Genomic DNA, 40,549 nt, shown 5'->3' on the forward strand with positions numbered 1-40,549 from the left:
GTATTTCTAATGAGGAGCGGGGCAACCCCATTGACCGCCGCGCCGCAAAAGTGCTCAATGAGTTGAACATCAGCACCAGCGCCCACACTGCCCAGCAATTCGCTGTCAGTGACTTCGCGTCCCACGATTTACTATTGGCAATGGATCTCAACCATTACCGGGCGCTCAAGCGTATGGCTCCCTCTGAGCAGGAGTCTGCCAAGATTCGCCTCATGCGCGAATTTGACCCGACTGTCGCCGATCAGGATCTCAACGAGCTGGGCATTTATGACCCCTGGTACGGAGATCTCAAAGACTTTTACATTACCTACGAGATGATCCGCGATGCTGTGCCCGGCGTGATTGAGCACATTCAGCAGGCTCAGGGTTTATGAGTGAACGCGATGACTCGGTGCACCTAAGCACGCTAGGAATGCCTGCACTACCGCCACACGCGTCCGCCACAGCTGGTACTGTCCATGAGTTTTGTGTGGAAGTGGAAAGACTACTCAACCAGCGGTTACCGCATATTCCTGAGGGGCAGCGACTGATAGTTGCCATCGACGGACGTTCCGGGGCGGGCAAGACGACCCTTGCCACCATCGCCTGTGATTACCTGTGGCAGGCGAGATTCAGCGTTGATATTTTTAGGCTCGATGAAACCTACCAGGGATGGGAGGGACTTGAACCTGCCCTGGAGACTTGGCAGGTTACCAGTGCCGAGATAGCCGCCGGGCGCGCGGGCACCTGGTGGGGTTGGGATTGGCAGGAGAACCAGCCAACCGGTCCTCATACCTTTGCAACAGACGCGCGGGTTCTCTTGGTAGAGGGTGTAGGGGTAATGACGGGTACCGCTCACATCACCGGCTGGGTGGAGCGTGATGATTCTGCGCGACGTGAAGAGGCGTTGGAGCGCGATGGCGAAAGTTACCGTCCCTTCTGGCAGGTGTGGGCTAGTCAAGAAGACGCAATGTTGCGTGAATATGCGAGCGCTTATAACCGGTGCGATATCGTGCTTAATCGCGCATAAAATCTTGTGTGCTGGCGCTCCACCACAAATTATTTTCGCTGTAAAATATTTGGTGGAGTGAAGAACCTAAAAACCGCTAGAAAGAGGCGCACTGTGAGCACTGTTCAGCCCAAAATCACCCCCGCTATTATTGTGGTGCTCGCTTCGCTCACTGCGGTCGCACCGCTGGGTATCGATATGTATCTGGCAGCGCTGCCCGGTATTACCCAGGATTTAGGTACTACCGCATCGCGCGCGCAGATGACTCTTTCAGCCTTCATGCTGGGTATGGCGGTGGGGCAGGTTTTCATCGGCCCGCTGTCAGATAAAATTGGGCGTCTGCGTCCGCTATATATGGGCGTCATTATCAACCTGTGCGCTACCGCTTTCATCATTTTCGCACCCACCATTGAGCTAGTCATCGCGGCGCGTTTTCTTGCGGGTATGGGCGGTTCTTTCGGTATGGTAGTTGCCCGCGCCATTGTTGCTGACTCCACTAGGGGTCTGCAAACAGCGCGTTTGATGGGCATCATGATGATGATTAACGGTTTCGCCCCCGTGCTCGCACCGCTGGTCGGTGGTTTGGTGCTGACCTTTGGCACCTGGCGCACTATTTTTGGTGTGTTGAGCATCTTTATCTTTCTCTCGACTATCGCCGTTTTTATGGTTATTAAAGAGACTCTTCCCGCAGAAAAACGACGCACCGGTAACCTTTTCGACACCTACAAGGGTTTGGGGCAGGTACTGGCAATTCCCCGTTATCGCGGTTTCATGCTGACCATGGTATTCGGTTTTGGTACTCTCTTTGCCTACGTCTCTGGCTCAACCTATGTGTTGCAAAACGTGCTGGGGCTGAGCGAAACCCAGTTCACCTGGGTCTTTGGCGCTAACTCACTGGGTATCATGATGATGACTTCTCTGGTGACTTATCTGGTTGGACGCGTGCCACAGCGCACCATGCTCACAGTCGGGGTGGTTTCTCTGCTGGTGGTGAGCATCAGTATTCTGGTGCTGTTCAGCGTGGGTATCTCACTGATTCCCACTCTGATTCTGTTCTTCCTCACCACCTGTTCGGTGGGTCTGCTTTTCGGTAACGCTTCAGCGCTTGCCCTGGTACAGGCGCGTCATATGGCGGGATCAGCATCGGCGACGATGGGCGCTACCCAGTCGATTATGGGAGGCATTGCCTCTCCCCTGGTTGCGCTCGGTGGGGCTAGCGCTTACATGCCGATGGGCTACACCATGGTTGCTTTCGCTATTTTGGCGGCGCTGGCTTTCTTTACAACTCCGGTAGCGCCCGGCGACTGGACAAAGCAGGGGGCAGAGGAGTTCTCTCGCGCCGAAAATCTCTAACCTCACCCGCCGCTCGATAACTCCGCGAAAGACACTGCGCGGGGTTAGGCTTGGGGTATGACTACCACCATTGTTTTACTCTCTGATGCCGACCCCAATGGGGTACTGGCAGATATTAACCAGCCCCTGATTAACATCGAAGACCAGGGTTTGACCCGCGGTGACGGTGTTTTTGAAACGATGCTTGCTGCCAATCGGAGCGTGCGTAAATTCGATGCCCACCTGGAGCGCATGGCAAACTCAGCCGCTCTTTTGGATTTACCTATGCCCTCAGCTGAGCAGTGGAAAGCCGCAGTAGCAACTGCTCTGACCCACGCAGAGCAGGGCGCTACTACCGTGCTGGGCGAAGAGCACACCGTCAAGCTAATAATCTCCCGCGGCACTATCGAGGAGGGACCGCACGCGTGGGTGAGCGCGTCCGCCTCATCGGCAAAAGTGCTGAAACAGCGCGAAGAAGGCGTCAAAGCTATGTTGCTACCGCGAGGTCACGACCCGGCTGAAGATTCCACCTACCCTTGGTTGCTTGCCGGGGCTAAGACCCTCTCCTACGCCGTGAATATGTCGGTGCTGCGCTATGTTGCCTCGCGTGGAGCGGACGACGCCATCTGGGTTACTGAAGACCGCCGTATTCTTGAGGGCGCCACCAGCTCTGTGCTGGTTGCTAAGACTATTGACGGGGTTAGCACTCTTTTCACACCCGAACCTAACCACGGTATTTTGCCGGGCACCACCCAGGGCGCGATTTTTGCTGGGGCGCGTGAAGCCGGTTGGCAGTTGGGCTACGGTCCGCTCTACCCGCAAGATCTCTTTGAAGCTGAGGGGGTCTGGTTGGCGTCCTCGGTGAGGTTGCTGGCACCGGTGACCCATCTCAACGGCACCGTTCTAGCTGTGGACGCGAGTACTACAGAGGAACTGATGGGCTACTTAGCGCGCGGCTGAGGTGAAAAATTCCGAGTGAGCGAGGAAATAGATTTTTCATCTCAGAAAACCCTGTGCTGATTTCCCCTTTATGCGTTGAGAGGATACTTGTGTGTCAAATTCCCGTCATTTTTAACGCACAAGTGTCCTCTCGCGGTGCGTGTAGGTAGTGTTGAAATAACACAGACAAAACAGCATAAGGAGATTCATGTCTTACACCGTTAAAGCCCTGCGTAAAACCGGCCCGGATCAGCCCTTTGAGGTAGCTAATCTTGAGCGCCGCGACCCGCGCGAAGATGACATCGTTATTAAGATCAAGGCTGCCGGTATCTGCCACTCAGATATTCACACCATTCGCAACGAATGGGGTGAAGCGCATTTTCCCCTCACCGTTGGTCACGAAATCGCCGGTATTGTTGAAGCAGTCGGCGCGAACGTCACCAAGTTTAAGGTAGGCGACCGCGTGGGTGTTGGCTGCATGGTCAACTCCTGTGGCGAGTGTGAACAGTGCCAGAACGACCAGGAGCAGGACTGCCTCAACGGTAACGTTGGTACCTACAATGCTAAAGACGTTGACGGCACCATCACCCAGGGTGGTTACTCGCAGAAAGTCACCGTCAACGAGCGTTTCGCGGTAATCATTCCCGACTCCATTGATTTCGATGTGGCTGCTCCCCTGCTCTGCGCAGGCATCACCACCTACTCACCCCTAGCTCGTTGGAACGTCAAAGAAGGCCAGAAAGTAGCTGTTCTGGGTCTTGGTGGTCTCGGTCATATGGGCGTTCAGATCGCAGCAGCAATGGGCGCAGACGTTACCGTCCTGTCTCGCTCATTGAAGAAGGAAGAAGCAGCGAAGAAGCTCGGCGCTACCCGAACCCTGGCAACCACCGAAGACGGCTTCTTTGAAGAGCACAAGGGCGAGTTCGACCTGATTCTCAACACCATTTCAGCTCCCGTTGACCTGGATGCTTACCTCAGCCTGCTCAAGCCCCACGGTATCTTCTCAACCGTTGGTCTGCCTCCCGAAGCTCTCGAACTGCACATGGGTAAGCTCATCATTGGCGGTAAGGTACTCACCGGTAACAACATCGGTGGCATCAAAGAAACCCAGGAAATGCTGGATTTCTGTGCCAAGCACGGTATCGTCTCAGTCATCGAAAAGATTTCCGTTGACCAGGTTGATGAATACTACGACAAGGTAGTTGACGGCGACGTTATCTTCCGCGCCGTGATCGACACCGAAACCTTCGAAAAGTAACAGTCTTTACTCACTGAGAGGTTTTATAAAAATCGCGCCCCACTGCTGGTGGGGTGCGATTTTTATATGGATGAAGTTCTAAAAGCTATATGCTCAGTAACTGCGGGCGTCCTGCTTGGAATCCAGCTGCATCACAGAAGGAACTTGAGGGTTCCTATAGACGCTGACACCGCATAAGCGATGAGGGGAATAGCCACCCAAAGAACCGCGAAGACAGCGTCTTTGCCCGAGTGCTGAGGTACGCGTGCCCAGGTACGTTGCCCCGCCCCGAAACCGCGTGCCTCCATTGTGGTGGCAAGCCGTGTTCCCCTGCGAATAGCCTGCACCAGCAACACGAATACCTGACCTGCCGCGTTACGCACGGCATTCACCGGGCCGCGTCCGCCCGCACCGCGAGCGCGTCGGGCAGCGCTGAGCGTGCGCCATTCTGCGAACATGATACCGACCAAACGCAAAGCAGCCAGCGCCGCCAGCACAAAGCGGGCGGGTAGCTTGTAGGTTTGAGCAAGAGAGTCAGCGAGGTCGGTGGGGTCTGTGGTGGTGATGAACATGAGTGCGGGCGTTGCCATGGCAAGACCGCGCATCATCATGCCCAAACCGGCTTCTGCGGAGTCAGTAGTGACGGTGATATAGGCAAATTCCAGCAGAACATCGCCGGTTTTGTCTGCCATGATCGCTGTTGCCCAGCCCGAAAGCAGGGTAGCAAGCAGAATGGGCCAGAATCTCAAGAGCAGTCGCACGGGTTTGAAACCACCGGCAGCTAGTGCCACCATTTCAAGCGCCAGCGCCACAGTGCCGGTGACCGCATCAACGGTGGCTACCAAGAGCACGGTGACGAGGCTTGCCACCAGCAGTTTGATACCGGCGTTGAGCCTGCCGTAGACGGTGCGAGCTTCTTCTTTTTCGGCAAAGAGGTCAATACTCATTTTTTACCACCTTTAGCACGCGAGAACCCAGTGCCCGCACGAACTCTTCATCGTGGGTTACTGAGACAACGGCAACGCCAGTTGCCAGCAGCTCGCGAATCAGCTCAAGAAGTTGAGCCCAGGTGCGCGCGTCCTGCCCGAAGGTCGGTTCATCGAGAATCAGGACGCGCGGGGCTGCCGCCAGCGCGGTTGCCACCGACAGTCTGCGCTTTTCACCGCCAGAGAGGGTGAAAGGGTTAGCTTCTGCTAGGTGGCTGAGGCGTAGACGCTGTAAGAGGGCGTCAACGGTTGCTGTCAGCTGTTCTTCGTCAAGGGATTTCTTTTGGGCGCGGGCTACCTGCCGGGGGCCATATTCGAGTTCGGCGCGCACGCTAGGGGTAAGAAACTGGTGTTCGGGTTCTTGAAAGACCATGCCGATGCGTTGCACGAGTTCTTGCCCGCTCCACGAGGCAATGTCCCAAGAGGCTCCCGCACGTAGCTCATCGCTGGCAGCGAGTAGACCGGCAACAGGCAGTTGTAGCCCCGCCAGCGTCAGTGCCAGGGTTGATTTTCCCGCCCCGTTTGCTCCCATAATGGCAAGATGCTCACCGGCACGCACAGTGCAGTTAATACCGCTTGATATTGCAGGTAGATCAAGAATAAGTTCTTGCGGGGCGGACGCGCGCACCTGCTGACGGCGGTCTTTACGAGCAGCACGCTTAGGTTCGGCGCGGGTGACGCTCAGGTTGCTAGCCTCAATGAGCACCGGTGCGTTGGCGTCAACCTGTGGTAGGGCAACCGTTACTTCTTGGGCGGGGTCATAACCGGGTACCCACACGCCGGATGCAATCAGCTCATCACGCGCGTCCTGCAGCACCTGTTCAGGAGTGCCGTCGTGGCTAATACCGCCGGCAGCATCTAGCACTACGACGCGGTCCATGTACTGCGCCCACACCTCAACTCGGTGCTCGACCACCACGAGGGTTGCCCCGGTTGCCTCGCGGGCAGCCAGTACAGCGTCACGCACCTCAAGAACACCGTTCGGGTCGAGATTCGCGGTCGGCTCATCAAGTAAGAGGGCGCACGGGTTCATCGCGAGAATACCCGCAAGACCCAACCGTTGTTTCTGCCCACCAGAAAGAGCTGACGTTGAATGGTTAAAATCGAGGTCTTCTAGACCAACAGCAGTCAGGGCTGCGGGAACGCGCTGCCATATCTCGTCGCGGGAAACCTGCATGTTCTCAGCGCCGAAGGCAACATCGTCACCCACTCGCGCCAAGATGACGGCTGATTCCGGGTCTTGTTGCATAAGCCCCACGGTGCCGAGAGCGCTGTGGGGGTGTTTGCCGTTAACCAGCAGCTCCCCTAGGGCGCTCTGCCCATCGTCATCGTGCAGGGTGCCCGCCACGGCGTGTAAGAAGGTTGATTTACCAGAGCCAGAAGGTCCCAACAGCATGACCTTTTCCCCCGCTGCGATGTCAAGGGTCAGCCCCTGTACCGAGGGGTTTTCTCGCCCTGCGTGGTGCCACCCGAAATTACACGCCGTGATGGACGCTCCTACGCGGTTCACTAGCGGCGGCTCTGGCGTCCGGATGCCAGTGATGAGAGCACACCGGTTTTCAACAGGGCGCGGGTCAGCACCCAGGCACCCAAACCTGCGATGATGGTGCCCGAAATGATAGCACAGATGACGTAAATGATTTTGTTGTCAAAGGAGTATTCGGGGTTCCACACGATGACTTCGTAGACGCCCATGAAAAGACCAGCCACCGCGCCGGAGAGTAACGCCGGTGTGAGACCCCAGCGCTTGTAAAGCAGGACGGCGAAGACCAGTTCCGCTCCGAGGCCCTGTACCAGCCCGGAATAAATGACGGTGATGCCGAATCCTGCCGAACCAATAAAAGCAGAGATAATTGCTGCCAGCAGCTCGGTGTAAAGGGCAGCACCGGGCTTGCGAATAACCAACCCGCCCAGCACACCGGCAATCAGCCAGCCGCCACCAATCAGGGGCATAAACTGGGGGGCTGCTGCCGTTGCGGTGTTAGCAGCCGGGTAAATGGCATTGTTCCAGACCCAGAAAATCAGGGCGCAGGCAACACCGAGCACCGAGGCAACCACAATGTCATTGACGCGCCAGCTCATCGGTGAGGTAACAGCACCGCGGTTATGCGAGGTTGAAGTAGACATAAAAAATTCCTCCCTAATCAATAGGAAGGGGAAGGTTCTGGCACCACTGTGTACACAGACCTCGAGAAATAAACTCGACTCCCTAGCGCCGGTACTAACCGGATCAGGTTCGAGGGTCTGCCCTTATTCAGGCACTCTCAGCGCGGACGCGCTCCCCTGTCGATTCGCTGACCACTTGGCAGTGATCAAGCCAATGTCTTTAGTATAGACACACTCACCAGCTGTCACCAACCAAACAGTGAATAAAGACGGACGCGGGGTCGAAGGTAAGAGCGGTTACTTTGCTCAGGGCGTACCCGGCGGTTTATGCGTGCAAAGGAACACGCGTCCAACTATTCTTAGAAGGAACGTTACTTACCATCATCGGAGGAAAACACCATGAGCGTACTCGTCAAGCTCGGTGGCACCGCAGCATCATTAGGCGGCGTGGCACTGTCAAACAAGGTTCTTTCAGCTACCTGGAAGCGCATCACCGGCAATGAGCCCCCCGAATCAAACTCTGATCCCGATGAGCGCTGGCGCGACATCATCCTCTGGTCACTGCTCACCGGTTTGGTCGGCACCATCATCAAGGTTTCCATCTCACGCGCACAGATGAAGATCGAAGCTAAAGAGGGCAACAAGCACGGTAGCCAGTCCGAGGTCTAAGTCTTCTCACCGTCTTGAGAAATTTCTTGAGCAATAGGGGGCGCCCACGCTTATAAGTGTGGGCACCCCCTGTAGGTTCAATGAGCACCAAGACCGCTCTTATCAGCAAGGAAAAAAGGAACCTCATCAACTCAGTGGCATCATCTGTTCTAAAAAGTTAATCTAACGCCCGATTAAACTCTAATTTCAGTGCGTAAGGAATGTTGATGGCATCATAACCGTGCGTCATCAGTTCCCCTGCCATCATGAGCCTAGCGGTTCGCTTATTGCCATCAAAATAAAACTGAGAACGAGTCACAGAACAGAAGTAAACAAGTAAAGCGGGTCACGGGGTGAGGTATCTAAGTGAGCGCAACCATGAGGTTCTCATAATCAACGCGCAACGTAGCTCCTCCTACACCCGAATCGTCCCCTTCGGTTCTGCTACCATCCGTCAAACGTACAGTCCCACCACCGGTCACCACTCCTTCCCCTCTAAAATTGCCAGCTTCAATTGCTTCATGACGAGCCACCAGTGCATACACCGCATCAGAAAAATTTTTACTCAGCGAAAACGAACCATCAGCAACACTCTCAACCACTAAGTTGTAGCCCTCGCTCAGAGCAAGAATCTGTTCTTCATCCTCAAGATGCTTACCGCCCACTGTTACCCCGTCAAGCAGGGGTAACAACCTCTGGCAATGTAAAAGTGTTTCCTTCTAAGGCTGCTGCGTTCCAGATGAACTCATTAAGATTCGCTATGAATTGATGGAATTGTTCCGGGGTTCCATGCAATTCTGCCGGTGTACTGCAAACTTCCTTGAGTAGGTGCCGAGGTTGCCGGTTGCGGTTTAATTCTGCCAGTAGAACCCCAGTCTTTTTGCTGAGTGGCTCGTTCATTCTTACCTTCCAGTTTTCTGTTATTTTTTGCGCGGTTGTAGAAAACCCAAGACTATGCAAATCGATCACTGCTTGGAGATCGGCTACAAAATTGAGATTGTTTTCGTTCTGGTAACCGACAAATTCTCTGTATTGCGCTTCAAGCACCACAATGCTGGTAGGGGTAAACCTGTCTTGGGTAGTGAGCGTTTGGCTTCAAGAAAAGACAGTTTCGGTAGGTTCGCTTGTGTCCACAGGATTACTGGACTTTTAGCATCTTCCGTACCCAACAAACGGTTAGCGGCTGGCTCTCCTGAAAGCGCCCATCCCCCCCCCCACGCTGCATCAGCTGCGGATGCCGCCCTCAACATTGATTCACTTGCGGATACTAGCGGTGGTGGCGCAAAAAATTTTGCTGTTTTACGCTCAGCAATATTCGACAGCCGACCTGCTGTCCTCACGATTTCTTCGGGTTCTGTGAGTCCCCATGGTTTAAATCGTTGTGCCCGCCGAGACACAGGTTCAAATTCATCCCCTGATAATTCGGGAATTGAGGTATCAAGCAGATAGCGTGCGGCAAAAGCTACGTCCGGCTCCGATGCCGGGGCAAGAGATATCTCTGCTGAGTAACCAAAGACGAGCGCGATTTCTTACAGGGGTATTCAAAGAGGGAGCGGTTGCTCCTGTGCTCATTCGCAGGAGCGTTGAGCGTGTGATACCTGCTTTACGTGCGGTTGAGGTGGGAGTCTGATTAGCAAGCTCCAGCAAACCATTAATATCCATACCCACAATTTCATAAAACTGTTGCCTGAATGCAACAGCTGGTGCAAGCATGCAGCAGTGAGGGGAGTGTGGCGCTAGTGAGATTCTACGATTGTGTTCTCTGCCCCGAGCTGTTGTGAAGTATGCAGTTTCGGTGCAGGTTTCAGCGGAATCACCAGGAGCAGACCTACACCGACCACCACCATGATACCCAGAATGCCCCAGGTCTGAGCGCCCATGAGCGTCACGAAGAAACCAAAGAGAGCAGGCGCTAGAAAGCTAGCAGCGCGTCCGGTGGTTGAGTACAGACCGAAAAGTTCGCCCTCTTCGCCCGCCGGTGAGACCCTTGCCAGGTAGGTGCGGGCAGCTGACTGCGCCGGCCCCACGAAAGCGCACAATGCCAGGCCGCACAGCCAGAAAATATTCTTGCCCTCAATAAAAAGCAGCGGAGTTGCCGCCACCAGCACACCCACCAAAGACGCCATAATGACGGTCTTGGGACCGAGACGGTCATCCAGCAAACCACCAATGAGAGCACCAACACCTGCCACAATATTGCCAGCAATAGCAAAGACAATGATCTCTCCGGCGCTAAACCCAAAAGAGCCGGCAGCGAGAATACCGCCAAACGTGAAAACGCCGTTGAGCCCATCCCTGAAAATCGCACTCGTCACCAGAAAGTAGAGGGTGCTGGGGGTCGAACGGTAAATACGGGCGATGGTGGCAAACAGTTGCTTATAAGCGCGCACGATACCTGCAACACCGCCGGACTCTGTAGCTGTTGCCTGCACTGGTTGCTGCTGACCACGCAGACTCAGCAGCAGGGGCAACGACAGCGCCACGCACCACAGAGCAGAAAACACCGCGATCAGTCGGTAGGTCAGGGAGGGGTCGTCTTCGGGTAGCGGCAGCACACCGGGGTTAATAAAAAGCACCATGACGATCACCAGGGCGACGATGCCGCCGAAGTACCCAAACGCCCAGCCTAAACCACTAATTTTGCCAACGGACGCCGGAGTCGAGATACCGGGCAGCAGCGCGTTGTAGTTAACGATGGAGAACTCATTGACGATATTTGCCAGTGCAATGAGCGCTACACCAAACCACAAAAAGCTGGGGTCGGGCAGTACGAAGAAACACAGCGCCATCAGGGCAGCCGTTGCGAAAGTGTTAGCTCCCAACCAGAACCCGCGTTTGCCAGTGGCATCCGCCCGTTGCCCGCTGATGGGTGCCAGCAGAGCAATAAAAAGACCCGCGATGGTCAGACCGGTAGACATCACCGCGGTGGTGTGCGTTTCAGAGCCGAAGGTCGAACTCGTGAGATACAGGGCGGTAAAAATGAAGGTGGTCATAATCGCGTTGAAGCTCGCGTTACCGGCATCCCAGAGGGTCCAGGCGAAGACTTTTTTGCGGTCGGGTGTAGTTGCCATGCTCCCTATGCTAGCGGGCGCAGTCACCGCAGAAGTTATGCGACGGGTCTTTATACTCAAGTAAGTTATTTTTTATGTAACCTACCCGGCATAGGATGGTCTGACCCTGGTGTTGGTTTTAGCGGCGAGTCAGCCTAAGACTGTGCAGGCACCATCAGAAGTGAGTCGATAAGCATCTATTATGCGCTGGCTGTGATGACGAGCATCTATAGTAGATAAAGATTAGATATGCACCGCTATTCGTCCTTTATGCTGCCCACGGCATCTAACCTCTAGGATTCATTTGAGGCTTATTCAGCTCTTTCTAACTCTGTGATGACGCTGCGTGAGACTCAGCGGGAGCCTGCGTTACCTCTTCACCGGAATCTAAAACGCCCCGACCGATAACGCCCAGGTTCATCAGCTCAGTGATGTTGTATTCAAAGGCTTCAGCGGGAATTTCCGTGTCGTAGAGTTCTTCGAGTCGTTGACGCAGTTTCGCTGTTTCAAGGGGTTTTTCCAACTCAAACCAGATATCACCAGCGAAGAAAGACACCTCAGAGAGCTTGTCACCGCGCATCAGAAGCACCCGCTCGTCAACGCGGTAGGCGCTGCTGCCCGGCCCTCGCCAGAGCAGGTGGGCAGCGGCCGGGTCTCTCTGGGCGTAGGCGACTTCTACCTCTACCGGCGGTTGCACCAACTCGGCGGCGCGTCCACCCCGCAGTAACCCCTGCACCAGCGGCAGAGCCTCTTCAATTTCGGAGTATTCCAGACGCAGGGCACCGCCGCAGTCGTTAATAAGCTCAATCAGTTTCTCCACCCCGTGCTCAGTGGCAGCAACACCCGACGTCTGACCGGTGATGGTGAGTAGCGCGTCCACCATATCAACGGGCACCAGACGCGGAACAACGTGGTTCTCACTCTTATCACGCGCCAAAATAACGAGCTGGGTCAGGGTGAAAGACTGTTCTGAAGAAGGAATCTTCAAATCTGCGCGAGCAGGTGAAATCTGCTCCTTTGGACGCGCGGGGTCAACAATTACCGAGAGCGGTTTGAGGTAGGGCACTACCGAGTAGTCGGCGTCCACGATGACGGTTTCATCGGTAAGGTAGGTCAGGTGCTGACCCAAGAACCGTGATGCCGTGGTTTTGCCGGTGCCTGATTCAGCAACGAGTGCCAGCGCCCGCCCCGTTTCGGGGTCGCCCAACGCCGCCGCGTGGAACATCTGGTACTTACCCACCAGCGTCATAATCATGGTGATAGTAATCTGGCTGACCAGGCTCTCCATGACCTGCTCATCAGAGCTGTAGCGAAGAAACAGCAGGCGGCCAGTGTTCTCGGTGCTTTCCGCCAGCACCTGCCGGTAGTATTCGTTGTCCTCTTCAAGAATGATGTAATACGCACTCTCATCTTCCAGCGGAGTAACGTCATGAAGCACCTGCGGGTTCAGCGATTCCCACGCTTCACAGATGGTTTGTGCAAGTTCTTGGGCGTGGTCTACGCGCACTACAACAATAACCGGCACTCCTGCTGGGCTCAAGGCTACAGCTACACTCACTGAATCTCTTTTCATTAATCTCTTGGCATATGCCAAAGGGGTAGGTTACTACTGGGCAGAAATATCGGCGCGGTGAAAGTTCTGGTAGCTACGCGAGGCAGTCGGCCCGCGCTGCCCCTGATATCTGTTGCCGTAGGCACCGCTGCCGTAGGGGTGTTCGGTGGGGCTGGTGAGCTGGAAGAAGCAGAGCTGACCCACTTTAGAACCCGGCCACAACATAATGGGCAGGGTTGCCATGTTTGATAGCTCTAGGGTGACGTGACCCGAAAAACCGGGGTCGATGAAGCCCGCGGTGGAGTGGGTTAGCAACCCCAGGCGTCCTAGCGATGATTTACCTTCAAGGCGTGCTGCCACGTTATCGGGTAGTGTTACCTGCTCATAGGTAGCACCCAGCACGAACTCACCGGGGTGCAAGATGAAGGGCTCGTCCGAGGCAACTTCAACCAGTCGGGTCAGCTCCGGCTGATCTTGCGACGGGTCGATGTGAGCGTACTTGTGATTATCGAACAGCCTAAAGAACCGATCGAGTCGAACATCGACGCTGGCAGGCTGAATCATTGCCTCGTCGAAGGGCTCTAGCTTGATGCGGCCGTTATCTATTTCTTGGCGTATATCGCGATCTGAAAACAACACTCTTTAAAAATAACCTACACACCGCCCCTCATTCTGCCTCAGCGCCACTGTGCCAAGGCATGACTTTCCAAAACCGGCGCGAACCCACTAGAATGAAAGCTGTACCGCTTTTTATTGTGGACGCGCGGCTGTAGCTCAATGGTAGAGCGCACGCTTCCCAAGCCTGATACGCGGGTTCGATTCCCGTCAGCCGCTCCATTTATCTTCAACAATAAGTACTCAGTCGGTTCTGCGCACTCAGGTGTGCAGGGTCGACTTTTTCTTTGCCGTCTTATAGGTACACTAGGGGTTATTCAGTACCTGCACATCCCACCGAAGTTGTCGGAATTTCTGTCATTCTGCGATAAAAAACGCCATAAATTTAGACAATTTCGATACTGCGGACGCTTATTCAGGCTGAGCATTAGCTAAGGAGCACGGCAAGAAGACTACCTAGCTGGGCTGAACACAAGGATTCCTCAGCGAGCGAGAACGTAAAACATTGCGCTCAGGCTCTCTGTATGAATAGTCCCTGTGAGCGCTAACGAAGCAGACCACATTGCTTAGTTCGCGGCTGCGTCCAAAGACCTTTCCAATGACGACGGACGTGACCTCCCACCTTGTGTAGGGGACTAAACTGATAAGTAATTACATCTATATCCTCTTTTAGCGTTAGGTTTCTTCGTGGAGTCCCTACTTCTCTTCTCTCTCATTCTGGTGGTAACGCTGGCGGTGAGCGGCGCTGCCAAGGTGAAGGATTACACCTCAACTGCCACAGCTATCTTCAACCTCAAGATTGATAAGTGGCTGCCGGTGCACGTCAAAACAGCGGCGAAGATTCTCCCCTGGGCAGAAATCGCCCTAGCGGTCGTATTACTTTTTGCCCCCGGAATCCTACAAGTTATTGCGACCTTTTGCGCTCTGTTGCTCTTTGCCTTCTACTGGGTGGTTATTGCGCGCGCCGTCATGAGCGGCAACACCGCAAGCTGCAACTGTTTCGGCACCGCCTCTAGCGCACCTATTTCTCGGTGGACGCTGGCTCGCAACACCGCACTAGTCCTCGCCGCCGTGGTGGTTGTTGCAGGTGCTTTCGCTGATGGACGCGCACCGCTTATGATGCTGCTCGACCTCACCTTGGAACAGTGGTTCTGGCTCGCCGGTGCCGCTCTAGCATCAGCAACCCTGTGGTTCATCTACCGTTCAGAGACTATCGCCCCGGTGGCAGCACCCGCAGAGTCTGTGTCAGTTGCCAGCTCTGCGGCAGCTACCGCTCACCAAGGCAGAGTGCAGGAGGTACCCGCGTCCGCTAATCCCTACACTGACAGCCAATTCGCCGAAGAATCAGTAGAAAAAGATTACGTTCGTCTGCCCATTCCCTTTGGCAACATTGCAGAACGCAACGGGCAGGTTCACACCCTACGTCAGTTAGCTGCAACGCAGGCTCGCGTGCTCATTTGGGTCTCCCCCGGATGCGGTTCCTGCCTCGGTATCATCCCCGAGTTTGAACGCTGGCAAGAAAAGTTGGGGTCACTGGTGGGTGTTCACCCGGTGGTGCGTAATGAGGAGGCCGCACAGCGTCTTGAAGTACCCGAAAGTGTACGCATCCTTATTGATAACGACGGCAACGCCCAAGCTAATTTCGGTGACGGAACCCCCATGGCAATAGCTATGGGCGCCGACGGTCTCATGGCAGGCGGCCCGGTCTGGGGCAAGAAAGCCGTCATCAAGTTCATGGACGACCTACTTGCCGAGTTCGACGCCTAACCCCCTCCTCCGAAGAAAGTAAGTGCATCATGGTTGAAAAATCTCTGTGGCAAGAAAAAATTGAGCAGAGCCCCTCTCATTCGCAGTGGTATATTCAGCGTTTTGAGACAATGCGAGCTCAGGGGCAGGATATTTGGGGTGAGGCCCGCGTGATTGATGCGATGGTTTCTCGCGGTGCGCGTATTCTTGACGCTGGTTCTGGCGCTGGTCGGTTGGCTGATTATTTGCAGCGGGCAGGTCATACGGTGGTCGGTGTTGATGTTGATGCGGCTTTGATCGAGGCTTCTCGGCAGCTCAATGGTGAGGTTGATTTCTATCAGGGCGATTTGGCCCTGTTGCCGGAGGTGCTTGATACTGATGCTTCCTTCGATGCGATTGTGTGCGCCGGTAATGTGGTGACCTTTTTGGCGCCGTCTACCCGGCGGTTGGTGTTGGAGAATTTCGCGGCGGCACTGGCTGAGGGCGGACGCGCCGTTATCGGTTTTGGTGCTGGCCGTGGCTACAGCTTTGACGAGTTTTTCGCCGATGCTGAGGCAGCTGGTTTGACAGTTCAGCAGAAGTTCTCTACCTGGGAGCTGCATCCCTTGAGCGAAAGCAGTACCTTCTTGGTAGCTGTGCTGGGGCGGTAATCCCACCCGTGTGAGACAAAGCAGGACGCCCGAACAAACATGTTCGGGCGTCCTGACTGTATAAAGTTCTATAAAGCCAGATCTCTAGGGGTGAACCTTGGGTTCTTTAGTTACCCGGCAGCAGATTGTACTGACGCAACAAATCATCGGGAGCTAAGAAACCAAAAGCGATCAGCCCCAGCACAAGGGCAGTGGTGATAGCCACCGCGGCACTACGCCAGCCAGGGTGCAACTCGTTGAAAGTCACCAGCCCCGGCCATTGCTGAGAAAAGGCAACCACGTTAATACGCGAGAACACGGTGGTTTGCGGGGCAATCTCAGAAGCAATTTTACGCATCGTTTTGGCGTCCCAGATTCTGCCGTCAACGCGCATCAGACGCTTTTTCTTCTCGTTCACCGCCCACAGAGCGGGGGCGCCCTTGGCAACTATTTTCTTGCCTGCTTCTTCTTGGGCGATGGTTTTCTTAGGTGCCAGGTGCTCCACAAACACTGTGTGCGCGATATCGGCAAGTGGCACAGCCTGCCAGCCGATCATGCGTCCGCACATTACATGAGTTTCGGTACGCACAATAATAGTGGGCTTCAAGAAAGAATAAATGACAAAAAAGGCAACTAGCAGAATAAGCACCAGCACTACCGCAAAGGGTAGTACCGGACGCTTGTAGGCTAGAAAGCCGAGAATGCCTACAGAGAGCAGCAGAGCGGGCAAAGCTGCCATGATTCTGCGAAAGTAAGAGTTAATGCGCGGGTGGTAAATTGCGACCACTTCGCCGTACTTATCGGGTACCTGATGTGCGTGTTCTGCCATAGGTTCATAGTAGCCGTTCAAGCAGGTTCAAACGTATTTATCAGTGCCCGGTGGTGGGAACCTTAGGTGATAGACGGCTCACGTTGAGAACACAATGAATGAACGCTGCCCCTGGCATAGGCTAAGGGGCAGCGTTCATGTATTAGAAGGTTTATGCGTTGACTCCGCGCAAATCCAGAATCAGATCCTGTTCGTCTTCTGGATTGCCGGTGACCACCACGGGGATTCCCCAATCCTGCTGGTAGAGGTGACAGGCGGCGTGATCGGGAATCTCACCACCGGGTTCGCCATCGCAGGCAGCAGCGCGGGCGGTAATATGCAAAACTGCCTCAGTAATTTCGGGGTTAAGCACCAAGGCACGGGTTAGTCCCTGTGACGTTCCAGCGCCCTTAAGAATGAAGTTCTCCGGGGTAGAAGAAATCTTCAACTGGGTAGGGTCGCCCCAGCGGGTATCGAGCTTCTGCCCCTTAGGGGCGGTAAAGCGGGATTCAAAGTTCAAGATGCCGCCGGTCAAGCAGGTGGAGGGGCGGGTCACCTGCGAGGCGCCCTCATCAACCTGCTGCATCTTCTCAGGGATCGCCACACGAGTCAACTCATGAGCGTTAGCCTCAACCACAATCAAGCGGGAGCTACCGTCCTCAAGGGTCTCCACCAGAACGTCGGACGGCTCTGCAAGACCCCGAGCTACAGTTCCCAGTTCGCCAGTTGCCGGGTCAAAACGACGAATAGCGCCGTTGTAGGTATCTGCCACCGCAAGAGACCCGTCAGGCAACTGGGTGACGCCCAGGCAGTGCTGCATACGCGCGTCAGCCCGCTGTCCGTCCACAAAACCAAAGTCAAAGAGACCAATGCCCACAGCTGATTCGACCTGCACCGCCCCGTCCGTAAAACTAATACGACGCAGCGCTGAGGTTTCTGAATCTGCTGCCCACAGCGAACCGTCGGTAGCTTCAGCCAAACCTGAGGTTTGAGCGAACCAAGACTCATCGGCAACACCGTCTTTGAGACCTTCAGCGCCGGTACCGGCAAAGACGCGCACCTGGCCGTTGCGCGGATCAAAACTAAAGAGCTGGTGGGTACCTGCCATTGCCACGATGAAGGCATCTGCTTCGCGTGACCACACCAAATCCCAGGGAGAAGAGAGCGATACGGTCAGCGGGTCAGCACCCTCAACAATAAAATTAGAGTCCCCCAAGCGGGCGCTCTCAGCATCAATTAGGCGCTGCACACCGCTGCCGGCAAGGGTAGTTACCTCACCGGTAGAAAGATTGACCCCGCGCAGACGATGGTTAACAGAGTCAGCAACCACCAGATCGTAGCCCAGCTGCTCGCGCAGGTTTTCGGGCACGAGGGCAACACCCTGGGGTTCGTTGAAGCGGGCGCTCTCAGCATCTCCGTCAGTGTAGCCCTTGGTAGTACCGCCGATGGTACGCAGGGGGCTGGTAAGGTCTTCAGCGACCTGCACCAGACGGTGACGAGCCGTATCAGTGACCACGAAAGTTTTTTGCCCGTCCCCAAACTCAGCAGGCAGTTCTAGTGCTTTACCGGGGAAAGCGAAGGTGCCTTCAGGCTTGGGACGCGGCACGTAGGGACCATCGCCTCGATGTAGGGTGCCCTTGGCATCGTGTTCTTCAACCAGTTCGCGAACCAGCGATATCAGCCCCTGCACATGCCCTTCACCGGAAAGGTGGGCAACAATGTACCCTTCGGGGTCAAGAACCACCAGGGTCGGCCAAGCGCGGGCGGTGTAAGCCTGCCAGGTCTCTAAGTTAGGGTCGTCCAGAACGGGGTGGGTGATGTCGTAGCGGTCAACGGCGGCAGCGAGCGCGTCCGGGTCTGCTTCGTGTTCAAACTTGGGTGAGTGTACGCCAACGGTCACAAGCACATCAGAAAATTCTTCTTCTAGAGGACGCAGCTCATCAAGCACATGCAGGCAGTTCATGCAGCAGAAGGTCCAGAAATCCAGAATAACGATTTTGCCGCGCAGGCTTTCGAGTGAGAGCTGTTTGCCGCCGGTGTTGAGCCAGTTGCGGCCCACTAGTTCTGAGGCGCGAACGCGCGTTGTTTGTCGGATGTTCTCGGCTGAGTGTGTATTCGACACTGTTGTTCCTTAGAAGCTAGGTGGTGTAAAGGTCTCGGCTGGCGTCGCAGCTCGAATGAGCGGGCGCGCAAAAGTATTGCGTTTTAGCCTAACAAGTTAGCGCGGTTGCTGCCTGTTTGTTGCTGTTCGGGTAGCTAATTAGAATCAACGTGACATGTACCCGTAATATTTCGTAGGAATGTCGCGCTGTCTTGGGCGCGAGGGGGTTTTAGTGGGTGAAGGTCGGTGGACACGTTGAGTGGTGAACCTGTCAAAGAGCTGCGCAAGGTCTTAGCGCCGCGCCACCTAGCAATGATTGCAATGGGCGGCGCTATTGGCGCAGGTCTTTTGGTGGGTTCGGGTACAGCTATTGCCGTTGCAGGGCCCGCCGTAATCATCACCTATCTGCTAGCGGGCACGGTGCTCTTTGCCGTCATGCGAATGCTGGGCGAGCTATCATCTCTCTCCCCTGATACCGGTTCTTTTGCGGTCTACGCCCGCACCTACATTGGGCGCTGGGCAGGGTTCTCGGTGGGCTGGCTCTACTGGTGGTTCTGGGCGGTAACAGCCGCCATTGAGGCGACCGCCGCCGCGGTGATTATCAATAGCTGGCTGCCCGCGCTCCCCCAGTGGCTGACAGCCCTCGGGTTCATGGTTGTTTTCACCGGCATCAACCTACTGACGGTGCGCTCCTACGGCGAGGCAGAGTTCTGGTTCTCTTCCATTAAAATTGCCGCCATTGCAGCCGTCATGGTGGTAGGGCTGATTGCCTTAGCCGGTGGCTTTTCCGGCTCGGGCGCGTCCTTAGACAATCTGACCAATGATTTTGCGCCCAACGGTGCCGCAGGTATTTTCACAGCCCTGCTTGCCGTCATCTTCTCGATGTTCGGCGCCGAGATTGCCACTATTGCAGCCGGTGAATCGACAAACCCGCGCGAAGCTGTGGTGAAGGCAGTAAATTCGGTGGTGTTCCGCATCCTACTGTTTTACGTGGGAGCTGTGGCGATTGTAGTCACGGTGATACCTGCGTCCTCGGTGATTGCCGGTGTCTCGCCTTTCGTCACCTTGCTGGAGCGCCTGCATATCCCCTATGCGTCAGTGGTGCTCAACGTGGTGGTACTGACCGCCCTACTCTCTTGTCTAAACGCCTCTATTTACTCTTCTTCGCGCATAGTATTTGCAATGGGGCAGGGGCAGGACGCGCCGCCCACCTTCACCCGTATTTCTAGTACCGGCGCGCCGTGGGTGGCGGTACTGGTCACCGGTGCTGCCGGTTTTGTGGTGAGTCTGCTGAACTACCTGATGCCGCAGCAGGTGTTTTCATTTTTGGTGAATACAACCGGTGCTACGGGTATTTTTGTGTGGCTGATTATCACGGTCACGCACCTGCGTAGCCGCCGGGTGCTCCTGGCGCAGGGGGTTGATGTTACCCAACGCACCGATGTGCTGACGGTAAAGTTTTACCCTTGGATCAACTGGCTACTGGTTGTTGCCTTGGGCGCTCTGCTGGTCTTTATGGGTGCAACGCAGGCGCACCGTCAGGAGGTTCTACTCTCATCGGCAGTAGCACTGATGGTGGTAACGGTGGGCTTGGTGCGTAACAAACCCACCCCGCCGGTGGTAGGGTCTACCGGCGCGCGTCAGCGTCGTTGAGCTCTTCAAACATGGCGTTGTAGGCTTTGAGCTCGGCATCGTTATCACGGTCAGCCTGACGGTCTAGGCGCTTGGTGAGTTTAGTGTCAGATGATGCCCACTGAATCGCCACAATCACCGCTACGAGCATGGTGGGAATTTCACCCATGCCCCACATAATAGCTCCGCCCAGTTGCTGATCTTCAAGGGCCGAGCCACCCCAGGGGCGTCCCAGATTACCAAACCACGAAGCAAGCAGCAGGCTGTTGCCATGCATAATCGCGATGCCTATAAAGGCGTGATAGCCCAGGGTTGCGATCAGAAGTAAGAGGCGGAAAGGGTAGATGGGGCGGTACGGAATGGGATCAATACCGATAAGCACCAGCACGAAAAGGTAGCCGGTGAGCAGAAAGTGAACCAGCATGAACTCGTGCCCCACGTGGTATCGCATCGAGATGCCGAACATGGGGGTGAAGTACATGAGCACCAGCGAACCGGCAAAGTTAAAGCCAGCAAAGAGCGGGTTGGTGATGACTTTTGACCAGGTGGAGTGTACCAGACGTAAAATCCATTCGCGAGGGCCGCGGGTGCCATCCTGACGTGGTTGCAGGGCAGTAAGCAACAGGGTGACGGGGGCGCCCAGCACTAAGAAAGTCGGCACAATCATGGTCAGTGACATGTGCTCAACCATGTGAGCAGAGAAGAGCACCTGCGAGTACACCGCTAAACCGCCGGATGTCGCGTAGAAAAGCAGGGTCAGCCCTACCAACCATGAAGCAAGACGCAGTGGGCTACGTTTGCCGCCGAGGGCTCGCACCCGCGTGTATGCCCACACGTAGACAAAGGCAAGAAAAGCGATGATAGCTACCCAGAACCAGTCCAAACGCCACTGGGTAAACCATTCAATCACGTGGGGTTCCGGCGGCATTTCGTAGTTGGTAATAATACGCACCGGGGTTGCATCCACCGGCAACTCATCGCTCTTGGGAGGCGCAGTACGCGAAAGCGCCACCGCCAGACCGCTCGCTGCACCCATAATAATCAGCTCGGCGATAATCGCCTGCCACAGCCCGCGAATACCGCTAGTCTTGCCGCTTTCCATCGCGGGAATCAGGCGTACCCGGTGTGCCACACCGATAGCCCCCAGCATCACGGTGAGTGCCAGTTTCAGAACTACTTGCATTCCGTAATTGCTGGTGAGATCAGCCCAAGAATTCATGCGTAGGCTGGCGTTGATAACGCCCGAGGCCAGCAAAAGCACAAAGCTAAAGAGCGCAACTGTTGAGTAGCGTTTGAGCACAGCAACAACCATCGAGACCCTGCGCGATGCCAGGGTAGAATCGCGACGACCAGCAACGGTGCCAGTACCTGCGTCCGCCCGCGAAATCGTACGGGAAATATAGGCGAGTGTGATGAGTCCGCCCGTCCACAGACTCATACCCAAAACGTGCAGCCCCAGGGAGTTCACCGCGCCCATGTGGTCGTCACCGCCAGAGGAGTGACCGGTCAGCGCCAAAGTGACGATACCCAGCAAAGAAAGTGCCAGCGTAAGTAGCAGGCTAGTGAGGGAACGCACCGCAAAAGTGAGGCTCGAAACTACCAGGGCAACACCCACCGTAAACGCCTGGGCTTGGCCCGCGGTAATAGTAGTGATGTAGCTGGCAAGTTCTTCGGTATAGGTTTCTGAGGTGTTCACCGCGCGCCCGGAAATTTCGGCGTAGGCGAGCACCAGCTGTGCAATGGAGGTCAACGCCCACACCACTGAGGACGCGGACGCTAGGTTCATGATGGCGCTGAAAGCCGGGTACTGCTCACGCTTAAGGTTGGCTATGCGCTGGTCTTTGGTGTAGGTATGCGCCATGTTGTAGTGAGCTTTGCCCACCGTGTCATCGGTAAAACGCGGCACAATACCTATCGCGAACAAAAGGGATCCAATGAGGGTCGCTAGAGCAGTATTCTGGAACACCTCAACCACAGGCAGCAGCCAGCGTACCGTAGGTCCAGCGTCCGCCAGTTCAGTACCGGCGTTGGCACCGGTGAGTATAAATGAGGCGACCATGAGCATCAGCGCTACAGCGGGGAAAACCCAGATCCAGTGAGGGGCGATTCCGCGCACTGTACCGCTTAGCTGTTTCATGTTTTAACCTTCAAAGAATTGTTGCCCAATATACTGCCCTGGGGCGCATCCCGGTGGAAGAGCAAAAACTGCCGATCCGATGGGTACCGTCCAAGTGTTAAGCATATCTAGTGTGGCAAGTCTGCGCTGAATAGGTACAAACTGAGCCAGCGGATCCACCTGGTAGGAGCAGAAAATCAGACCCGATTGGGAGATTCCGCCTGCGGTATCACCGTGCTGGGAGATTCCCGAGGCAGCTGCCACGGGCAGGTCATAGTTGTAGGGTCTGCGGAGGATGCGTTCGATATCCTTTTCTGGTGCGGCACGCCTGATGTGGGCGTAGGGGGCAATAACCTCAAAGCCTAATTCATTGACCGCCTCGAGGTCTGCCTTATCGTGCTCATGTTCACCGGTCAGGGGCGCACCGTTAGAGAGTTTGCGTCCCACAGCGTCTTCACGAGCTGGCCTATCTGAGAGGTCCCAGGTGTCTAGATTCATATGAATACGGCGGATTACCAGAGAAGTTCCACCGGGTACCCAAGGGGTGAGTCCCTCAACATTTTCTCCCCACACGTACCGGTCAATCGTGCCGTCTTCTTGTCGGGGGTTCACGGTACCATCAACCTGCCCAAAAAGATTGCGCGGGGTCTCACCGGGTTTTTCACTACCGTGGGCGCGCAGAAAACCATCTTGCACCCACCGCACCGTGACAAAAGGACGCGCGCCTTTGAGTAGGGTGCGCTGGGCGTGTGCGAGGGTCATGCGGTCGTTAGCGCACAGTTGTAGAAGTAGATCCCCGTCATTCCAGGCGTCTTCTAGACGGTCGATTTCATCAAAAGCCGGTAGAGGTTTAAGCCACTGCGGTTTAGCTGCTGGGGCAGCTATGTCAAAGATTTTCTCGCCAAAGCCGAAAGTCACGGTAAGGTTGGCGGCAACGGCGGCAAGCTCGGGTTCTTGGTCGACAAGCGAGGGTTCCCCGGCGCACAGCTTAGTGGCGTCAGCGGTGAGAACCCTCATCAGCCGAATCAGCGCCTGGGTATTGGTGCCCTCATATAAATCCAGAGCGATGAAAACAGCATGAGCCTGGGCAGGAGTATCAATTCCCGCTTGGCGTTTACCGTAGAAGGCAACCCGCGCGTCCATCAGCGGGGTCACCTCGCTCTGAGACTGTTTCTCTTCTTGCTGCCCCGCAGAAGTAGAGCAAGCCGCTGTGGCAAGAGCTACGGCACCTAGCCCAACGCCAACAACCGCCCGACGTGTGGTGGAACGTGATGTAATTGAAGAAGTGAGTGAATCGGGGGTTTGCTCAGCCACAGCTTAACTTAACTCTTCTCGTGAATCTTTACTCTGACTGAGGCAACCAGCTACACATCATCTCAGCAAGGTACAGCCGGTGGCGATTTCAGTCTTTTACTGGGCGCAGATGGGCAGCTCTACCGCCGCGTGATCTGCGTGGTCGTGCCCCTCGTGCTCATCGTCTGCGGAATGTGCTCCGTGGGCCGTATGCTCCATGGCAGCAGCAGAGTGTTCATCACCGGGTGCGTACTCCTCTTGGGCACCTTGGTAGTCACGCACCGCAAAAGTAAAGTTCTTTGATGACTCCGGGGTTTCAATGGCTACGTCAAGGGTGGACCCGGTGGGTAGTGAGCATCCAAGATCCATAAACATGATGTGAGATCCACCGGGTTCCATAGTGAAAGACTCCCCCGGTTCAATGGTGAAGCCTTCAGGAGCTTCCTTCATAGTAGAAGTGCCGGTGGTGGGATCAATCTCAGTCACGTGCAACTGCACCGTATCGGTAGCCGCACTCGCAGCACCGGTGATAGTAACAGTTTCCTCGCTGGTGTTCGTTAAGGTACCAAAAGCAGCGGTCATACCTTTATCAGCCGCTTTGGCCCAACCATCAGCCAGCTCCAGGGGTGCTTCTGCTGAAACAGCGGTGCTACTAGCTGCGTCCGTAGTTGTCTTTGATATTGCCTCCGTATCAGATGCGCTACAACCGGTCAGAGCAAGAAAGCTAAAAGCAACAATAGCTGCCAGGGGGCGATAGTTCACGGTCGTCTTCTTTCGATGAGTTCTATCAACACGTATTAGTTCTTGCGATTCTTCGCCACGACTACGCCCACCATACCAATAGTGGCTAGAGCAGCGAGCGTCATGATTACTATATTGGTTGTATTCAAACCGGTGGCAGTCGAAACATTATCAGTAGTGGCATCTGCGGACGCGCTTTCTTTAGGGGCATCAGAGACGAAAGCCTCTGCTGGGGCAGCTGCCGTGTCGGATGCGCCCTCCCCCACCACAAATTCGTAGGTGCCCTGAATGGGATGACCGTCAGATGACACTACACGCCAGGTGACAGTGTAGGTTTCGTCGGCAGCGGCATCCCCAAGATTAAGGTTCTGTGTAACCTGCTTACCGTTAACCGTAGGCTCTCCTTCAGCTACGCTGTCGCCTACAGAGTTAGTCACCCGCACCTGGTTACCGATATCCATGATTTCGCCGCTGTAGGTGAGTTCCAAGGCATCGGGGGCAGTCTCAAGCTCAGCACCGTTTTCAGGGTTTGATGAAATGAGTTCATCGTGTGCGTACGCCGGTGTCAGCGCCCCAGCGCATACCGCCGCGGCAATACCCACTGTTGCTAATACACTTCGCGAGATTGTGGGGGTCATGGTAAGTACAGACTTCATTAATCTCTTCAAATCCTTTGGTAAGTATCGATGAGGGGGCGGCTGCCCAGGTGCTCCTCATTGTAGTAGCTCTTCCTGATAAACAGGTGAGAGAACCCTGCTTCGTTCTCGTCTCTGGCGGAAGCTCTAAAAACACCCGTACAGCGCGTCCTCTGATAAAAGAAAAAGTTTGATAGGTATACAAAAGGTCGCTTCATACTAGAAGTATGAAGCGACCTTAGTGTGAGGGGAATCCCTCAATGAGACCTAGAGTGTTTCTTGAAGAATTTACTTCTTTGAAACAGCAGCCTTCAGCTTTGAACCTGCGGTGAGCTTTACGCCGTGACCTGCAGGAATCTGAATGGTTTCGCCGGTCTGGGGGTTGCGGCCGGTGCGTGCTGCACGGTCAGTGCGCTCGATTGCCATCCAACCGGGAATGGTGATCTTTTCGCCCTGAGCAACTGAAGACTCGAAAACCTGGAACAGTGCGTCGAGCACACTGTTTACTGCTGCCTGGCTGGTGCCAGCCTTTTCTGCTACCTCTGCGACGAGTTCGCTGCGGTTCTTAGCCATTGATGTCCCTCCTGAGACTAAGTACATGAAGTGAGGTTCACTTGGTTTATGAGAACCTCACCACACAATTTACCAGCTTGACTTGGTGATACCGGGGAGTTCGCCACGGTGTGCCATTTCACGGAAACGCACACGTGAGATGCCGAACTTCTGGAAAGTACCGCGGGGGCGACCATCAATCTGGTCACGGTTGCGAACACGTACCGGTGAAGCGTTGCGGGGAAGCTTCTGCAGGCCGAGGCGTGCTGCTTCGCGCTCTTCGGGGGTAGCATTTTCGTCTACGAGGGTCTTTTTCAGTGCTTCGCGCTTTTCAGCGTAGCGAGCAACGATGACCTTGCGCTGCTCATTGCGAGCGATCTTTGACTTCTTAGCCATTGTTTAGCGCTCCTCTCGGAAGTCAACGTGCTGACGCACTACGGGATCGTACTTCTTAAGAACCATACGATCGGGGTTGTTGCGGCGGTTCTTACGGGTAACGTAAGTGTAACCGGTGCCCGCAGTGGACTTGAGCTTGATGATCGGACGTACGTCCTTGCCCTTTGATGCCATAGTTAAATCTTCTCCCCGCGAGCGATAATTTCAGCTACAACTGCGTCAATGCCGCGAGCATCAATAACCTTGATGCCTTTAGCTGACAGGTTGAGGGTTACATTGCGACGAAGTGAGGGTACGTAGTACTTCTTCTTCTGAATGTTCGGATCAAAACGACGCTTGTTGCGACGGTGTGAGTGCGAGATGCTGTGTCCAAAGCCGGGAACAGCTCCGGTCACCTGGCAGACAGCTGCCATAGTAGTCTCCTCCAAATGTTGACGAAATGACGGTGCGCAGTGTGCTCTTTCTCAACCGGTAAGCGGCCGGTTACAGAAGAACAGTGAAGGCGTCCCGCCACCAAGGTAGAGCACCGGGTTATTCTCCAAGGCTAGAGTGTTGAGAACCTCGCAACCCGGGTGAGAGTCCGGATTGGGGCCTGGCCGCGGGAAAAACGGTGAAGCTTTGTTTAGTGGTCGAGAGGTGTTGCCACCACTACGAACAGCCTTAAATACTAGGTAAGTCACGCCCTCGATGCAAGCGCAACAGTCTTAAAATCCTTGACTTTCCGCGGTTTATTACGGGTCAGGGCAACTGTTATGCGCGTATTTAAGGGGGAACAACCTGTTTAAAGGCACTAGATAATTCTAGGTGAAACAGGGCATTTCTGCAAGTCAAACCGGGGTTTTTACGAGCAAAAGCGGGGTGTTTTGCGGCTCTTACCATCAGTAAATTACATACTTGCAATTTAAGATGTGACTTTAACGGCTTAAAGTCAGTTGATGGCTAATCTCTGCCTCTGTTCCCCTTGATTTTAAGATCCAGACACTGCTGACTCACCCGCTAGCTCTCAGCTCGTCCTGCCCTCCAATACCCCATAAAAGAGATGCTCTTTTTATCAATGCCAGCCTCGTTCACACAAATGCGCCGCAAATTACGCACCACTCCAGCCTCACCGGCGATAAAGATGTAGGTGTCACTACCACCCTCGGCAACCTGCCAAAGGTAAGGTTCATCCACTGCGGGAGCATCCTCATCAGCAACTGACGCACCGTTTACGCCTAAGATCGCCCGTAGGGTTTTCTCAAGGAGCTGGCCTCGCTCACCGTGCTGAGCACGCGGCATCCAGTGTAAGGTGAGATTCTCTCGCCCCTGGTTTAGCACAGGGCAGTCAGCGAGTTCCTGGGGTAGCTCTCCCTCGCCCGCTGGCACTTCAATCAACGCATCAAGTGCTACCTGGGGCGGTAGCTCCCTAATAATCGAGAAGGCAGCGGGGGCAGCGGTTTCATCGGCACATATCAGGACGCGCGTAGCGTCTTGCAGGTTCCAGCTAGCCCACAGGCTGGCGGGTTTGCAGGGACCCAAGAAAGAGATGCGATCGCCCACCTGTGTGTTCGTTGCCCAGGCAGAACCCGGTCCCATACTACCTGCCTCATCTTGGTGTAGCACGAAATCAATGTCTATCTCAGGTATGTTCTTGTGCTGGTCGATACCCCATCTGGCAGCGCGAACAGTGTAGGTGCGCATCCACCCGCGTTCATGCTCGGGCGCAGACAGCCATTCTTCGCGCCATGAATCGTTCAGACCGATAACTACCGGCTCACTCTGCCCCGGTGGCGGTATCAGCAGTTTGATGTATCCATCGAGGGTCGCGTTATTGCCGTGATACTGAAAAGCAGAGTAATCATCAAGGAATTCATCGGCAAGGGTGATTCTGACGAAGTGCTCTGAGAGACGCTGCACCCTCGTCACAGTGGCGGTAAACAGAGCGAACTGGGTTGTACCCGTTGTATAGACTCTGCGGTTGCTGCTCATAGGGTGCGCCTTTCGTTGGGAACTCGCGCGTCCGGAACAATAACGGTTGCGCCTGTGCCCACAGGGTCGGATACCGAGGCTTTGAGCCCGAAGATAGTGTGCAAGTTCTCTGCGGTAAGCACCTCAGCCGGGGTTCCCTGACTTTCGATTCTTCCATCGCGCATAGCAACCAGGTGGTGAGCTACCCGCGCGGCGAGGTTGAGTTCGTGTAGCACCATCACCATGGTGGTGCCCCGCTGTTCGTTGAGATCAGCCAACAGGTCAAGAAGTTCCACCTGGTGGGCGAGGTCGAGGTAGGTGGTGGGCTCATCGAGTAATAAAATATCTGTTTCTTGGGCGAGCGCCATCGCAATCCATACACGCTGACGCTGACCGCCTGAGAGGGAGGTAACGGAGCGTTCAGCAAGTTCTATGGTGTGGGTTGCCTCTAATGCCCAGGCCACAGCCGCATCGTCTTCGGCGCTGTGGCGTGCAAAAAGCCCCTGGTAAGGGTAGCGTCCGCGCCCCACAAGATCTGCCACTGTGATGCCGTCTGGTGTAATCGGTGCCTGCGGCAGTAGACCGACTTGACGAGCAAATTCTTTGCTGGGGAAGCTGTGAATATTGATGCCATCAAGAGTGATGTCACCAGATTCTGGTTTGAGCAGGCGGGAGATGCCGCGCAGCAGGGTTGATTTTCCACAGCCGTTGGAGCCGATGATGGCTGTTATTTTGCCGGTAGGAATTTCTAAGCTGAGGTCTTGAACAATGGTTTTGGCACCGTAGCCTAGGTTCACCCGGTTAATGAGAAGGTGGCGAGGTATTGCCTGTTTCATGGTTATGTTTCTTTCTGCGCTTGAACCAGTAGCCAGATCAGTGCCGGTGCGCCTAATGCACCGGTGAGGATTCCCACCGGTAAGGGACCAGAGGGAATATAGTCGGTGGCTATCGCATCAGCCGCGATTACGATGATCGCTCCCGTAAGGGCTGAGGCGAGCAGAGAGTGCCTGCCACCAATGAGTCTGCGCGCAATTGGGCCGGAAACAAATGCAACGAAGGCTATGGGGCCGCTGGCTGCGGTTGCTACTGCTGCCAACAGTACGCCTAAGACGATGAAAGTCCAGCGGGTACGGGCAACGTTCAGCCCCAAGCTGTGGGCGAGGTCTTCCCCCACCGCCACCGCATGCAGACGGGTGTGCAGGGCAAAAACGACGGGCACAATCAGTGCTAGGGCGGCGGCAACGATGCCAATACGGTTCCAGTTAGCTACTGAGAGCGAACCGGTCATCCACAAAGTAGCTGAGGACGCACTTTGTAGACTCATACGCGCCAGCAGGTAGTTGATGATGGCACCTGCAAGAGCTGAAACGCCGATGCCCATGAGAATGAATCGGTTGCCCACATTTGTGCGTCCTGCCGCCAAACCCATGACGCCGACTGCCACCAGAAGTGAGAAACCGATAGCGAAAAGTGAGAGGGTCAGGCCGCTCGCCGCCCAAAAGACGATACCAAGCACAGCACCCAGCGAGGCGCCAGTGCTGATGCCGATGATATCCGGTGAGGCGAGGGGGTTTCGCAGCAGTAGCTGAAAAGTCGCACCGGCTGCACCGAATGCTAGCCCCACTAACAGCCCCAAGACTGCCCTGGGTAGCTTCTCTTCCATAACGATAAACCGGGCACCGCGGGCGTTTTCAAGGGTTCCACCTTGCACGATGGTGAGAAAGTCCCCCGGTGTTACGGTGTAATCCCCCAGGAGCACCCGAGCGAAGAATACCGCGGTGAGTAGTGCTACTAGGGCGGCAATGACACGAGCAGGACGTCTGCCTGCTCGCCTGCGAATATCGCGTACTCGTGCTGCGGGTATAACTGACGAGGCTGGTTCTTTAATCAGTGATGCCATGTTTACAGATCAACTGTCTTGTGAAAGCGGATCAGGTAGAGAAAAACGGGAACACCGATTACTACCATGGTGACGCCCACCGGCACTTCTTCAGGCGGTAGGATGATTCTGCCTACTGTGTCAGCCAGGATCAGCAGGCTGGCACCCAGCACGGCAGAGAGGGGAATAATTTTGCGGTAGTCCGGGCCCACCAGCGAGCGCACAGCGTGGGGAGCCATAAGACCGATAAAGGCGATGGGTCCTGCCATCGATGTCGCGGTGCCACACAGTAAGGTGATGCCGATAAAGATGATGAAGCGTTTAAGGGCAACGTTTTCACCCAGCGAAGCTGCCATGTCATCGCCCAGAGCAAAGCTATTGATAGTGGCGGCGTTGAGCAGCAGTACCAGGGATCCAGCAATCACAAGGAACACGCCGGGGATGTATTCTTCCATTGAAGCACCGGCAACTGTGCCCAGCTGCCACTTACGCAAAGAATCCAGGACATCGCTGAACCGCAGAATAAGAGCCGCGGTGAAAGACCCCAGACCTGCTGAAATTGCCGCGCCCATCAGGGCGAGTTTTACGGGGGTTGCCCCGTCGCGTCCGATCGATGCCAGCGCGTAGACCACTACCGAGGTTACCGCCGCGCCCACGAAGGCAAGCAGGGCAAAAGCTGTGGCTGACTGAATACCTAAGAACACGATGCCAAAGACAACGGCAAAGGCCGCCCCCGAATTTACTCCCAAAATACCGGGGTCACCCAGGGGGTTGCGGGTAACGCCCTGCATACCTGCCCCGGAAAGTGCGAGGGCAGCACCAATGGTAGCGGCCCAACAGGTACGCACCAGACGTTGGTCAATAATTGCGCTTTCAATCTCTGTTACAGGTTGTCCTTGCAAGTAGCTAAGAAATACCCCGGCATCCAGCACTCGAGTACCCAGCAGCATGGAGGCAGCCAGCGTCCCTACACATAAAACCGCAGCGCACAAACTCAGCACCGGGTACCCTGGGGCGACAAACGCTATTCTCCTCAAGTGCGGTCTAGTTTTCGTTCTCATACATACCCTTAGAAAAGGCCCACCGCCTCACCCTGATCTCTCAGGGGGCAGTGAGCCTTATAAAACTGTGCAGTGTTAGGAAGCGTTGCGAGTGTTTTTGATAGCCTTCGACATACGATCCAGCACGTCGGTCTCGTTCACTGCCCACATCAGTGACAGCGGTGAGGTTGCAGAAAGGGCAAGACCGAAGGTCTTATCGGCTTCAAAGACCACTGCGTCGTTCTTGATTGCGGGCATCTGTGCAAACAAATCGTTGCTCTTAACCTTCTCGATCTCGTCTTCAGTATTCACCCACGCCCAGACAACATCCGCCTCAACCTGATCCATGACCTCAGCTGAGACATTGACAAAGAAGCTGTCAGCAGAACCCTCATTTTCTTTGATGTAAGGAGCTAACTCCATGCCCATGAGACTGAAGAAACGCGGACGCGCGTCTATTGAGGTATAGGCACCGAAAGTGTTCTGTTCGAGGTCAAAAGCGCCAGCGATAAAGGTTGCGCCCTTGAAGTTCTCGTACTCGGCTGCTTTTTGGATAAGAGCTTTTTCGGTGTCTTCAATGAGTTTTGCGGCTTCATTTTCTTTACGCAGCATTTTGCCAGCCATTTCTACGGTCTGCTGCCATGATGCCGCCCATGGTCCTACGCCTTCAGGTGCGGGCACAACGGGGGCAATAGCTGAGAGCTTGTTGTAGATTTCCTGGCTCATATCGCCGTAGGGAGTGAAGATTGCGTCGGGGGCGAGCTTGGCAAGTTCGGTGTAGTTCGGGCCGTCGGTCTCATCGTAGCGGGTGGGTTCTTCTCCACCGAGTTCAGCAAGTTTAGCGTCGAACCAGGGGGTGGAGTTGTTCTCATTGTTACCCCAGGTCACTAAAGGGGCACCTACAGGCACTACGCCGAGGGCTAGTACCGCGTCGGGGTTCTGCCAGTTCTGAACAATGGCGATTTTCTGGGGCACTGCATCGAATGTTGTCTCACCGTAGGCATGCTTGATGGTGTAGCTACCACCCTCAGTTTTTTCCGCTGAAGAAGGCGCTCCGCCGGTAGATCCTGTTGAGCATCCTGCAAACAGGGTTGATGCGACGGTTGCAGCAGCGGCCTTCAAAAAGGTGTTGCGTGAGATGGTGACCATGGGTAGAAAACTCCTCAAAAACGCACAGAAGTGTACTGTATTAAAATTAAGGCAAACCTTACTTACCTATTAGACTACCCTGAGTTCTTCATTTTACCAAGTTTTTTATGACCTAATTCAATTGAGGGATTCCCTAATGCTCCATCCCTGATCGAGCAGTTGCTGCCTGAAGATGGGGGCGGTGGTGTAGGCGAACTGCTTAGAGACATGATTATCGTCCATGTAAACAACCACGTTACCAACCACGGCGGGGCAGAAACCGTCAGGGCAATATGAGTCCGTGAGATCAACGTGGTAGATGTTCGGCAGACCGCTAAGACCCGCGATTGCTGCGTTGGTGGGAGCCAGCTTATTTTCCAGAGGCTCACCACAGCCACTGTAATTCAGCATGTTTTCTTCGTAGCATGTGAACATGTTCTGCACGAAACGGGGGTTATCGCGCAGAGCAATGAAGTTGCCTCCGGCTGCGGTTACCTGGCGAGCGACATTATCCAAACCGCGCACGAACTGCTCATCACCAGATGCGCTGCTGCTACGGGTAGACACGGCCACCACGTTGTCAGGGCGAAGCCCTGCAATAGTTTTGAGCGCTTCAGCGTTGAATTCTTTACAGCTGGGGGTGTTCTCTGGTCCTGCCACCGAGAAACTCTCTGCGGGGATGGTGAAACGACAACCGGGGCGCAGCATCACGATGAGGTTGCTCCCCTGGTTCTCAGCAAATTCACTCACCATGGGCAGGGCGTGGTGGGCATGCGAATCTCCCACCATCACGGTCAGCGGCGCATCAACATCACCACCGTACATAGCTGCCCAGCAGTCACGCTCGCCATCGGAGTTCTCCAGCAAAGGATTGGGGGCAAACCCCGGGTAGATCGAGCTACAGCTACCCTGCAAGGCAATACGCTGCTGGTCCACAGTGTAGGGAATCGGTTCTTCGCGGTAGATTGCATTGGGGTCAGTATTGAGGGCACCGGGGAACATATCAGACCCCGCCATAGCTTCGTATTCGCTACGTGCGTCTGCCCGTTCCTGCACTGCGTAAGCTGATGCGGTGACAGTGCCGCCCACAGCAGCCAGGCAGGCAAGCACTGTTGAGATAGGGCGCGCCCAGGGATTGTTGGTGCGGTACTTCTCAAATTTTGCACGACGAGTGCTAGGGGGGGCAGTACGCGCTTTAGAGTCTTTGCCGCCTCGCAGTGGCTGTTCGATGAATCGGTGCAGACACCATGCCAGAGCAACAGAGATCAGAATAATAATGAGACCGTCTAGCCATCCAGCTTGAGTTTTGTTGGCTACCGCTGTGTAGAGAATCAGCAAGGGCCAGTGCACGAGGTAGAGACCGTAAGCTGATTCACCAATCCATAGAAGAGGCTTGGAAGATAATAGGCTATCGACACCAGCTTTAGAGCCGGTATTACCGGCAAGCATGACCAGTGCCGCCGAGAGAATAGGCCACAGTGCCATGTACCCAGGAAAGCCCGTTTCAACCGGCAAAATCATGCCGGCTGAGACCAGCCCAATAACACCGACCCAGCCCATGATAATGCGCAGGGCTTTGGGGGCTTTCCACAGCATGGTCGCCATGGCGATCAGCGTTCCTGCGGCGAACTCCCACAGGCGAGCGCGGGTATCAAAGTAGGCAAAAGTCTGCTGGGTATTCGTGGAGATAACCGACCAGGTCAGAGAGGCGACGAATACTGTGCCGAACACCAGCGCGGTTGAGCCCATCAGGTTGAACCGTAGCTTACGTACCATGAGCGCCACGCTGGCAAAGAGGATGGGCCAGAGGATGAAAATCTGCCCCTGCATTGATAGCGACCAGAAGTGCTGGAAAGGGGTTTTGCGGGTGGCGTCTTGCTGGTAATAGTCAACAGCGTTGAAGGCTAGGTGCCAGTTTTGGTAGTAGAGCAAAGAAGCTTTAGCGTCTTCTACCAGACCCATGTGGCGCGAGAAAGGCAAAATGAGCAAGGACGCTATCAGTGTCAGAATGATGGCAACACTGGCAGCTGGCATCAGGCGCTGGAAGACATGCGCCCAATACTTTACGAGTTGTAGGGGCTTGTGCTCATTGATTTTGCGTAGGGAAGACAGCGAGAGCAAGAAAGCTGATACCAACAAGAAGACATCAACACCGCCTGATACTTTACCGAACCAGACGTGATACATGACTACGAGTAGAACCGCGAGGGCGCGCAGACCTTGAATTTCGGGGCGGAACCCGCGAGTTTCAATATAGGTGCCGAGGGGTTTCTTACTTCGAGACGTTTGTGCTGAAGATGCCATGTGTTTCCTGTGTGCTTTCACTGTACCTCGTGTGAGTCGCAAAGACCCCTAAAAGCGAAAAACCCCGATTCTCGTTTCTCGTGCGAAACGGGAACCAGGATTTCCACCGTGAAAGAGCCCCCTACCGGATTCGAACCGGTGACCCCCTGTTTACAAGACAGGTGCTCTGGCCAGCTGAGCTAAGGAGGCGAGCTTTGCGCCCTCACAATACTACAGAATTTTAGGCTCTCATGCACTATTGCACGCATCACGATATTGTAGTGGAAAGTATTATCTGCCGGGTGGCGATGGCTGCGATAAATTCTTCGTCATGGCTGGCGCAGATGACGTTGCCACCGTGGGCGGTGAATTCTCCGATCAGTGCCAGTAGCCGCTCGGTGTCATAGGCATTGAGGGAGGCACTGGGTTCATCAAGTAGCAGCACTGAGGGCTGAGGCGTTAGAGCGCAGATGGTCGCGAGCATCTGTTGTTGCGAGAGGGTTAGGTCATAGGGGTTGGCGCCCAGTTCTTCACCGAGCCCTGCCGCTTCACACAGGGCGTGTGTGTAGGAGGGGTCAGCTGCGCGTCCTGCCCGCACCTCGTCAGCAACACTGGTGGTGAGTATTTGGTAGCGGGGGTGCTGCGATGCCAAGCTAACACGCTGTACACGTTCGGGCGGACGCAGCGCAGCCACTTCCTGCCCAGCGACAGTGACCTGCCCACCATAGGTGGGGAGTAGACCCGCTAGGGTACGTAGAAGGGTGGTTTTGCCGCTGCCGTTTTCACCGCGTACTACGAGAACCTCCCCATCGCTCGTGGTGAGGCTAATTTTCGTGAGTAGCTGTTGGTGCGGGGACAACCGTTTACTTTGCCCTGAACGGGGGTGGTAGAGGTCTAGGTTTGCTTTCAGCGTGGCTGGTTCAATCTGCCAGGGTACAGTGGGAGTCTCTACGGTTTTCACGGGGGATCCGGTATCAATCACCTCGGTGGCAGTTTCTAGCTCGTCCGCGCCGCAGCGGGTGGGTGTGCTCCACATGATGTCGTGGGGGTAGGTCGGGAAAGCACTCAGTACCTGTTGGCGACCATTCGCGTCCAATCCCTGCAGGGGGTGTTCCAGCAGCAGGGGTGCATCCCCCAGTGCCAGTAGGGCGGCGATGGCTACTCGCTGGGTTTGGCCGCCAGAGAGCTGCAGGGGGTTACGTTCTAATACATCTTCAATGCCCAAAGTACGTGCTGCGGTAAGAACCCGAACTTGCATATCTTCGCGGGCAACCCCGCGGTTCTCCAAGCCAAAAGCTAATTCTTCGGCAACAGTTTCTGCCGCTCCGCTGATATTCGCAGCGGGTGATTCCCCAGCGCGTAGGGCGTGGGGATGGTGTTCTAAGAATTCTTGAACGTGTTGAGCGTTGTTATCCCCGCGTAGCAGTATACGTTTCATAGCACCACCGCCGCGCAGATTAGAGCGGACGCGCCCACCAGTACCGCGCGCAGATACTGCTGAGCGCGAGTGTCGGCAAAGACCAGGTAGCTGGTGCGCGCCGTTTTATTATCAAGGCCGCGTTGGGCAATTGAGTGGGCACGATCTTCGTGTTCAAGAAGCATGAGGTTCACCAGTGTTCCCAAACTTTTGATTCCGAGGGAAATTCTTTTGAGCAGGGTCGAGTCATCGAGCCCGCGACGAATCTGCCCTTCGCGGATAATGCGGATGTAGCGTCCCAGCAGTGCCGGGGCATTGAGTGAGGTGACGAGAATATAGACCAACCGTGCCGGGAGCTTCCAGCTGGTCAGTGCCCATCGTAAAGCACCCACGCTGTTGGGTAGGGAGATTAGGGCAATGGCAGCGGCGAAATTGAGGATTTGCAGGGCAAATTGGGCACCGTATGCGATGCCTTCAGCGCTGATTGCGAAGCGTATCCAGGGTGCCGGCACCCACTGGGCGTAGATGGTGCCCGCACCGGGGTAGCTAACTGTTTGAATAATAAAGGCGGTGAGGGCAACCGGGCCTACACCCCACAGAACATAACGCAGAAGTTTTGACCCGTGCCCGGTAGCCAGTAGCGGGGTCACCAGTACCACCAGTAAAACTGTTCGTAGCGATAAAGGTAGGGGTAGCAGGGCTAGCGGAGTCGCTGCCAGCCCTGCAACAATCCACGTCTTGGGATTTATACCATTGGTTAGGTTCATGCGCGAGAGAAACGAGCCTTTACGCGCTGGGGAATGCCCAGCCCCAGAAGGAAGACAATGAGGAACACTACGCCCTTATCGATGGCGTCAGAAAGAACAGCTTGCAGGGTGGTTGCTGCAAAGAGTGACTGCCCCGTTGCCTGCAAGGTTGCAACCAGCGAACCGGTGCCAACACCCATGCCACCACCGTATACGTAGGCAGCTACAGGGGCGCCAACAAAGCCCGCGATGATGCCCACTAGGACGCCGCTCATGAGGGTGCGCCACCAGCTGCTAAATACGCCCGCGCGTCCGAGATAGCCAGCTAGTAAACCGATCAGGGCAGCACCGGCTGCAAAAGGAATGGTGGTGGGGTTAATGGTCAGACCCCACGCAAGGTTAGTGACCGCACCTGTGGTTGCACCAGCCGCAGGACCTGCGAGGTAACCAATCAAAACGGTTGCAACGGTATCCATGTACAGGGGAATGGGTGAGAGGCCCACGATTTGCCCCAGCACAATATTGATGGCGGCAGCAAAAGGGATAAGAGCAATGATGGTTAGCGGAATGCGCTTGAGATTACCAATCACCAGCAAGATAGCACCGATCATGTAGCCCGCGACCAGAGGCAAGACGACGGTTCCTGATGATGCTTCCTGCTGACCTCTGTATGAGAAAAGAGTCCACAGGTAGGTTGCAGCCATGAGAAGGGTGCCGATAACGACGAGAACGTTGTCGAGGGTGCTGTGAGTATTACCGAGGCGCGCAGTAGCTGCGTGCCTCTGCCCAGAGGTTGATGTCATTTCTGTGATTTTTCCGTGTGTTGCTTGGCTATGCGGCAAAGGCTGCGCGCACAGTTGAGATGAAGTGGTCAAAAAATTCGGGTGGACGCGTGCCGGTAAGTACCTGCGCGTTTGGTTGGCGTTCCCAGCGCCCCAGCCAGTCCGCGATGGTCTGGCCGCGGGTGAGGGTACCGTCAAGCTCCACATCTATCGTGGTGGAGGTCGCTTGCCCCAGCTTGAGCGCGGTAGTGTCGCCTAAGCGAGCCAGCGCTGAGTTCACCGCCAAAGCGGTCACAAAGGGGTCGTGAACATGGGCGATATACCCCAGTCCGTCCCCTTCGTGGAACTCCATATAAAAACGCAGTGCCTCATTGGCGGCATCAAGGATGCCAGTAGGAGCCTGACCCGCGTCTCCGTGTACCAGCTGCTGTCTGTACTCAGCAGTCATCACGATGCTTTCCGTTGCATCCAGTGGGCAGATAACCGGGTGGTGTTCCAGCCCAGGACGCGAGTAGGCATCTAGAACCCGATGCAAAGCCTCAGGGTCAGAGTGTACGTTCCACTCTGTAGTGGGCATAGTATTGCCTCGGTGGTTGAGAGCCCCGCCCATAATGTGTATGGAACGCAGCTTACGGGGAAGCTCCGGGTCTAGTTCAAGTGCCAAGGCAAGGTTGGTGCTGGGTCCTAGAACCACCGCGTCCACCTCATGCAGGTGAGCGTTGACGGTCTCTACCCATAGGTGCGCTCCCCCACCGTGAGTCTTACCGGTATGTGTATCTTGATCTGGCAAGTGCGCGTACCCGGTACCTTGTGGGCCGTGCGTCTCTGGCGTGGTCGTCAGTACCTGCGCGAGAGGGTTTTCAGCTCCTAGTTCCCAGGGTACATGGGACGCCTCGGTGAGCGTCAAGATCCCCCGCACGTTACGCGCAACCTGCTCCGTGGTGACGTTACCGCCCGATGCGATGATCCCAACGATATCGACCGTCGGGTGCGCCACAGCGTATGTAAGCGCCAGTAGGTCATCAATGCCGGGGTCGCAATCAATCAAGAGCTTCATACGGGACATAGGCACGGGTTTCCTTTGAATTCGAGGAGGGCACGTAAAAGGGCAGCTACTACTACAGGTATTTCACTGTAGTAAGTAGCTGCCCCTACTTACAGATTCAATCTTAACTTATGCCTGCTTAGATTCGATAATGGCGTTAATCCATGCTTCGAAATCTTCAGGTGAGGTGTTGAAGGTCTGACCGTCAGCGTACACGGTGGGGGTTCCTTGGACGCCGTTACCTGCTGTTTCAGTGGTAACAACGTTAACCAGTGGGCGCCACTCATTATTACCCAGTGCCTCCGAGATATCTGCGCCGTGCTTAGATGCAATCTCCTCGATAATGTTGTCGTTGAGACCGCCCTGACCCTGGTGGCTGAATATTTCAGCCTGATAGTCCATGAACTGATCTACGTTCACCTGGTTAGCAACAGCGTACGCCGCGTTGGCGGTGCGTGCGGAATAAGAGGTGGGTGATGAGCGGTCGAGGAATGCTACGTTGCGGTATTCCACCGTTACTTTGCCGTCTTTGATGAGGTTCTTTAGCAGTTCATTGTTCTCTTTTTCGAAAGATGCACAGTGAACGCAGTTGTAGTCTTGGAAGACAGTAACGTGTACGGGCTCCCCATTAGCGGACGCCTCTTTTGCAGTAGCAACGCCCATGGGCAACCCGGTATCTGAGTTCTTGATGTCATGTACAGAGCGGGTTTCCATGGTGGCTGCACCTTTTTGGATGCCGTCCGCAGTGAGCACAATTCCACCGTAATCATTTGAGGATTCGGGAATTGAACTGGAATCAGCAATCTGGCTATTGCGGGCATTCACCACGACGATTGCGATCATCGTTACGATTGCTGCTACTACCGCCAGCACGGCAAGCTGCAACCAGCGGCGATTGTTTTTTGCTTTGTTGTTGCGCTGAGCCTGCTTGGCTGCCACCGCGCGGGCTGCGGCACGTGCGTCTTTGGCGGCGGTATCTTGTGAAGCCATGAGTGGTTTCTCTTTCTACGGGCAATTCTTTCGGTATAAGCCTAGCCCATAAATACAGTCAGTGCCATTAGGTTTTTAGTTTCCCCAGAAACTTTTAGTTTACTGCTTCCTACTCTATGTTTAGATTCCATTATCTAAAACCCAGGAGGCGAGATGCCAAGCTCGTTGCGCTCTAAAAGCCGGAAGGAAAGAGTGAGTATCTGCGTGCGGAGGTTGCTGCGCAGCGTAAAGATAGTACCCGGTAAAAGCGATAATTACTAGGTCTATGAGCTCTGATGATGTTGAAGAGAGGACTTCTGAAGACTGGGCGATACGCTCAGGTTTGTAGGTTCCACCGGTTGCAAGTACATCAACGATAACGCTTGCAGCGTCAAAGAAAGCGGCACCTTTGCACGCCCACGGCCAGTCAATAAGTATGCCCTGATTTTCAGGACTAATTAGAAGATTGTCTGCACGTAAGTCGGTGTGTACTAGTTGCTCTCCTGCAAGACTGGGCACAAGGACGCGGTCGATTTTCTCTGCGTATTCTTGGGCTTTTGAGTTAAGCTGACTAAATAGTGAAGCGAGACCTTGGACGTGAGGAATATCTCCAGATAATTAAAGTTCTCGAACCTCAAGGGTTGAGCAAGATTTCTCTCCCAGCAACGCATTTCATCAGCCATCGATACCTCTAGAAGATCAAGATTCTCCAGCCCCTTCAAAGGAGTATTGGCGATGATATCCAAAGAGCGCATAGTGGCGCAAATATGGGTATTATTCCACGGTTGATGAGGGTGCTCTCCCCACCTCAATGTCTTCTAGCAATAAAGCAACCCACCCGTCCTGGTCATAGGATGCGATAAGCTGTGAGACAGGTAAGGACGAAGGAAACTTACTGGTAATTCTAATTTCGTTTCGGTGCAACTGCGCCGTTGCAGGATGTTTATCTACTGATACAGCTTTAAGAAAAGCTCTTTGCCCGTTAGCAAGTAGCAACCTGTCTGCTGTGCCTAGACTGAATCCTTGTGCCTGCGAATCAGCTAAGGTGATTTCACTATTGAGCGTCTGAGCTACCCACCTCTGTACCTCTATAGGAAGCTCACACCAAACAACCCCCTAACTATTCAAGCCCCATAAAAAGAAACCCACACACCCAAAAACCCTTAAACAAGAAAAGCCCCACCACCCAAACAACGAAACATAATTATCCA

General features: G+C 54.9%; 39 protein-coding genes, 2 tRNA genes and 1 riboswitch (1 of these 42 cut by a window edge). Of the genes, 10 read left to right on the top strand and 31 right to left on the bottom strand.

What is annotated here, in order from left to right; genetic code table 11:
* From JTP09_RS05680 to JTP09_RS05700, 5 genes are all read left to right on the top strand, one after another.
* Positions 1 to 374: the 3' portion of a low molecular weight protein-tyrosine-phosphatase gene (locus tag JTP09_RS05680; RefSeq protein ID WP_239478831.1), read on the top strand. Its footprint begins 118 nt before the window's first position; only the last 374 of its 492 coding nucleotides appear in the window; its start codon lies off the left edge, out of view; it ends in the stop codon at positions 372 to 374.
* Between the two features lie 95 nt (positions 375 to 469).
* Positions 470 to 1,009 (top strand): hypothetical protein, encoded by a 540-nt coding sequence (locus JTP09_RS05685; protein WP_204877477.1) that lies wholly within the window; start codon positions 470 to 472, stop codon positions 1,007 to 1,009.
* Positions 1,010 to 1,102: 93 nt separating this feature from the next.
* The gene (locus JTP09_RS05690; RefSeq protein WP_370592511.1) at positions 1,103 to 2,341 is read left to right on the top strand and encodes a multidrug effflux MFS transporter; all 1,239 of its coding nucleotides are present in this window, start codon (positions 1,103 to 1,105) and stop codon (positions 2,339 to 2,341) included.
* 57 nt (positions 2,342 to 2,398) lie between these two features.
* Positions 2,399 to 3,280 carry an aminotransferase class IV gene (locus tag JTP09_RS05695; RefSeq protein ID WP_204877479.1) on the top strand — a complete coding sequence of 294 codons (882 nt, stop codon included), beginning with the start codon at positions 2,399 to 2,401 and terminating at the stop codon, positions 3,278 to 3,280.
* Between the two features lie 187 nt (positions 3,281 to 3,467).
* The gene (locus JTP09_RS05700) at positions 3,468 to 4,517 is read left to right on the top strand and encodes an NAD(P)-dependent alcohol dehydrogenase (protein ID WP_204877480.1); all 1,050 of its coding nucleotides are present in this window, start codon (positions 3,468 to 3,470) and stop codon (positions 4,515 to 4,517) included.
* A gap of 131 nt (positions 4,518 to 4,648) precedes the next feature.
* Here JTP09_RS05700 and JTP09_RS05705 read toward each other — a convergent pair whose 3' ends face one another.
* From JTP09_RS05705 to JTP09_RS05715, 3 genes are read right to left on the bottom strand one after another with little or no spacing between them, the layout of a single operon-like run.
* Positions 4,649 to 5,443, bottom strand: a complete 795-nt coding sequence (locus tag JTP09_RS05705) for an energy-coupling factor transporter transmembrane protein EcfT (RefSeq protein WP_204877481.1) — start codon at positions 5,441 to 5,443, stop codon at positions 4,649 to 4,651.
* On the bottom strand, positions 5,433 to 6,992 hold the full coding sequence (locus tag JTP09_RS05710) for an ABC transporter ATP-binding protein (protein WP_370592512.1): 1,560 nt from the start codon (positions 6,990 to 6,992) through the stop codon (positions 5,433 to 5,435). Before JTP09_RS05710 ends, JTP09_RS05705 begins: the two co-directional genes overlap by 11 nt.
* Entirely contained in the window at positions 6,992 to 7,609 is a 618-nt protein-coding gene (locus JTP09_RS05715; protein ID WP_204877482.1) for an ECF transporter S component, read from the bottom strand. The genes JTP09_RS05710 and JTP09_RS05715 overlap by 1 nt, the downstream gene beginning before the upstream one ends.
* Positions 7,610 to 7,671: 62 nt before the next feature.
* A riboswitch (TPP riboswitch) is annotated at positions 7,672 to 7,777 on the bottom strand.
* A 210-nt stretch (positions 7,778 to 7,987) separates the two neighbouring features.
* Between JTP09_RS05715 and JTP09_RS05720 the strand changes: the two genes are divergently transcribed.
* Entirely contained in the window at positions 7,988 to 8,257 is a 270-nt protein-coding gene (locus tag JTP09_RS05720) for a DUF4235 domain-containing protein (RefSeq protein WP_204877483.1), read from the top strand.
* Between the two features lie 341 nt (positions 8,258 to 8,598).
* On the opposite strand, the gene JTP09_RS05725 is transcribed toward JTP09_RS05720, so the two are convergent.
* The 5 genes from JTP09_RS05725 to dcd all read right to left on the bottom strand — a co-directional run bounded on the left by JTP09_RS05725 (position 8,599) and on the right by dcd (position 13,477).
* Positions 8,599 to 8,901, bottom strand: coding sequence for a hypothetical protein (locus tag JTP09_RS05725; RefSeq protein WP_204877484.1), 303 nt, complete (start codon positions 8,899 to 8,901; stop codon positions 8,599 to 8,601).
* 10 nt (positions 8,902 to 8,911) lie between these two features.
* Positions 8,912 to 9,283, bottom strand: a complete 372-nt coding sequence (locus JTP09_RS05730; protein WP_204877485.1) for a hypothetical protein — start codon at positions 9,281 to 9,283, stop codon at positions 8,912 to 8,914.
* Positions 9,284 to 9,972: 689 nt separating this feature from the next.
* Entirely contained in the window at positions 9,973 to 11,307 is a 1,335-nt protein-coding gene (locus tag JTP09_RS05735; protein WP_204877486.1) for an MFS transporter, read from the bottom strand.
* 304 nt (positions 11,308 to 11,611) lie between these two features.
* The gene (locus JTP09_RS05740) at positions 11,612 to 12,844 is read right to left on the bottom strand and encodes a hypothetical protein (protein ID WP_204877487.1); all 1,233 of its coding nucleotides are present in this window, start codon (positions 12,842 to 12,844) and stop codon (positions 11,612 to 11,614) included.
* A gap of 48 nt (positions 12,845 to 12,892) precedes the next feature.
* Positions 12,893 to 13,477 carry a dCTP deaminase gene (gene dcd / locus JTP09_RS05745; RefSeq protein ID WP_204877488.1) on the bottom strand — a complete coding sequence of 195 codons (585 nt, stop codon included), beginning with the start codon at positions 13,475 to 13,477 and terminating at the stop codon, positions 12,893 to 12,895.
* A 124-nt stretch (positions 13,478 to 13,601) separates the two neighbouring features.
* Between dcd and JTP09_RS05750 the strand changes: the two genes are divergently transcribed.
* From JTP09_RS05750 to JTP09_RS05760, 3 genes are all read left to right on the top strand, one after another.
* Positions 13,602 to 13,675 (top strand) — tRNA-Gly (locus JTP09_RS05750).
* 465 nt (positions 13,676 to 14,140) lie between these two features.
* Positions 14,141 to 15,220 (top strand): MauE/DoxX family redox-associated membrane protein, encoded by a 1,080-nt coding sequence (locus tag JTP09_RS05755; protein ID WP_204877489.1) that lies wholly within the window; start codon positions 14,141 to 14,143, stop codon positions 15,218 to 15,220.
* A gap of 29 nt (positions 15,221 to 15,249) precedes the next feature.
* Entirely contained in the window at positions 15,250 to 15,849 is a 600-nt protein-coding gene (locus tag JTP09_RS05760; RefSeq protein WP_204877490.1) for a bifunctional 2-polyprenyl-6-hydroxyphenol methylase/3-demethylubiquinol 3-O-methyltransferase UbiG, read from the top strand.
* Between the two features lie 106 nt (positions 15,850 to 15,955).
* Here the strand turns inward: JTP09_RS05760 and JTP09_RS05765 are convergent, their stop codons facing one another.
* Both JTP09_RS05765 and JTP09_RS05770 read right to left on the bottom strand, forming a co-directional pair.
* Entirely contained in the window at positions 15,956 to 16,657 is a 702-nt protein-coding gene (locus JTP09_RS05765) for a hypothetical protein (RefSeq protein WP_204877491.1), read from the bottom strand.
* A gap of 151 nt (positions 16,658 to 16,808) precedes the next feature.
* Entirely contained in the window at positions 16,809 to 18,758 is a 1,950-nt protein-coding gene (locus JTP09_RS05770; protein ID WP_370592514.1) for an NHL domain-containing thioredoxin family protein, read from the bottom strand.
* A 225-nt stretch (positions 18,759 to 18,983) separates the two neighbouring features.
* Here JTP09_RS05770 and JTP09_RS05775 point away from each other — a divergent pair, with 225 nt between their 5' ends.
* The gene (locus JTP09_RS05775) at positions 18,984 to 20,390 is read left to right on the top strand and encodes an amino acid permease (protein WP_204877492.1); all 1,407 of its coding nucleotides are present in this window, start codon (positions 18,984 to 18,986) and stop codon (positions 20,388 to 20,390) included.
* Here JTP09_RS05775 and JTP09_RS05780 read toward each other — a convergent pair.
* The 21 genes from JTP09_RS05780 to JTP09_RS05880 form a co-directional block, all read right to left on the bottom strand.
* Positions 20,365 to 22,506 (bottom strand): cytochrome c oxidase assembly protein, encoded by a 2,142-nt coding sequence (locus tag JTP09_RS05780; RefSeq protein WP_239478834.1) that lies wholly within the window; start codon positions 22,504 to 22,506, stop codon positions 20,365 to 20,367. The two genes, JTP09_RS05775 and JTP09_RS05780, sit on opposite strands and share 26 nt — an antisense overlap.
* A gap of 3 nt (positions 22,507 to 22,509) precedes the next feature.
* Positions 22,510 to 23,799 carry a Dyp-type peroxidase gene (locus tag JTP09_RS05785; protein ID WP_370592515.1) on the bottom strand — a complete coding sequence of 430 codons (1,290 nt, stop codon included), beginning with the start codon at positions 23,797 to 23,799 and terminating at the stop codon, positions 22,510 to 22,512.
* A 96-nt stretch (positions 23,800 to 23,895) separates the two neighbouring features.
* Complete coding sequence (locus JTP09_RS05790) at positions 23,896 to 24,540, bottom strand: copper chaperone PCu(A)C (protein ID WP_204877493.1); 645 nt, start codon at positions 24,538 to 24,540, stop codon at positions 23,896 to 23,898.
* A 35-nt stretch (positions 24,541 to 24,575) separates the two neighbouring features.
* Positions 24,576 to 25,175 carry a copper resistance CopC family protein gene (locus JTP09_RS05795; RefSeq protein WP_239478836.1) on the bottom strand — a complete coding sequence of 200 codons (600 nt, stop codon included), beginning with the start codon at positions 25,173 to 25,175 and terminating at the stop codon, positions 24,576 to 24,578.
* 267 nt (positions 25,176 to 25,442) lie between these two features.
* A complete protein-coding gene (locus JTP09_RS05800; RefSeq protein WP_204877494.1) occupies positions 25,443 to 25,727 on the bottom strand; it encodes an HU family DNA-binding protein in 285 nt (94 codons plus the stop codon).
* Between the two features lie 69 nt (positions 25,728 to 25,796).
* Entirely contained in the window at positions 25,797 to 26,102 is a 306-nt protein-coding gene (gene rpsN, locus JTP09_RS05805; protein ID WP_204877495.1) for a 30S ribosomal protein S14, read from the bottom strand.
* Positions 26,103 to 26,105: 3 nt separating this feature from the next.
* Positions 26,106 to 26,276 (bottom strand): 50S ribosomal protein L33, encoded by a 171-nt coding sequence (gene rpmG / locus JTP09_RS05810; protein ID WP_204877496.1) that lies wholly within the window; start codon positions 26,274 to 26,276, stop codon positions 26,106 to 26,108.
* A gap of 2 nt (positions 26,277 to 26,278) precedes the next feature.
* The gene (gene rpmB / locus JTP09_RS05815) at positions 26,279 to 26,515 is read right to left on the bottom strand and encodes a 50S ribosomal protein L28 (RefSeq protein WP_204877497.1); all 237 of its coding nucleotides are present in this window, start codon (positions 26,513 to 26,515) and stop codon (positions 26,279 to 26,281) included.
* Positions 26,516 to 27,098: 583 nt separating this feature from the next.
* On the bottom strand, positions 27,099 to 28,070 hold the full coding sequence (locus tag JTP09_RS05820; protein WP_204877498.1) for a siderophore-interacting protein: 972 nt from the start codon (positions 28,068 to 28,070) through the stop codon (positions 27,099 to 27,101).
* A complete protein-coding gene (locus JTP09_RS05825) occupies positions 28,067 to 28,885 on the bottom strand; it encodes an ABC transporter ATP-binding protein (RefSeq protein WP_204877499.1) in 819 nt (272 codons plus the stop codon). The genes JTP09_RS05820 and JTP09_RS05825 overlap by 4 nt, the downstream gene beginning before the upstream one ends.
* 2 nt (positions 28,886 to 28,887) lie before the next feature.
* Entirely contained in the window at positions 28,888 to 29,949 is a 1,062-nt protein-coding gene (locus JTP09_RS05830) for an iron chelate uptake ABC transporter family permease subunit (protein ID WP_204877500.1), read from the bottom strand.
* A 2-nt stretch (positions 29,950 to 29,951) separates the two neighbouring features.
* Positions 29,952 to 30,929: an iron ABC transporter permease gene (locus tag JTP09_RS05835; protein ID WP_204877501.1), complete on the bottom strand. Its 978-nt coding sequence runs from the start codon at positions 30,927 to 30,929 to the stop codon at positions 29,952 to 29,954.
* Positions 30,930 to 31,064: 135 nt separating this feature from the next.
* On the bottom strand, positions 31,065 to 32,117 hold the full coding sequence (locus tag JTP09_RS05840) for an ABC transporter substrate-binding protein (RefSeq protein WP_204877502.1): 1,053 nt from the start codon (positions 32,115 to 32,117) through the stop codon (positions 31,065 to 31,067).
* Between the two features lie 117 nt (positions 32,118 to 32,234).
* Positions 32,235 to 34,400 carry an acyltransferase family protein gene (locus tag JTP09_RS05845; RefSeq protein ID WP_204877503.1) on the bottom strand — a complete coding sequence of 722 codons (2,166 nt, stop codon included), beginning with the start codon at positions 34,398 to 34,400 and terminating at the stop codon, positions 32,235 to 32,237.
* Positions 34,401 to 34,515: 115 nt separating this feature from the next.
* Positions 34,516 to 34,589 (bottom strand) — tRNA-Thr (locus tag JTP09_RS05850).
* Between the two features lie 58 nt (positions 34,590 to 34,647).
* On the bottom strand, positions 34,648 to 35,817 hold the full coding sequence (locus JTP09_RS05855; protein WP_204877504.1) for an ATP-binding cassette domain-containing protein: 1,170 nt from the start codon (positions 35,815 to 35,817) through the stop codon (positions 34,648 to 34,650).
* Positions 35,814 to 36,563 (bottom strand): energy-coupling factor transporter transmembrane component T, encoded by a 750-nt coding sequence (locus JTP09_RS05860; RefSeq protein ID WP_204877505.1) that lies wholly within the window; start codon positions 36,561 to 36,563, stop codon positions 35,814 to 35,816. Before JTP09_RS05860 ends, JTP09_RS05855 begins: the two co-directional genes overlap by 4 nt.
* A complete protein-coding gene (locus JTP09_RS05865; RefSeq protein WP_204877506.1) occupies positions 36,560 to 37,345 on the bottom strand; it encodes a histidine kinase in 786 nt (261 codons plus the stop codon). Before JTP09_RS05865 ends, JTP09_RS05860 begins: the two co-directional genes overlap by 4 nt.
* A gap of 28 nt (positions 37,346 to 37,373) precedes the next feature.
* Positions 37,374 to 38,390 (bottom strand): nucleoside hydrolase, encoded by a 1,017-nt coding sequence (locus JTP09_RS05870; protein WP_239478839.1) that lies wholly within the window; start codon positions 38,388 to 38,390, stop codon positions 37,374 to 37,376.
* A gap of 108 nt (positions 38,391 to 38,498) precedes the next feature.
* A complete protein-coding gene (locus JTP09_RS05875; RefSeq protein WP_204877507.1) occupies positions 38,499 to 39,359 on the bottom strand; it encodes a DsbA family protein in 861 nt (286 codons plus the stop codon).
* A gap of 120 nt (positions 39,360 to 39,479) precedes the next feature.
* Positions 39,480 to 39,944, bottom strand: coding sequence for a phosphotransferase (locus JTP09_RS05880; protein ID WP_204877538.1), 465 nt, complete (start codon positions 39,942 to 39,944; stop codon positions 39,480 to 39,482).
* Between the last annotated feature and the right edge of the window lie 605 nt (positions 39,945 to 40,549).

It is taken from the genome of Rothia sp. ZJ1223, from assembly GCF_016900985.1.
Classification (GTDB): domain Bacteria; phylum Actinomycetota; class Actinomycetes; order Actinomycetales; family Micrococcaceae; genus Rothia.

Coding starts and splice junctions, on each gene's coding strand:
- rpmB (WP_204877497.1), bottom strand. CDS start 26,515: ATGGCAGCTGTCTGCCAGGTGACCGGAGCTGTTCCCGGCTTTGGACAC.
- JTP09_RS05795 (WP_239478836.1), bottom strand. CDS start 25,175: ATGAAGTCTGTACTTACCATGACCCCCACAATCTCGCGAAGTGTATTA.
- JTP09_RS05865 (WP_204877506.1), bottom strand. CDS start 37,345: ATGACATCAACCTCTGGGCAGAGGCACGCAGCTACTGCGCGCCTCGGT.
- JTP09_RS05715 (WP_204877482.1), bottom strand. CDS start 7,609: ATGTCTACTTCAACCTCGCATAACCGCGGTGCTGTTACCTCACCGATG.
- JTP09_RS05870 (WP_239478839.1), bottom strand. CDS start 38,390: ATGTCCCGTATGAAGCTCTTGATTGATTGCGACCCCGGCATTGATGAC.
- JTP09_RS05845 (WP_204877503.1), bottom strand. CDS start 34,400: ATGGCATCTTCAGCACAAACGTCTCGAAGTAAGAAACCCCTCGGCACC.
- JTP09_RS05765 (WP_204877491.1), bottom strand. CDS start 16,657: ATGGCAGAACACGCACATCAGGTACCCGATAAGTACGGCGAAGTGGTC.
- JTP09_RS05840 (WP_204877502.1), bottom strand. CDS start 32,117: ATGGTCACCATCTCACGCAACACCTTTTTGAAGGCCGCTGCTGCAACC.
- JTP09_RS05825 (WP_204877499.1), bottom strand. CDS start 28,885: ATGAAACAGGCAATACCTCGCCACCTTCTCATTAACCGGGTGAACCTA.
- JTP09_RS05760 (WP_204877490.1), top strand. CDS start 15,250: ATGGTTGAAAAATCTCTGTGGCAAGAAAAAATTGAGCAGAGCCCCTCT.
- JTP09_RS05720 (WP_204877483.1), top strand. CDS start 7,988: ATGAGCGTACTCGTCAAGCTCGGTGGCACCGCAGCATCATTAGGCGGC.
- JTP09_RS05705 (WP_204877481.1), bottom strand. CDS start 5,443: ATGAGTATTGACCTCTTTGCCGAAAAAGAAGAAGCTCGCACCGTCTAC.
- JTP09_RS05780 (WP_239478834.1), bottom strand. CDS start 22,506: ATGAAACAGCTAAGCGGTACAGTGCGCGGAATCGCCCCTCACTGGATC.
- JTP09_RS05735 (WP_204877486.1), bottom strand. CDS start 11,307: ATGGCAACTACACCCGACCGCAAAAAAGTCTTCGCCTGGACCCTCTGG.
- rpmG (WP_204877496.1), bottom strand. CDS start 26,276: ATGGCATCAAAGGGCAAGGACGTACGTCCGATCATCAAGCTCAAGTCC.
- JTP09_RS05800 (WP_204877494.1), bottom strand. CDS start 25,727: ATGGCTAAGAACCGCAGCGAACTCGTCGCAGAGGTAGCAGAAAAGGCT.
- JTP09_RS05860 (WP_204877505.1), bottom strand. CDS start 36,563: ATGAACCTAACCAATGGTATAAATCCCAAGACGTGGATTGTTGCAGGG.
- JTP09_RS05695 (WP_204877479.1), top strand. CDS start 2,399: ATGACTACCACCATTGTTTTACTCTCTGATGCCGACCCCAATGGGGTA.
- JTP09_RS05820 (WP_204877498.1), bottom strand. CDS start 28,070: ATGAGCAGCAACCGCAGAGTCTATACAACGGGTACAACCCAGTTCGCT.
- JTP09_RS05855 (WP_204877504.1), bottom strand. CDS start 35,817: ATGAAACGTATACTGCTACGCGGGGATAACAACGCTCAACACGTTCAA.
- JTP09_RS05700 (WP_204877480.1), top strand. CDS start 3,468: ATGTCTTACACCGTTAAAGCCCTGCGTAAAACCGGCCCGGATCAGCCC.
- rpsN (WP_204877495.1), bottom strand. CDS start 26,102: ATGGCTAAGAAGTCAAAGATCGCTCGCAATGAGCAGCGCAAGGTCATC.
- JTP09_RS05830 (WP_204877500.1), bottom strand. CDS start 29,949: ATGGCATCACTGATTAAAGAACCAGCCTCGTCAGTTATACCCGCAGCA.
- JTP09_RS05875 (WP_204877507.1), bottom strand. CDS start 39,359: ATGGCTTCACAAGATACCGCCGCCAAAGACGCACGTGCCGCAGCCCGC.